This is a genomic window from Pseudobacillus badius (assembly GCF_002189605.1).
Classification (GTDB): Bacteria; Bacillota; Bacilli; order Bacillales; family Domibacillaceae; genus Pseudobacillus; species Pseudobacillus badius.
In genome coordinates, this window is sequence record NZ_MWMM01000002.1 from 568,720 (window position 1) to 622,661 (window position 53,942).

Consider the following 53,942-nt stretch of genomic DNA (forward strand, 5'->3'; position numbering starts at 1 on the left):
ATGCTAATTTTTTGCTTCACATTTTGTTTTTCCCGTTTACAAGACATTTACTCTTCAATTTCCATTCTTTTTCAATCGTTGTTATAGGTGAATAAGCAGCAAATAAAAAAGCCGGTGCTATTCACAGCACCGGCTTTTCTTCCTCTGTCAAGAAGTAGCTACTTTCAGCTTTTTAAACTCCTCTGTCAGCATTGGAACGACTTCAAACAAATCGCCGACAATTCCATAATCAGCGACACTGAAAATGCTTGCCTCCGGATCTTTGTTAATGGCCACAATCACCTTAGAGTTAGACATGCCGGCTAAGTGTTGAATCGCCCCAGAAATTCCGCAGGCAATATATAAATCCGGTGTTACCACTTTTCCTGTCTGTCCAATTTGCAGTGAGTAATCACAGTAATCAGCATCACACGCACCGCGGGAGGCACCGACCGCTCCGCCTAGGACATCAGCCAGCTCCTGCAGCGGCTTGAAACCCTCTTCGCTTTTCACGCCGCGTCCGCCGGCCACAATCACTTTTGCTTCTGACAAATCCACACCCTCCGCTGTTTTGCGAACAACTTCCTGAATGATCGTGCGGATATCTTTAATATCTGTATTTACCGGATAGACATCCCCCGAACGAGACTCATCTTTTTCAAGCGGTGCGATGTTGTTCGGGCGTACAGAGGCCAATACAAGACCTGCGCTCACCTTTTTCTTTTCAAATGCTTTTCCCGAATAAATCGGACGAGTAAACACAATGTCCCCGCCGTCTTCTTCAATAGCTGTTGCATCGGAAATTAGTCCCGCCTGAAGCCTCGACGCAATTTTTGGAGATAAGTCTTTGCCAAGTGCGGTATGGCCAAAAATAATGGCCTCCGGATTTTCTCGGTCAACAACGGCAAGCAGTGCTTGAGAATAGCCGTCAGAAGTATATTGCGCCAGCTTTTCATTCTCCACTACCGCCACGCGGTCAGCTCCGTAATGAATCATTTGGTCCGCCAGCCCGCTGATGGATTCTCCGATAAGCACCCCGATTACTTCACCGCCCTCAGCTACTTTCTTTCCTGCAGCTACGGCCTCAAAAGAAACATTTCTTAACGCTCCGTCACGTACTTCTCCCAATACTAATACTTTTTTTGACATGTAAATCCCCTCCTGTCCTGTTTACCCTTTAAATGACCTTTGCTTCACTGTGCAGTAAACTCACCAGTTCCTGTACTTGATCGCTCAATTCTCCTTCGAGAATACGGCCCGCTTCTTTTTTCGGCGGCAAGAATACGGCAATCGTTTCTGTTTTTGCCTCCACTTCATCCTCATCAAGATCAAGATCATCTAGCTCTAATTCATCAAGCGGCTTCTTTTTCGCTTTCATAATCCCTGGAAGCGATGGATAGCGCGGGTCGTTCAACCCTTGCTGGGCTGTAACGAGAAGCGGCAGCTTTGTTTCAATTTTTTCTGAATCTCCTTCTACATCGCGGACGATGTGAACGCTTTCACCTTCAATTTTAATCTCCGTAATGGTTGTGACATAAGGCATTCCGAGCAAATCGGCCACACGCGGGCCAACCTGTCCGCTGCCGCCGTCAATGGCTACGTTGCCAGCGATAATTAGATCCGCTTCCTTATCTTTTAAAAACTCAGCCAAAATCTTCGCTGTTGTATATTGATCTCCATTTTCGACATCGTCTTCAGTGTTAATTAACACTGCTTTATCCGCTCCCATAGCAAGGGCTGTCCGAAGCTGTTTTTCTGCTTCTTCGTTGCCGACAGAAACAACTGTCACTTCTCCGCCTTTGTCGTCACGAATTTGGATCGCTTCCTCGACGGCATACTCATCATAAGGATTAATGATAAATTCCGCGCCATCTTCCTGAATTTGGCCGTTTGCCACGCTAATTTTTTCCTCGGTATCGAATGTTCTTTTCAGAAGTACATAAATATTCATAATTTCCCCTCCTGCTTTGCTCTTTTCTGTCCATTTGAAAGATTGCAAATATTTTTTACAAAAATAATTTACCCCTTGAATACCGGCTGCCGCTTCTCAATAAATGCGCCGATGCCTTCTTTGGCATCTTGAGAATCAAATACTTCTCCGAACAGCTCCGCCTCTCTTTCTACCCCTCTGTAATACTCCGCATGCTTTGAAAAATTCAGCAACTCAATGGCTGCTTTCATGCTGATTGGGCTTTTGAGAGCAATTTTAGCCGCCATTTCACGGGCTTTAGAAAGCAGTTCTTCCTCCGGATAGGCATGATTAGCGAGCCCCCACTGTACCGCTTCAGCTCCAGTAATCGGTTCGCTTGTCAGCAGCAATTCCGCTGCCTTTGCTGTGCCCACATAACGAGAAAGACGCTGCGACCCTGCAAATCCAGGAACAAGTCCAAGAGAAAGTTCTGGCAAACCAAGCTTAGCTTGTTCTGAAACCAGGCGGATATGGCAGCTCATCGCCAATTCCAGCCCGCCGCCAAGCGCTGCTCCATGGATCGCCGCGATCACCGGCTTCGAAAAATTCTCAATCCTCTCAAAGACCCGCTGTCCGCGGGCAGCAAGCTTCGAGAACTCTTCTCCGCTCTGTACCGTCGTAAACTCTTTAATATCAGCGCCGGCTGAAAAAAATCTTCCCTCGCCGCTGATCAATACGACTCGCACCTCGTTATCCTGCTCAATCTCGTTGAACGCTTGCTCAATGTCAGCGATCAGCGAACTCGAAAGAGCATTAGCCGGAGGCCGTTGAATCAGCACTTCCGCCGTCCGGCCTTCTCTTTTCCATGATATGTATCCCATTGTTCACCATCCCCCTTGTGCCGAATATCAATCAGCGAATAGAAAATCCATTTAGCAGCATTTCCCCTACTTCAGAAGAAAGCGCTGGAAGATCGTATTTTTGATCATTCATCACCCAGGTCGTAACCGTCTCATCAATCGTACCGAAAATCATTTGTCTTGCAAGCTGAATGTTGAGTGAAGGCCTGAATTCCCCTTTTTCGACACCTTCCTTCAACACCTCGTCAATTAACTGGAGGTAGTCTTTCAGCACTCCATTAATTTTCAAGCGAAGCTCTTTGTTTGACTGCCTGAGCTCCAGCTGGGTAACAACGGCTAAATGGCGGTCTTCCGCCAATATGGAAAAATGATGATCGACCAATAATAATAACTTCTCCGCCGCTTCCGTTTTTCCTGCTAAAGCTTCTTGAATTTTCTTGACGAAACTTCCCATTTTTTCTTCAAATAACGAAATTAATATGTCTTCTTTGTTTTTAAAGTATAAATAGATGGTGCCATCTGCTACTCCCGCTTGCTTGGCTATCTTTGCAACCTGGGCTTGATGATAGCCGTTCTCTGCAATCGTTACAACAGCGGCATCAATGATCTGGTGATATTTTGGTTTATTTCGTTTCACAGGCTGCCCCCTCCTACTGTCTCTGTATCAACAAAATGAATGACTATTCATTCATGTTTTTATATTACCGTTTTATGCTGAAGGAGTCAAGAGGGGACAAGCTGTTTTTTTATTCCATTTAACTTGTTTTTTCTTGTTTTCTCTTTTCCTCATCGATCAGCGCACGTCTTAAAATTTTTCCAACGGCTGTCTTTGGAAGTTCTGTTCTGAATTCATAAATTCTCGGTACTTTGTAGGCCGCTAACTGGGCTCTGGCAAATAGGTTTAATTCTTCTTCGGTTACGGAATGTCCTTCTTTTAAGACGATGTATGCCTTGACCGTTTCCCCCCGGTAAGCATCAGGGACACCTACGACTACTGCTTCTTGAATGGACGGGTGCTCATACAATACTTCCTCTACTTCACGCGGGTAAATGTTATAACCGCCTGCAAGAATCATATCCTTCTTGCGGTCCACCACAAAGAAATATCCATTTTCGTCCATATAACCGACATCACCGGTCAACAGCCAGCCGTCTTTAAACGTCATCTCTGTTTCTTCAGGCCGGTTCCAATAACCTTTCATTACCTGAGGCCCTTTCACAACCACTTCTCCAACTTCTCCTGGAGGCAGCACCTCTCCTGTATCGAGAGATAAAATGGCTGCTTCTGTATCCGGCCATGGAACGCCAACGCTGCCCTTTACCCGTTCAGAATCCCACAAAAAGTTTGCATGAGTAACAGGGGAGGTTTCCGATAGCCCATACCCTTCCACAAGCTTTCCGCCGGTGACTTTCTCAAACTTTTGCTGTACTTCGGCTGGTAAAGGTGCAGAGCCGCTTAGACATGAACGAATGGAGGATAGGTCATACTTTCTTAAATCCGGGTCGTTCAACAAAGCGATGTAAATAGTAGGAGCGCCTGGGAACAAGGTAGGCCGCTGCTTTTCAATCGCTTTCAAGGTCGTTTTGACATCAAATTTAGGAAGAAGCACCATTTTATACGCTTGCATCACAGAGAGAATCATTACCGCCGTCATGCCGTACACATGGAAAAAGGGAAGCACCCCGAGAATCACTTCTTCTCCTTTTTTGCACTTGTACATCCATGCAGCGCACATTGACGTGTTGGCTATAAGGTTTTTGTGCGTCAGCATAACTCCTTTCGGAAAACCAGTCGTTCCTCCTGTATATTGAAGAAGTGCAAGGTCTTCATCAAAGTGAAAGGGAAGGTCTATTTCTTTCGCCGGCTCGGTTTCAATAATGCGCTTAAATTCATGATTTGTTCCGCGCTCCTCCACGTGGACTTTTAACCCTGTTTGCTTAGTTTGTATAAAAGGGTAAATGATGTTTTTTGGAAAAGGAAGATAGTCTTTGACAGCGGTTACAATAATATGCTGCAAGGGTGTATTCTTTATGACTTGCCGTACGCGAGGGTACAAAACATCCAGTGTAATAATGACGATGGAGCCAGAATCTTTCATTTGATATTCAATTTCTCTTTCTGTATACAGCGGGTTCGTTTGGACAACGACTGCTCCTGCATATAACACCCCGAAATAACTGATGACTGCCTGAGGACCATTAGGAAGCATGATAGCTACCCGGTCTCCTTTTTTCACCCCGAGTTTCCTTAAATAATTGCCAACCTTCAAAGAAGATTCATACACTTCCTGAAAAGTTAGCTCTTTCCCCATGAAGTGGATCGCTGTTTTATTAGGGTACTGTTGGGCTGTCTTCGTTAAATATGATTGCACCGGCTGTTCTTCATAGGTAAGTGAAGCGGGTATTTCCTCTGGATAATTCGCAAGCCAAGGCCGAATACTCATTTCCATCCCTCCCCGTTCGTTTTGAATATTATAAATATTCTCCTCAATTATAAACTATGTAAGAAGGCTTTGCCAAATGGAAAAGCAAAGCCTTGCCAGCAGCTGTTCCTCCAGTAAAAGGAGAATAGAAAATCGAACTTGAAACTTTTTTTATTTTCCGCTTCTCCTTATTTTTGCACTTTCCGATGATAATACCCGAATGATCATTTTCCCGTCGTAGGATGCTGCCCGAATAATGATTGGATGATCATATTCGTTTTTAAATACAAAATCCGGTCCCCACCAGCTGACAGTCGCGTCTTTTCCCGGCGGCACATACGGTACTTTTCTGCTATGCGAGTAGCGCTCAACAATCTCTATGCCCTCTAAGTTAACCGCATTAAACAATGTTGACGACACTTGGCAGATACCGCCCCCAATATCTTCTGCCATCTCTCCCTTAATGATCACAGGGGCGCGCTTGTATCCTTTTTTCTCTGTACGCTCGCCGACCACCTTATTGAAAGAAAACTTTTCTCCCGGGAAAACAATATGATTATTGATCGCTTTCGCCGCCAAAAGGATGTTATAGGAACGCTCTTTATTGCGTTTCGAGAAGTAGGTGGTAAAACGGCCGATTTCCTTTGAACTGATCTCCGCCAAAAGCTCGCTATTCACCCGCGGGTGAACCTCCTTCATTGGGAGCGTTATGGAGGCAGATTTCTTCCCATAGAAAAATGCATAAAATTGCTTGACGAATGCTTCTTGATCGAGAGCTGCCCCCGCTTTTTCGGGCACAATCTCTCTTCTTTCATTGAGCGTTGCATTCACGGGGTGTTTATACACCTGCTTATTTAAACGGTTAACCAGCTCTTGCACCTTATTCAAGTCAACAAAGGACTCATCTGCCGGAGAGAGCAGAAATTGATTGCGCGCAATGGTTTCACTTGAATTTTCACCTGTAATAGTAAGGGTTTGTGCTCCAGAGATAACAGGAAAAGTTGATAAAAATAAAAAGAGCATGCATGTTGCTTTTTTAATCATCTCATCACCTCCTCTTCTTAGTATTGGTTGAAGAGAAGGTTTCATGCGCTGTAAAAAGAACCGTTCGCCTTACACCGCACTTTTTTCAACGCACCTTCATTGATACACAGTCGCATTTTTCTTTTCTTATCATAATTTGTTAATGATAACTAGCAGGAAGGAGAGTTACAAATGGGATTTGAAAAAAACAATCTGCCAGGGCTTTTTAACGGCTCATTTCATCATTTCGTAAAATCTATTGACTCGTTTTTCGATGAATCGTTGAAGCATTTAGACTCTTTTCTTAGCCAGAATGTTTTCCCTGTTGAATGGTATGAAACGGAATCTGACATGATTATTGAAGCAGACCTCCCTGGACATAAGCGGGAGCATATTCAAGTGGAAGTTCTCGGCAACCAGCTGCGGATTGCAGTAGAGCACTCTGATATGACAACGATCCATCATGAACAGGTTTACTCTCACAGGAAACAATCTCTTCAGAAAATCGAACGGTGCCTCACACTGCCATTTTCTATTTCCGAAAAGGATACACACGCCACCTATAAAAACGGGCTGTTGCGAATTATTACTCCGAAACAACCTCATGATAAGCGGTTTGTGGATATCGAGTAAGCGCCGCCCGGCAACTGTTGGCCTAACCTTCTTACAAAGAAGATTTGCACCTATCTCTTAAAAGAAGAATACAATTCATTATTAATCCTTTTTTATATTGAGGTGGATGGATCATGCACCACTTTTCGCACACTGAATTAGCGAACACGGCCTGGTCGCTGTATCAGACAGCACTGAACGAAGCTGCTGCTGTTTCAGCTTCATATCCGCGTGCCCGCCACACATTCAGCGCACAAAACCTGAAAGCCTATCTTGCTTACAAAAATAATGTTCACGCCGAATTTACAGCCGCTCTCCGCCATAAAGGGCTTTGTATAAGTTCGAATCAGCATATGATCCAAAGCTTGCACACGCTCTGTTCAAATCTAGGCATCCTTCTTCCCCGTTATCCAGCCTACCGGGAAGCACCTTTACAGCTTGCCAAGAAGCGGAAGGAGATTGTCTTAGGAAAAAAACACCGCACAGAATCTCCGCATATCATGGTCACTTTAGACACCCAAATGACCGCTTCTGTGATTGAACGTTTTTTGTTGAACGGGATGTCCATTGCCCGAATCAACTGCGCCTATGGCGAAGCAGCAGCATGGGAAAAGCTGATCAGAGCCATTCGCGGCGCTGAAGACCGTTTAAGAAGGAAAGGGCTATACGAGGGAGAAAGATGTCAAATTTACATGGACCTGGCGGGACCGAAAATTAGAATCGGACCGCTCAAAAAAGTAGCCTATCCCCTAAAGATAGGCATTAAAAAGAATCAATACGGGCAGCCTTTAAGGGCAAAAAAAGGCTTTATAAGCTGGAACCCAACAGCGGGCAGCCACTTGATGAACGAAGAACATGATTTTATTATTTACGCCTCTTCTCATCAGGAGTGGCATTCTTTTCAGCAAGGGGAGCCTCTTTATTTTATAGATAGCCGCCATAAGAAAAGACAATTTCTTATTACGGATGTTTCTTCTGCCGGTTTAGCCGTCACTCTTGAGGAAACAGCCTATATCAATGAGCAGACGACATTCAAGAGTGCAGATGGACAAGTGGAGCTGCTGGTAAGACACCTTGAGACATCACCTGTCCAGATCGAGGTGAAAAAGGGCGATTTTGTCAGGCTTTATTTGCGTGATGATATAGAAGGACATCCCGCTACTGAATCCACAACAGCGGGTATTCCAGTGACGCTTCCAGAAGCATTTGCTGCTATTCAACAAGGAGACCGGGTATTGATTGATGATGGAAAAATCCAGGCAGCAGTAAGGGAACGAAACAATGAGTTTATCGACATCGAAATTTTATTCCCCGATACGCAGGCTTCTCTTAAAGAAAACAAAGGGATCAATCTTCCTGACTGCCAGGTGAACGAAAACGTTGCTGCCCTGACGCAAAAAGACAAACAAGATTTGGTGTTTATTTGTGAGCATGCGGATATGGTCGGAATCTCCTTTGTACATAGTCCCGGCGATTTGCGGCAGCTGCAGCAGCTGATGCACAGCTTTTCGGAAAAAGACTTGGCTGTTATCGCAAAAATTGAAACAAGAGAAGCTGTCCGTAACTTCTCAAACATCCTATTAGAGGGACTGACCTTTTCAAAGTTCGGCGTAATGGTCGCGAGAGGAGATTTGGCGATTGAAATAGGATTTGAGCAATTGCCCGTTGTCCAGAAAGAGATTTTAACGCTATGCCGCGCTGCCCATGTTCCCGTTATTCTGGCGACGCAGGTGCTGGAGTCTCTGGCAAAAAAAGGAACTCCGTCTCGATCGGAGCTGGCGGACCTGTCTTTTGGCAGTGAATTTGACGGCATTATGCTAAATAAAGGCCCTTTTATGGAAGAAACCATTGAATTTTTGACAGATTCCCTTTCCCTTCTGTCACAGGTAAAAGACGGCAAGCAAATGATCACGCGTTCTTCACCGTTTAAAATGCCGACTGACTAGCTGTGAAGAAAAAACACTTCCCCGGCGGACGCCAGGGAAGTGTTTTTTTAAGCAATAAATAATAAATAAATGACACCAATGGCAAGAAAAATGCCACAGAAAACGAGCAGTACCTTTGCTAGTGTTTCCATCATCTCATGCTCCTTATTAATTTAAGGCTGCGCCAATTACATACGACAGCCCTACAGAAATAACCATAGAAATAAAGCCAACGGCACGATTATCATTTTCAATTTCCTCATCGATCCGGAAACGGGGAGTTAAAAACTCAAAGATGAAATAACCGGCCAGTAATAAAATAAAGCCAAATGCTCCCCAGCCAATCATGGTTAAGAGATTATCGTTGTGGGCAATGGAATGGCGGAAAATATTTGAAAGGCCAAAGATTTTTCCGCCTGTTGCCATTGCCACAGCCATATTTCCTTTTTTAATTTCTTCCCAATTGCGATATTTAGTTACCAGTTCAAATACGGCTAACGACAGTGTAATACAGACAACCACAACGCTGTAATAACCGGCAAGCTGTATAAATTCATTTTCCCAAAACTGGTTCATACACACAAAGCCCCTCTTATTTTAATTCAACGACCGTCACGCCGCTGCCGCCTTCTCCGGCCTCGCCGAAACGAGTCCGTTTCACTGACCGGTGATTCTTCAAATAATCTTGGACACCTTTTCGAAGCGCCCCTGTCCCTTTACCGTGAATGATGGATACACGCGGATAGCCAGCAAGCAACGCATCATCGATATACTTTTCTACCCTTGCCAATGCATCATCATAACGCTCGCCGCGCAAGTCAAGCTCAAGACTGACGTGGTAGTCTCTGCCTTTTACTGTAGCGAGCGGCTTCGGATCTGCTTTTTTCTCTGACTTCATAAATTGCAGGTCACTTTCTTTCACCTTCATCTTCATGATGCCAATTTGCACATGCCATTCTTTGTCTCCGGCTTTTTCAAGCAGCGTGCCTTTTTGGTCAAAACTGAGCACCTTCACTTCATCCCCAGGCTTCCATACCCGCTCGGAAGACGCTGCCTGCTTCTTCACTGGTTTCTTTGCTTCAGCAGGCACCGCTTCCGTGAGACGGCGTTTTGCCTCAATCAGTTCATGCTCCTTTACATCAGCTTGTTTCTCTAATCTCATTGTCCGCAAATCGCGAATCACTTCTTCAGCTTCAGCCTTGGCTTTTTCTACAATCTCCGCTGCCTGCTTGCGTGCTTTTTCAGCCAATTCCTCTTTATGAGCATAATACTCTTGCATTTGCTTTTGCAGCTCTTTATGGAACTGTTCCGCGTGCTGTAAATATTCACGCGCCTCCTGTTCCTCTTCTTCTGCTTTTCGGCGGGCCTGCTCAAGGGAAGCGATCATTTGATCGACTTCATTTGTGTCAGCCCCAATCAAACCGCGAGCCTGTTCAATAACACTGTCATTCAAGCCGAGTCTGCTGGAGATTTCAAAAGCATTGCTTCGGCCAGGCACACCTATTAACAGCCGATATGTTGGGCTGAGCGTTTCCACGTTAAATTCTACACTCGCATTTATTACACCTTCACGATTATAGCCGTATGCCTTTAGCTCAGGATAGTGAGTAGTAGCGATCACCCGGGCGCCGCGGCTATGCACGTCATCCAGAATGGCCATCGCCAGCGCTGCTCCTTCTTGGGGGTCCGTGCCGGCGCCAAGCTCATCAAACAGCACAAGACTGTCATGATCGACTTGCTTTAAAATGTCCACAATGTTGACCATATGAGATGAAAAGGTACTCAAGCTTTGTTCAATGGATTGCTCGTCTCCAATATCGGCAAACACGGAACCGAACACAGCCGTTTCCGACCCGTCAAGTGCCGGAATCGGAAGGCCTGCCTGCGCCATTAATGTCGTTAATCCGACTGTTTTCAGCGTCACGGTTTTCCCGCCGGTATTCGGCCCGGTAATTAAGATTGTGGTATACTCTCTTCCGAATTCAATATCATTTGCAACCGCCTCTTCTATCGGCAAAAGCGGGTGGCGCGCTTTATTTAAGCGGATATAACCGTCCTTATTTACGAGCGGCTTCGTTCCTTTAATTGTCCGGCCGAATTTCGCTTTCATAAACATGAAGTCAAGCTCTCCAAGCAAGCCGGTCAAATAGTACAGCTCTTCTCCGTGCTGTTCCACCTCTACTGTCAGCTCGGTGAAAATCCGCTCAATTTCCAATTGCTCCTTTAATTTAAACTCACGGATTTGATTATTCATTTGCACAATCGACTCCGGCTCAATAAACAATGTCTGGCCGGAAGAAGATTGGTCATGAACAATGCCGCCATAATGGCCGCGATACTCCTGTTTCACAGGAATCACATACCGGTCATTTCTAATAGTAATAATTGCATCAGATAACATCTTTTGTGCATTGCTTCCGCGGATTAAACTCTCCAGCTTACTGCGAATCCGGCTTTCATTGGCGCGCAATTGCTGGCGGATGTGCCGAAGCGCTTCGCTTGCTGAATCAAGAACCCCGCCATGCTCATCCACTGTATGCTTAATACGGTGTTCAAGCGGCGTCAGTACAGGAAGCTGTTCCGCTTTTTCAGACAGGATCGGCAATTCCTCTCCTTCTTCCACTAAATCATGAATAAATTGCTTCATCATGCGGCCGGCATAAATGGTGCTGGCGACTTGAACAAATTCCATCCCATTCAGCATGCCGCCGATTTGCGCCCGCTTGACTTGCGGACGAACATTGTAAATACCGCCCAGCGGTGCATGTCCCTTCAGCCGAAGTACACGAGAGGCTTCATCGGTTTCCTCCTGCAGTCGCACCACTTCTTCATAAGAAACGGACGGCTCCAGCTTTTCCGCCTGCTCCCTTCCCAAGCCGGAAGCCGCATGTTCGGCAAGCTGCTGCTTAATTTTGTCAAACTCGAGGGTTTTTAATACTTTTTTATTCACGTAACAGGATTCCTCCCTATTTGTTTCGATTAATAAAAGCCAAAAAATCTTCTTTATTGTAGGTGTTCACAACCGTTTCCGGACGAAGCCACCCTTTTCTGGCTGCTTTGGCCCCAACTTCCATAAAGTCGAGATGCTCGATCGCATGGGCGTCTGTATTAATAAAGATTTTCACTCCGGCCTCCTGGGCTTTTTTCAAGTGATCGGCACATAAATCCAGACGATGCGGGTTAGCATTTAATTCCAAGGCGGTATTGGTTTCTTTAGCGAGCTGGATAAGCTGATCCATATCCACCGCATAGCCGTCACGGCGGCCAATCAGCCGTCCAGTCGGATGAGCAATTAAATCAACGTAAGGATTTTCAAGAGCCGTTTTCAGCCGCGCCATAATCGTTTCTTGAGGCTGCGAAAAGCTGGAATGGATAGAAGCGATGACAAAATCCAATTGGCTCAATATATCATCTTCATAATCCAATGTCCCGTCCGGCAAAATATCCATTTCAATTCCAGAAAGGATTTCAATATCGTTATATCGGGCATTCAGCTGGCGGATCTCCTCAATTTGCTTTAAAAGCCGTTCAACTGACAAGCCGTTAGCAACCTTTAAAAAACGTGAATGATCCGTAATTGCCATATAGTCGTATCCTCTAGCCCGACAAGCCTCAATCATTTCTTCCAGGGAATAAGCGCCATCCGACCAAGTCGTGTGCATATGGACATCTCCCTTAATGTCGCTCAGCTGAATCAGCCGGCCGAAGCCCGGGAACTGTTCAACTTCCGTTCCGTCCTCACGAATTTCCGGTGGAATCCAAGGCAGCTGAAAATGGTGATAAAAATCTTCCTCCGTTTGGAACGTCGTTGTTTTCCCTGTTTCAGCAGATTCAACACCGTATTCACTGATCTTTTCTCTGCGTTCCTTTGCGAGCTGGCGCATTCGGACATTATGGTCTTTTGAACCGGTGAAATGGTGAAGCGTAGACGCGAACTCTTCAGCCGTCACAATCCGAAAATCCACTGATACATCCCAGTCGCCGGAAATCACAACGGAAACTTTCGTGTCACCCGCTGCAATGACTTCTTTAATTCCGGTCATTTTCAGCAGATGTTCCTTTACGGCAGCCGCATTCTCGGTCGCAATAATAAAATCAAGATCTTTAATTGTTTCCCGCAGGCGGCGCAAACTGCCTGCCCGAGAAAACTGCTGCACCGCTTTCATCTCAGCAAGCTGCTGTTCGATTGACTCCGCAAGCGGCAGCATATAAGCAATCGGCAGCCGTTCCGGGCGGCTGCCTGCTTCTTTGATGGCGGCCAAAATTTTCTCTTCGGTTTTGGCGCCGAAGCCCGGCAATTCGCGCACTTTTTTCGCTTCGCAAACCTGCTGCAAATCTTCTATGCTTTCCACATTTAACTCTTTATATAGCTTGGCAATCTTTTTGCCGCCAAGTCCCGGCAGCTGGAGCAAAGGAACGAGACCGGCAGGCACTTCCTCCTGCAGCTCTTTCAATACAGCAGATTCACCGGTTTGAATATAGTCTTCGATAACTGCTCCTGTTCCCTTGCCGATACCGGCAATTTTGGTCATATCATCAATTTCCGCCAGGCTGCGATCGTCTGTTTCAAGGGCGGCGGCAGCCTTTCGAAACGCGGAAACTTTAAATGGATTTTCCCCCTTCAGTTCCATATATATCGCTATCTTCTCCAGTAAACGGATAATGTCTTTTTTATTGATCATTGTCGTCACCATACTTTCAAAATCGATCATTTTCTCCATTATTAATAGTAACAGAAAAGCCAGACAAAACAAAAACTTCTCTTTTAAAAAGAGAAGCGGTTTAATTGAGTAAGCGGATCAAAATTTTTCAGCGCATCTGATAAATAAGGTGTATGATGGATCATATAATCGGCGATTAGTGAATCAGCTATCATGGACGAGATTCCGGAAGGCAGCAGCATGCCAAGATACACAAGCACAAATAGCACAAGGTAGATCTCAACAAATCCAAAAATTCCCCCGCCGACTTTATTCACTTCCCTTAGTACCGGGATATGTGCAATAGTATTTATGAAAGAACCGAGCACCGATAAAACTATTTTCACTAAAATAAAAATAATAATGAAGGCGATCGCTCCGTAGTAAAAAGCTTCAAAGCTGTCTGCCACTAGACTAAATGATATATTTTCATTAAGCGGCGGCATCGGAATCCAGCCTTTGAGAAGAGGGGCTACTTGCTCCCGCAAGGCTAGAGCAGCAATAATGGCAATAATCGAGCCCGCTATGTGGAAAAACTGCAAAATAAATCCGCGCTTTAAGCCAATGATAATGCCTGCGCACAGCAAAACCAGCAAGATGATGTCGATCATATCAGTCAGTCCTTCAATTCTTTTAATTCTGCTTTCAGCAATTCAATTTCTTCCTGCAATTTTACATAATCATGAACTGTATTGACGGCCGTTAATACAGCAATTTTGTTCAGGTCAAGCACAGGATTCTTCCGTTTAATGTCCCGCATTTTTTCGTCGACCAAACGGGCCACATGCCGGATATGACTGTTCGATTCCGTGCCGACAATTGTATAATGATGTCCGTATATGTCAACCGTAATCCGGTTTTTCTCTTCATTCGACAATGGAATGCCCCCATTCGTAAAGAATCCTATCTGTTATCATACCATGAGCAGGAAGCCATGAAAAGCCGCAAGCGTAAAGGAGAGTTTATCTATGAGCCATACCGTGTTAACCGTTTCCACTACTACCCTTTCAGAGATGAAAAAGCATTATGCCAGCCAGTCCGCTGCCAAACTGCCAACGGGAGCCGTCTTCGCAGCCAAAACCGCGGACTGTGCCATTACGGGCTATCGTTCAGGAAAAGTCCTGTTCCAAGGAAAAGGCGCCGCAAGCGAAGCCGCGAAATGGCAGGGAGAAACCGCCCAAGCCGCTCCTGCAAGAAAAAAGAAACCGGCACCGGCTCTGTTGCCGCCTGGCTTCTCTGAGCTGTCTGTCATCGGCAGCGATGAAGTCGGCACCGGGGATTATTTTGGCCCAATCACCGTCGTCAGCGCTTTTGTGAAAAAGGAACAGCTGCGCGAATTGCAGGACATAGGGGTTCGCGATTCTAAGGATTTAACCGATCCGCAAATTGTGGCGATTGCCAAAAAAATTGCTCGATTGATCCCCTACAGCCTGCTCATTTTAAAAAACGAAAAATATAATGAGCTTCAGCAAAAAGGAATGTCACAAGGAAAAATAAAAGCCTTGCTTCATAATCAAGCACTCATCAATTTGCATAAAAAAATCTTTCCGGAGCGGCCCGATGCGGTGCTGATTGATCAATTTGCGGAAAAAGATACCTATTACCGCTATTTAAAAGGGCAAAAGGAAATTTTTCAAGAAAATGTATTTTTCAGCACAAAAGGAGAAAGCATTCACCTGTCTGTTGCCGCCGCCTCTATTATCGCCCGCTACGCTTTTGTGAAACAAATGGATCAATTAAGTAGCGAATCCGGGTTCCCTATTCCTAAAGGGGCGGGCAGCCAGGTCGATACAGCGGCCGCACGGCTCATCCGCGAAAAAGGAGAAGGCGCCCTTCTCCACTTCACAAAGAAACACTTTGCCAATACAGAAAAAGCACGGAGACTTCTCAATAAACAATAAAAGAGTAAAGCCAGATCCGGAAATTCAGATCTGGCTTTACACGGCAGGCAAACTCAAATAGATTGAGCTTGCCTGCCGTCTTTTTTTTGTTTGTGGTCGGACAGGGACGGTTGGTTGCCATTCCAGGCGCTTCGCGTTTCGCAGGGCGAGCGGTGAATCCCGTAGGCGTTGCAAAGTTAGGCCAACCGGAAATGGACAGATGCCGGGAACAAGTTACATCATGAGCTCGGGGAGATCGGCTATTCTCCCTCAGTTTCCGAGATCAAACAAACATCAAGAGGAGGCACGGAATAAGCTCATCCCGAACCCTTTTGCCGGCAAACTGAAACACGCCCGCTAATTAGCGGGCGTGTTTGGATCAGTGATCAGCTTCTTAATTCAGCATTGACTTTTTCTTTTAACGCGTCCAGTACGCCGTTATGAACCTTGACGACTTCTTCATCCGTTAATGTTTTTTCTGGATCGAAATATTTCAAGGAGAAAGCGATCGACTTTTTGCCTGCCTCCACGTGCTCTCCTTCGTACAGGTCAAATACATGGGCGTCTTTCAGGAGCTTTCCGCCCGCCTCTTCAATAATTGCTTTTAATTGGCCAGCTTCAACGTTCGTATCCACAACGAGGGCAATGTCACGAGTAATGGATGGGAAACGCGGAATCGGCTGATAAGCAACCGGAGCTGTTTCAGCAGCGAACAGCGGGCTGAGCTTTAACTCAAATACGTATACTTCTTTGATATCAAGCTCCTTGGCTTGCTGCGGATGCACCTGGCCGACAAAGCCAATTACTTGGCCGTCCAGTTCAACAGCAGCTGTCCGCCCAGGATGCATGCCGGCTACTTCTGCTTTTTTAAATGTGATGCGCTCTAAAAGCCCAAGCTTGGCAAATAACCCTTCGAGAATGCCTTTTGCCACGAAGAAATCAACCGGTTTCTTTTCGCCTTGCCATAAATTTTCTTCCCATAAACCAGTGATCGCTCCTGCCACATGTTCTTGTTCTTCTGGCAGCTCGCCATCTGCTGTCTTCAAGAAGATGTTTCCTACCTCATAAAGAGCAATCGAATCCATTTGACGGGCATTGTTATATGCAACCGCACCAAGCAGCTGGGGAATCATGCTTAGACGCAAGTAAGCGTGCTCTTCACTCATAGGCATCGCCAGCTTGATGGGCTCGCGTGAGTCGAGTGCGTATTCTTTCGCTTTTTTCCCGCTCGTCAATGTATAGGTGATGGCTTGATTGAGACCGGCACCTTCCAGAAACTGACGGACTGCCCGGCGTTTCTTTTGATAATCCGTTAGGCCGCCCGGATAAGTGGCGCCCACAGGAACAGTTGTCGGCAAACGATCGTATCCGTATAGACGGGCTACTTCTTCCACCAGGTCTTCAGGAATCGTAATGTCGCCCCGGCGCGTTGGCACAGTAACGATGAACGCTCCATTATCCGTTTTCACTTCGAATTTCAAGCGGCGGAAAATACCCTCCACTTCTGGCGCTTCCAAGCTTGTGCCAAGAACGCGATTTAACTTCTCTAATGTGACCGCAACAACCTTTGGCTCAAGGTTGATTTCACCAGCGACTACGCTGCCAGCCAGCACCTCGCCTCCGGCATATTGGGCCATTAACTGCGCCGCACGGTCTGCAGCTGCCTGCAGGCGGTTCGGGTCCACCCCTTTTTCAAAGCGGGCGCTTGCTTCCGAACGCAGCCCGTGGTCCTTTGATGCTTGGCGGACGCGCTGGCCGTCGAAATAAGCAGATTCAATCAGCACAGTCGTTGTATCGTCTTCCACCTCGGAATTTGCGCCGCCCATGACACCCGCTAGAGCGACTCCTTCTGTGCCATTTGTGATCAGCAAATGCTCGGAGGATAAAGTCCGTTCTGCATCGTCCAGTGTCACAAATTTTTCTCCGTCCTGCGCACGGCGAACGACAATTTCTTTAGAGCCTAACCGGTCATAGTCAAAAGCATGCAGCGGCTGGCCGTATTCAAGCAGAATATAGTTAGTAATATCAACGACATTGTTATGCGGCCGGATTCCCTCTGCCATTAAGCGCGTCTGCATCCACAGCGGCGAAGGGCCGATCTTCACGTTTTTAACAATGCGGGCGATATAGATAGGATTATCTTCTTTTGCTTCAATGCTCACTGTAATCCAATCTTCCGCACGCTCTGCTGTTTCTTCCACTTCAACATTTGGAAGTTTGACTTCTTTATCAAGAAGAGCGGCTACTTCATAAGCGACCCCCAGCATGCTTAAGCAATCCGAACGATTAGGCGTCAAGCCCAATTCCAGCACTTCGTCATCCAAGTTCAATTGCAAAAGCGCATCTTCTCCTGGTGTCACTTCGTTTGGAAAGACAAAAATCCCTTCCGCATACTCTTTCGCCACAAGCTTGCTTTCGATACCAAGCTCCTGCAAAGAACAAATCATGCCATTTGACGCTTCACCGCGCAATTTCGCTTTTTTAATTTTAAAATTGCCCGGAAGCACGGCGCCGACTTTCGCCACAGCCACTTTTTGACCTTTATCTACGTTTGGCGCTCCGCAGACGATTTGCACCGGCTCTTCTTCGCCAATGTCCACTTGGCACACATTTAGCTTATCTGCATTTGGATGCTGCTCTTTTTCCAGCACATGGCCGATAACCACACCTTTAATGCCTTCGCCAAGAACCTCTACACCCTCGACTTCGATTCCGCTGCGCGTAATTTTTTCTGCTAATTCCTTGGCCGGCATGCCATCTAAGTCGACATACTCGCTTAGCCATTTATATGAAACAAACATTCTTATCCCTCCAGTTATTCATGTTCTGCAAATTGCTTTAAGAAACGAATATCGTCTGTATAGAAGTGCCGAATATCATCTATTCCGTATTTCAGCATGGCAATCCGGTCAGGTCCCATTCCGAAAGCGAAGCCGGTATATTTTTTGGAATCAAATCCAGCCATTTCGAGAACATTCGGATGCACCATGCCGGCTCCCAAAATTTCAATCCAACCCGTTTCCTTGCAAATCCGGCAGCCTTTTCCGCCGCACATGCAGCTAACATCGACTTCAACCGACGGCTCCGTGAACGGGAAAAAGCTTGGGCGCAAGCGGATTTCCCGGTCTTCTCCAAACAGCTTTTTCGCGAATACTTCAAGCGTTCCTTTCAAATCGCCCATGCTGATGTTTTCATCAACAACAAGCCCTTCAATTTGTGTAAACTGATGGGAATGCGTGGCGTCATCATTGTCGCGGCGGTATACTTTTCCCGGGCAAATGATTTTCACTGGTCCCTGGCCTTTATGCTTTTCCATTGTGCGCGCCTGCACAGGTGATGTGTGCGTGCGCAGCAAAATATCTTCCGTAATATAGAAGGAATCCTGCATATCGCGTGCTGGATGCCCTTTTGGCAAATTCAGCGCTTCAAAGTTGTAGTAGTCCATTTCTACTTCCGGACCTTCTGCGATGGAATACCCCATGCCGATAAATAAATCTTCAATTTCCTCCACTACTTTTGTAAGCGGATGGGCATTGCCTGTTCTTGCCGGGCGGCCCGGAAGCGTCACATCGACTGTTTCTTTTTCCAGTTGCGCCTGGATCGCTTGCTGTTCTAAAGCGGACTGCTTTCCTTCAATGGCTGCTGAAACGGCTGCGCGCACTTCATTCGCGAGCGCTCCCATTTTCGGACGCTCTTCTGCCGATAATTTCCCCATGCCTTTCAGCACTTCTGTAATCGGCCCCTTCTTTCCCAGATAAGCGACCCGAATGTCATTCAGCTGCTTTAAATCTGCGGCTGCTTCCACTTTGGCAAGTGCCTCTGTTTGTAACTCTTTTAATTGCTGCTCCACTGGAACATCCTCCTTTATTTTTAGAACGACCGCCTGCAAGCCATCTCTTGCGGCAGAAGCTCATCAATAGTGTTTTTGCCAACAAAAAAAGCCCCGTCTCCCGGAAAGGGACGAGGCTTTGGTCGCGGTACCACCCTTTTTAACATGCTAAGCATGTTCACTTCATTGAAGTAACGGTTCTTCACCGGGGCATCTTTACGCAGGAGCGGTCCTGATGCCGGCTCGAGAGGTGAACTTCACCCACCATTTCTTAAAAGTGCTTCCAGTCTTCGGCACTTTCTCCCTGAAAGAAATTCGATGAGCTACTCTTCTCTGTCATTGCCTTTGCTATTATGTAATTACCGTTATTATAGTCAACGTCTGGAGAAAATTCAAACGTTTTTCAAAGATTGTTTGAAATGATACAACAAAATCCCTGCGGCAACCGCTACATTCAGTGATTCGCTCTGCCCGTAAATAGGAATGTACACATTCCGGTCTGTTCTATCGAGCAATGCTTTGTCCACACCGCCGCCTTCATTGCCGACAACAAGAGCAAATGAATCCATGATGGACACTTCCCGGTAGTCAGAGGCGCCTTGCAGCGAAGTCCCAAACACCGGCACTTTCTTTTCTCTTAATTGCTCTATTGCCCTGAGAAGGGGCATTTGTATAATTGGCAAGTGAAAGTGGCTGCCTTGGGCAGAGCGGAGCACTTTTGGATTGTACGGATCAGCACATCCCGTCCCAAGGATCACTCCATCCAACCCAGCAGCGTCTGCTGTTCGGATCATTGTACCCATATTGCCTGGGTCCTGGACTGTATCTACTAATAAATATGTACGGCCCCCCAGTATATCCGCCAGCTCCTGCTTGCGGCAGATAGCAAACACTCCTTGTCCTGCTTCTGTATCCGATAAAGTTTTTGCTATTTCCGGTGTCACCATCGTCATGTCCAAATCATCCACATTCCAGTGGGGCGGCAGAATGGCTTCTTCTGAAACCATCAGTTCAATGATCTGTTCCTTATAATTTAACGCCGTTTCCACCAGGTGAAAACCTTCGATAAGATACTGTCCTGTTTTTTCCCGTTCTTTCTTTGTCAGCAGCTTTTTCCATTGTTTCACTTGCGGATTCTTCATGGATTGGATAAATTTCACGCCACTCACTCCTTTTCCTATTCGCCGCTTCATTATAGCTTAAATTTCCCGCATAATGAATCGCAAGAGCGGTGAAAATAAAAAAGATCACCGTGAAAAGGAGCGATCTAGATGAATTTCAACTTGCGCAACGCTGTATTGTCCAACGTGTCAGGAAGTTCACAAGAACAGCTGGAACACACAATCGTCGACGCTATTCAGCGTAATGAAGAGAAAATGCTTCCTGGTCTTGGCGTCTTGTTTGAAGTATTTTGGAAAAATGCCGATGAGCAGGAAAAGCAACACATGCTGCAAACCTTGGAAACAGGACTGAAGTAAACACCAGGAGTGATCCAAAGCTGCTTTGGATCACTCTTTTATCTTTACTTTGTATATAGAGGATGTGAGCAAGCAATGGACTTTGTCTATGCCCAAGATATGTTAACGCCCGTTCAATGGCTTTTGCGGGCTGTTGTCGGTTTTTTCTTTCTGCTTTTTGCCGTTAAACTTATCGGACGTCACTCTATTTCTCAATTGCGTTTGCTTGATTTTACCATGGCCCTTATACTCGGTAACATTATTTCCAATCCCTTATCCGATAAACGCTTGGAATTGCAAGGCCCTATCATTGCGATCGGCGTGTTAGTCACGCTCTATACAATTGGCACCTTCCTCACTTTAAAATTGCCTGCGCTCAAACACTGGTTTGAGCCCGCCCCCTTGAGCCTGATCGAAAACGGGCAAATTCTCGATAAAAATTTAACCCAAGCCAAGATATCCATCGACTTTTTGTTATCGCAGCTGAGAAAAGAGAAAATTACCGATATACAAACCGTGGCACTGGCTTTATGGGAGCCGGATGGCAATATCTCTGTGTTTTTAGACCCAAAGCATCAGCCGGTTACTTTATCTGATTTGCAACTGCAGCCCCCTCTCTTTTCATTTCCGTATGCCGTTATCAAAGACGGAAAAATTGATGGCGCTCAGCTAAAAAAACTCGGAAAAGATGAGCGCTGGCTCAAAGACAGCCTTCAGGTGAACAACCGTACGGCCATCGAAGAGGTTTTATTGGCGACAATTGACGAAGACGAACAATTGAAAATCTGGCTGTACAGATAATCCGGCTCTAACGGTTTAGACAAGCGAAAAAACAGAATAAACTTTTGTCCATTTTCCTTTAAATTAAGTAAGCCACCCACGCCATTTTGTCCATTCTTCATATTCTATTAAGGACAACATGTCAAATAAATAACAAAGGGGGGAAAATGAATGGGTTGTGGAGAACATTTTCATACAGGCCACTGCGTGTGTGATATTTTAGCAGAAATTGCAGAATATCAACAAGATACTGCGTCAGATGACTGTGTAAGCAGCTGTTCTGAATCTATACGTGAACTCGTAGGCGGAACAACTCCATCAAACTTCAATACAGTGCCACTTCAATTAATTTGCAGCTCAGTAAATCCAACTTCAGAAAATGCCGGTCCTGAACGCGGCGGACTATGCGGAAACGTATTTGTCGCTCAAGGCTTCCGGAGAAATACTTCTGCTGGAGCCGCACCTGGAGACCTTCAAGCGATTACAACTACTTTCTTTAGAGTTTCATCAGTTGATACAGAGAATTGCTGTGCTGTATTAGAATTGTTATGTGCAGAAGATATTACGTTTGGACCAGCCGCTAATGATTTGATCGTGCCGCCTGGGCAAGGTGATGACTGTCTGCGAACTATCACTGGACCTACATTTAGCCGTACAAGAGTTTGTATCACTGTCGATTTGAATTGCTTCTGTGGAGTTTCATGTTTACCAGCTGTATTTGCGCCAAGCATCTAACAATTGTCCTCGAACGGTGAAAGCCCTTCAGCTAAAAGAAAAATACACCCGGATCGCGGATCTGGGTGTATTTTTCTTTTTATCTACTTACTTTTACGATTAATGCCCTGCTTGTAAACATACATATTAAGAAGAAAAATTTTAAAAACTAAAGCTGAAGGAGAGGATCAGTTTGCGGATGATAAACCAGCTGCAGCAAATTCACTTCCTGCAGCAAGCGATTGAACAGCCTAGGTTGGTGTCAAAACTATTCCTTGCTGCTCCGCCTAAAGACAGAGTTCCATTGCTGTTCTATTTAATGGATGGAACCCCCTTCAAGGCTTACGGAGACATTGGGAAAACAGCAAAAGGCGCTTGCTTTACAACCTCGTTCTTCAGCATTGAAGATATCTCTAAAGACCTGCGGGTGACTCTGCAGCTGCTGAAGCCCTATGATATACACAAGATGCTGGCGGCTGACATTGAGAGCACAAGCTTTCTGGAGAAATCTTCCTCGCGTGTAGAAGTATGCGCTGAGCTTTTTGATGGCATGCAGATTTTAGATCCTCGTCTCATTAACTGAAATTATAAGCTGATTACCTTCATATCCGTAATCTCGCTAAGGGCAATCTTATGGCCTTTGAACGTATGTGTACTCATTAAGATTAATGCATTTGCTTCTGGATCAAATTGATGAATAAACCCAACATAATATTGTTTTGTTGTATTCACTTCAATAATTACCCGGTTTAACTGAATAGGAAGGGAGGTTAAGAAAGCCAGCTTTTCCACTGGGCTTTTTTCTTTGAAAGGTGTCAATCGCACGTCCTGCTTCACTCCCGGGTCATCCTGCTGGAAGACGGGCTCAGTTTCTCCATCCCCCTCTTTTTTTGGATCTGCCTGCGCCGATTCATCAGGAAGGTCAACTGTTGAAATAAAAGGGTTCTGTTCAGCCTCGCTGCTTTTCATTTTAGTAATCTGGCGCTTTAAAAGGTTGACAACTGCAAGTAATTGGTCAGTTGCTTCGGATGAACGGGACCTCCCTTTTTCATGTATAGCCATGTCAACTCCGGAATTTTTTTCCTTTATAAAAAGATTTGCAGGAGTTTCTTCCGCCTTTGCCGGACTGATCTCATTCCTTAAAGATGCAACTGCCTCTATCACCTCTTCTTCCTCAGCAACCAAATCGCTTTTCTTCCCATCTTCCGCTAGACTTTCTGCTGTCTCTTCTGGCAGATAGCTTAGTTCATCAATCTTTTCATTCGCTTGTGCCTCGCTGGCTAACTCATTTTTCGCAGCTGGATTTTTTTCTGTCAGCTTATTTTTTTCTTCCAAAGCCAGTTCGTCCGCTCCTTTTCCCCGATAATATGTCTGCATCGGCTTGTGAGACTCTGCAGCGGACGGTTGGCCCGTATATATCAACGGGCTTCCAGACGGCTCCCTTCGCTTGCTCCTTAGCCTTTTCTTCACCTTTTCTCCCTCCTCTTTTGTTTGTAAAATATATATGCCTGCCGTTGTTAAGCTTGTGCCGGAAAAGTCTATTTAAAAAAGCTGCCCGACATTCAGGCAGCTCCTACTCTCAGCGTTACCGCCCCCATCCCCCCTGGTAATACGGGTATGGCTGCGGATAATGTGGATAGTGATGATAATAAGGGTAGTGATGATGGTAATAAGGATATTGCGAATAAGGAGAATAAGGCATTGGCGGTCTTGGCCCCGGCGTTGGGTATGGATACGGGTAAGACTGTTGATATTGCGGATACATTTGCATTGGATAAGGCTGCTGTCTGCCATCCTCTAAATCAACATTGCTAAATTCCTCTTGCGCAAAAAATGGTTCCTCTTCAAAGTTATAATTTTGGAAATGCAAAGTAATAGCCCCCTTTGATTTTGCTTGCCCTTTACTGTATGTGATCAACTTGAATTGTGTGTCCGTCCTAGAAAAAACAAAATGGGCGGCATGATTTTGTTGATAAAGCAGGAATATGAGCAAGCTGCCGATGATTTTTTCCGAAAGGTTCACAGTGACTTTGATATACAGGTACGTCCAGAAAAACAGGAGATGGAGTCATGTCACGAAACTAGAATCGCCTCCATATACTACGTCATATGAAGTATATTAAGGAGGATCTTAATCTATGAGTATGCCCAGCATTCCCCCTGCCCCCCATCGGCCGAATAAAAAAGAAGTAGCGATTGATCTATTAGAATCCATCGCTCTGGAGGAAATTGCCCTTTCGCATTTAATGAATGCAGAAGCTGAAAAAATCCAAGCGTTTGTCGGCGAATGTCTTGACTTTCCCACAAACCCTTCAAATAAGGAGATCGTCAAATTTAACAAAGCGGTCAATCAGCTTTTAGAAACCATCGTTATGAAAGAATGGCTGCTGTTGAAAAAACTGGAAAATGTCATTGAACTGCAAGATCACCCAAGCGGACATTGCCACGAACATCCGCCCAAAAAATGCAAGGATCATTGCAATTGCTCACCATGTCATTCTTGCCACTTGCCGATATGCAGCTGCTGCTGCCCGGACAGGAACAAACACGATTGCTAGCGGGGTGACCTTCATGAACCGCCCGAATATAGAGGAAAAAATGCTCTCCTCCCTTAAGTCCTCTTTTACTTTTGAAGCATCATTGCTGCATTATTTAGACCGCCTATCTTTATTGTTAAAAGGCAGGGCAAAAACAGGCCATGACGAATCAATAGGACGAACTATTTTCTCGACACTAAAGCATGTAAATGAGCTGCAGAGACTTATTTACTTAAGACTGGTTATTTACGCTGACCACTTTTCGGAATCAGAGATGTATTCTGTTTTCTGCGAGCATGAACAGTTTGATGATCTCAACACAAATACTTTCCTTGATACCCTTCATCTGTTATATAGTTTTTCACATGCTTGTTTTTTAAAACAATGGAAAAGAGAGGAAATCCGAGATGAACTGGCTCACGGATTGCATCTTTACAAAAAGCGGATGGAGCTAATGAAAGCTTTTCGCGCCCATCAAAACAATACCGAAACTGTTTGGCTTGCCGACTCTCCCTAATTCTTAATGAACGAAGCACCTCCTTTGATGTGCAGGCGTCATACTAGACACCTGCACATTTTTTAAACCATGATAAACTGTGGGACGAACGCACTTGCTTCTCCTTTCTTATTGAATACTCTATAGTAACCCTAAAATAAGAAAGGAGATGAAATGAATGGGTTACCCAAATATTCCTGATATTACCCCGGACATTACGATTGATCGAGTTGAGGTGATCAACTTATTATTGGCCTCCATTGGCTTGGAGGAACTGAGCTTGGCTCATTTAGTGAACGCCGAAGCAGAAAAGCTGCAAGCAGCCTTAGGAACACTGATTCTGCCGGATGATACAGCAGCAGCCCCTCTAGCTACAACTCTTGAAGACTTGTTAACGGTAAACCGCGATGTTACAAGAATGTTGAAATTTGCCATGCACAAAGAATTTATCTTATTGGCCAAGCTAGAGGATGTGATTGACTTTGCCGAGGAGTTTACACCTCCAACGCCCCCTGTAGCCTGTGCCTGTTCCGTCGCTCTTCCTGATACCGCTATTGCTGCCACTCTTGAACTGCCGATTGGCGGCGGCGTTACAGTAGACGTGCCAGGAATGTTAGTATTAGGCTTTACTCTTTGCGATTGTGACACAGGGGCAAGCACTTTAGCTGCACTCTTCCTGCCGACAACTCCAGGAGGTCCTATCCCGGCATTGATCACCGCTTCTTTAGTTCCAGGATCTGTTGCAGTAGCTAACTGTGATGGGACTACGGCCACTGTCACTCTGCAAATTACTGCTCCGCCGTTCTTCCCTGCTCCGCTTGAAGTTACTTTAATTGCCAATGAAACAGCCGGAACCGTGACGATCATTATCCCTGAATTAGGCGTAGAAGAAACAGTAGCTAATCTCCCTGTAACTGTGACTGAATGCGGCGCTTAGATCTTAAGGAAAAGAATGACAAGTAGAAATTGCGAGATCCACAGAATAATAGAAAGAAATCAGAAGGGGCATTCAGCTGGAGACTTAAATGTCTCCAGCTAGCTATGCACAGGTTGATCAAATCGTTTCTTAAAGGCTTTCGCACAAGCCGTCTGACTCAAGCCGCATAGTATACAGTGTATTTATAAAAGAAAGGAGATGAAATCAATGGGATACCCAAATATTCCCGATATCAATCCTACTATTGATATCGATCGCGAAGAAGTCATTAATCTATTATTAGCTTCTATTGGTCTTGAAGAGTTGGGCTTGGCTCATTTAGTGAACGCTGAAGCAGAGAAGCTGCAGAGGGCTTTAGGAACGCTTGCTTTACCGGGATCTACTACACCAATTGGTGACCCCTTAGCTACGACTCTTGAAGATTTGCTTCGTATAAACCGGGACGTGACGAAAATGCTCAAGTTTGCGATGCATAAAGAGTTTATTTTGCTCGCAAAGCTTCAGGATGTCATTGAATTTGCCCAAGAATTTACACCGCCGACTCCACCGCCCCCTCCTTTGGCAGAATGTCCATGTACCATTACAGGAGAAAGAGGCCGAGGCCCGGGGATAAGTCCAGAAGCAGTGATTACCATTAACGGGCAACCAGGTCCTGCCGCAACAAATGTAACTTACAATATTAACCTATGTCGCGCATGTAACCCCAATGTTAACAATATCAACTTTAGCTTCGACCTTGCCAATCCAGTTCCTCCTCCTAATGAAATTACGGTGAACTTTACACAAGGGCGCGCCGAACGAATTGTTGCGTGTGATCCGGAAGCCAATACCGCGACGATCGTTGGAACGATCCGCCGGGGCGGAAGTATCTATAACTTCACACTAATTATTTCAAACAATGGCAGCACCCTTACCTTTACGGCAACCAATCAGCAAGCACCTTTTGACGTATTTAGTGCTGTAATCACTCCTGGGCCAGGTGACGTAAATCCTTTAGTAACCATTGACCCTTGTAACGGATAAAGCTGAAATAACTGCTTCACTGGCTGTCGAAACCATTTCGATGGCCTTTTCTGCTGAAGCCGCCAGCTTGACCTCTCCATAAAATAAAAACATCCCGCTTAGCTGTGCGGGATGCTGCTATATAGAAAGCTGTTAAAAAGAACCTTTTGATTAGTCTCACAACGGCAGATTTACTTTTTCCCGTTTTCTTCATCATAAGCAATCAGCACTATGTTTTCGCCACGTTGCTGGCGCAATTCCTTCTCAAGCGACTGCACTTTTTGAAGATCTTGTTCATCAAGGTCGGCAACTGGAAAACGCTCATATACGCTCATAGTTAGGGGCTCCTTTCATGTAACTGCCCTTTATTGTGCACGGTCCGGCAGAGAACTATACGCCTTTCACTGCTTATTTGGTTATGACATAAAGGGCAGCTAAACGGCTCCCTTTTCACTGACTAGCGGACGGCCTCAAACAACACAGCTGTGCCAACTCCGCCGCCGCTTCCTAAGGCGGCTAATACATAGCGAACTCCCGGTCTTCTTTGTGTCTCATAAAACAGCCTTGTAACCAGGATTGCCCCTGAAGCCGCGTACGGATGCCCGAGTGCGAGCGCCCCTCCGCGTACATTTAATTTATCGCCGGGAATGCAAAGTTCCCGGGCACAAGCAGCTATTTTCACGGCAAAGGCTTCATTGATTTCGATCAGGTCTACCTCATCGATTGAAAGCTGGCGGCGAGCCAGCAGTCTGCTGACCGCTGGAACCGGAGCAATAGCAGGGTGATGCGGATGAACAGCAGCAACCTCACTATCAACAAAACGAAGAATCGGTTCAAATTGATGGATCTGTGCGGTTCTCTCCTCCATAATAAGTACAGCACTGGCTCCATCATGGATGCCGCAGCTATTTACCGCCGTAACCGTCCCTTCCTCTGTTTGAAAGACTGCTTTCGCTCTTTTAGCAAGTCTCTCAATATCCCGCTTCTTATGAAATTCTTCATCTGTCTCCAAGGAGCCGACAGGCACAATCTCCTGTTCATATAGGCCTTGTTCAAAGGCGGTCCAGCTTCGTTCATAGCTGACTCTTGTCCATTCATCCTGTTGTTCTCTCGAAACTGCATAATCTCGGGCTACATATTCGGCCGCAACCCCCATATCCGGATCCCCAATGCTCTCAGGAGCAAAACGGGCGCGGGCCGGATACGGGGAGGTGCTTGCACTTTCTGTTCCACCGGCTAAATAGACCTTCCCGGCACCCCCCTTGATCAAACAGCAGGCCAGCCGGATCGCTTCCAGTCCTGCACTGCATTGGCGGTCAATGGTTAATCCGGGAACATGAAGCGGCAAACCCGCCTCTAAAGCAGCCAGTCGGGCTATATTTCCTCCCGGACCAACGATATTTCCTAAAATCACGTCATCGATTTCAGATGCTACTCGTTCTCCAAGATGACGGAGTACAGGAGCAGCAAGCTCATGAGGGGGCCGTTTGTTAAATATCCCATTCTTCTTTCCAACCGGCGTCCGCTTGGCTTGAACAATTACTGCATTATACATGGGAATCTTCCTTTTTTTCGAGCTCTTCCCTTAATTGGGCTCTTGCAATCTTTCCCCCGGCTGTCATCGGCAGCTCCTCTCTAAAAAACCATTTACGCGGCACTTTATAAGAAGCTACTCTTTCTCTGCACAACTGCCTCAGTTCCTGCTTTGCAGCACTCCCTTTAATAACGGCGGCAATGACTTCCCCCCAATAAGGGTCTTTCATCCCTATCACCACAGCTGCTTCAACCTTAGGGTGCAGCGACAGGACAGCTTCCACTTCCTCCGGAAAAACATTGATGCCCCCATATAAAATCATATTTTTCTCCCGTCCTTTGATGTAAAGAAACCCCTCATTATCTAAATAACCAATGTCATCGACGGTGCTCCAGCCCTGGCCGTCCTGCAAAGGCTGGATTCCTCTGGCTGTTAGATAGCCGGTACACACTAATTCGCTTTTGACATATATTTTTCCGCTCTCATACGGAGCCGCGACTTCCCCGTTTTCCCTTCGAATTTGAATGGCAACACCTGAACAAGGCCTGCCAACTGAATCAGGCTTTTCCCCATTTTCATTGTTGGACAAAAACGTGACAAAGCTTAGCTCCCCCGCCCCGTAGAACTCGAACATTTTCAAACGCGGGAACTGCATGCGTATTCGTCTTTTTGAATCTTTTTCCCATTTAGCGCCGGAGGAAATAACAGTGAACCGTTTCTCCACGATTGTGTTTGTTTTTAAAAGGGCTTCAATCATTGTTGGAACAAGATAAACAACCGTCACCGGCTCCTTCTCCATTACATGCAGGACAGCGGCAGGAGAAAATTTCTCCAATAAATGTACAGTGCCGCCCAAAAATAATGTACTGACTGCCCCGTAAAGAAAATGAGAGTGAATCAGCGCTCCAGGCACAAGCACATATTCATGTTCATTCAGAGAAAAATCATGCCTGCTGCAGGCAAAGCTGGCTAGCCAAGACTGCTGGGAACGAATAAATGCCTTTGGTTCCCCAGTAGACCCTGATGTAAATCCCATATAAAACGGCAAATCCTCCTGCGCTTCTTCCACCGGATCAGCTGGAAGGAGCTGCATTTCTTCTGAGGCTTGCTTCCAAGAGAAAACTTCTGCCTTCGAGAGGAAAGGGCCCTCAGCCAGATTGTCTGCCCTCACAATAATAGCTGGAGAACAAATGTGAAGCCGTTTATCCAATTCATCCCGGCTCCACTTCGGATGCAACGGAACGGCGGTCCAGCCTGCGGCAGCTGCCCCGGTAAACAACTGCAAAAAAGGCAGGCCATTTTCCATAAAAATGCCTACCGTCTTATTGTGTTTCCTTTTAGAATGAAGCCAGCCGGCCGTCTGCAAAACGAGCCGGTGCCACTGGCGCCATGTCACTTCCCGATCCGGTGTTTTGACTGCCAGCTGCTCAGGACGGCGGGCAGCGTGCTCGGCATATATAGAAGTCATCGAAGCCATGATCATTCTCCCTTTCTTAATCAGGAAGCCCCTGCTTCCAAGAGTTATCCTGCTTTCGCAAACTGTCTGGCGATCACCGCCGACTTTCTCAACTTAAACACTAGGTAGGAAGCGACTGCCGCTTTAAGCAAGTCCCCCGGAATATAAACGAGGCTGATTTTGATCGTATGAATAAGCGGCAAGTCCATCACGAGCGCCTGAACCGGGACGCCGAACAAATAAAGCGTAAATACCCCGGCAGTTAAATTAACGAGCAATATTTTTTTGAATGTTACGACTTGAAAACGGGAAAGCAAAAAGCCCAGCAAAGCAGCAACAATTGGATAACTAAACAAATAGCCGGCGCTTGGACCAACAAATACGCCGATGCCTCCCCGTCCGCCGGATAAAAGCGGCAGTCCCGCAGCTACAAGCAATAAAAATGTTACCTGGCTCATAAAACCAAGCCGGGCCCCCAGCACTCCTCCTGCAAGAATCACTCCCAATGTTTGCAGTACGATCGGTACCGGAGTAAATGACAGCATAATCGGAGGCACCATCCCTAATACAGCCATAACAGCCGCAAAGAGGGCCACATACGTAATATCTTTTGCTTTCATCTCCATTCCTCCCCATTTTACTTATGTAATCACCAGAAAACACTGTCAGTTTATTAGATAAATAGTTATTTTGTCAACTATATCTTAAATAGGTTAACATTTAAATCCAGCTAGACTATCTAGTTAAAAGCAAAAAAACTTCGTTATACGAAGCTTTTTTAATGTAAATAAACTAAAATTGTGTTAACCTTAGATACTCCTAAGAAGAACGTGTGATAGAGCATATCAGGGGCAATGAACGGATACTGTCCACTAATAAGGAAAGAGAGTGAAAAGAAAGCAGGTTGATAAAATGGCACAAAAAAGTGCACGACAATTCCCCCTCTTTATTTTGATGGCCAATATGTTTATTGTGATGACAGGGATCGGGCTTGTCATTCCGATCATGCCAACGATTATTCAAGACTTTGGTGCCGGCGGAAAAACCTTTGGCCTATTAATAGCTACATTTGCTTTTGCACAATTTATCGTCTCTCCGATTGCCGGGGACCTGTCCGACCGGCTCGGGCGCAAAAAAGCGATTGTATTTGGATTGATCCTTTTTTCTTTCTCCCAATTTTTATTCGCTTTTTCCCAGCAGCTCGCCCTGCTTTACCTATCGCGCGTGTTTGGAGGCATCGGAGCCGCTTTTATGATCCCTTCCATGATGGCGTTTGTCGCTGATATTACCACTGTGGATACCCGCGCAAAAGGGATGGGCTGGCTTGGCGCCTCCATGTCGTTCGGGTTTGTTGTCGGCCCGGGAATCGGCGGCTTTCTTTCAGCGCTTGGCTTGCGTGCGCCTTTCTTTATTGCCGGAGCTGCCGCAGCTTTGGCGGCCGCTTTATCCATTCTGTTTTTGAAAGAACCGGCACGCACCGGCGCACCAATCCAATCAAAAAAGCGCGAGCCATTGTTTAAACAGCTCGCCCTTTCGGCCAAAAAACCGTACTTTATTCTTTTAGTGATGATGTTCACGCTTTCATTTGGCCTTGCTAATTATCAGTCAACCATCAGCTTATACACGAATATAAAATTTGGGTTTAGTCCATCTGATATTTCCATGCTGATGGTGGTCGGCGGCCTAATCGGCGTCATCGTGCAAGCCTTTGTGCTAGACTGGGCATTGCGGACCTTCGGGGAGATAAGGGTCATGAATACAATGCTAATTGTCGCGGCAGCAGCGATGGTCGGCCTGCTCTTTGCCAAAGGATTTGCTTCAGTCCTTATCGTATCGGCTTTTTTCTTTACGGCTGCTTCCTTGCTTCGCCCCACCATCAACACAACCGTGTCAAAAATGGCTGGAAGTGAACAAGGCTTTGCCGCCGGAATGAATAATGCCTATATGAGCATCGGGAACATGGTCGGTCCGGCACTGGCAGGTGCTTTGTTTGATGTGAATATGGCCCTTCCTTATCTATTCGGAACCATTATTATTTTGATTACGCTGCTGATCTGTATCAAATGGGCACGGAGCCTGAAGAAAAAACGAAGCTCCTCTTCTGCCTCCCACTCTACCATCAGATAAAAAACACGAGGCCATTCCAAAGTGTCTGACACTTATGGAGTGGCCTCGCTTTGATTTTCCCCAGCCATCGCAAATCGGATAAAAAAGGTGGTTCCTTGCTCGCTTGTTTTCAAGTCAATCACAGCTTGATGCCTTTCAGCCACGCTATAGCAAATAGCAAGCCCGAGACCTGTTCCGGTATCTTTCGTAGTAAAAAATGGTGTTCCGATGGTTTCAAGAAATTCCGGTTTAATTCCATCCCCTTCATCCTTTACTTCCAGCACGACCGCCCCTTTTTCTGTGTATGTTTTTAATGTCAGCTTGCCTCCCGAACTCATCGCTTCAAGGCCGTTCAGTGATAAATTTAAAATGAGCTGGCTGATTTCTTTTTCATCTAAATACAGCTCTGGACATTCATCGAGCTGCAAGGAAACGAACTTGTCGTTCATCAGCGCCTCCGCTTGTATTAACGGGTACAGCCCTTCAATGACCGGGTTAAGATACTGCCTTTTTTTGTCACTTACCTTATTTTTTGCCAGGTTAAGAAATTCTGTGATAATAGAATTGGCCCTATCCAGCTCACCGAGCATTAAATCGACATATTTAATCATCAGATGCTCCGGATCGCTTTTGGACAGCTCCAAAAATCCTCTAACAGTCGTCATCGGATTTCTAATTTCATGAGCGATGCCGGCTGCCATTTCTCCGACTAAATACAAACGATCAAGCCGGGCAACCTCGCTCTCAAGCCTTACCCGTTCAGTGATATCCGTAATGGCGCTCAAAATACATTTTTCTCCTTGAATATCAAGGATCTCTGTCGATAATAACCCGTGCCTGATAACACCTGATTTCGTTTCATATTGAATTTCTGCATTACGAACACATTCTTCTTCCAAATGGTCACTGCCGGCAAGCTTTAAAACGGGAGCCGTCTGGTTCACTACCTCTTCATATGTATAGCCCGTATGATTCAGCCAGCTCGCATTAACATCAATGTACTTCCCTTCCTTCAACGTTCGAAGTTCAATTAAACATGGGCTAGACTGAAAAATTTTGTAGAAGTGCTCTCTTGATAGCCGGAGAGCTTCCGCCATTTTTTTGCGCTCTTCAATTTCTTTTCTCAGCTTTTCATTCGCATGAGACAGCTCCTGCGTTCTTTCTTCGACTAGCTTTTCGAGAAGATCATATTGCCGCTTTCGCTCGTTTTCCATCTTTTTGCGCTCTTCAATATTGCGAATGGAACAAACAAAAAGATAGTCCTCCTCCACTTGAGCCTCACCAATCTGAATTTCAACCGGTATCTCCCGCCCATCTTTATTTCTTACAATGGCTTCAAATAATTGGCCGGTCATTTCTTTGACATAATCCATCAAGGATGGCGAGAAGCCCGGCATAAGATGAAACATCGGCTTTCCAAGAAGATCATCTTCTGAGTAGCCGAACATGCGTGCCATTGCAGGATTTACCGATAAAATGCAGCCTTGTTCATCAAATGTAACAATCGTATCGAGCAGCGTCTCGCCAATGACTCTCGCTAATTCTTCATTCTTCCGCAGGTGAAACCTGGTACGCTTTAGCTTTTCATTCACTTCTTTCAATTCATGTTGACGCCGCAATTCGCTTTGCTGCTTCATTTTATTATGGTTTTGATAAATCTTTACGAATTGCTGGACTTTGAGCTTCAATGTTTCCGGATGAAACGGCTTAAATATATAGTCGACTGCACCGAGGTTGTATCCTTGAAGGACATTTTCCATCGTTTGATTGATTGCTGTGATGAAAATAATGGGGATGTGCTTGGACCGCTCTCTGGACTTAATCAGATTTGCAGTCTCAAATCCATTTAACCCCGGCATTTGCACATCGAGTAAAATCACCGCGAAGTCCTGTTTCAACACATGCTTTAACGCTTCTTCACCCGAGCCTGCACATACAAGGTGATAGTCTGGAGAAGCAAGCACAGCTTTCAAGGCCAATAAATTCTCCGGGTGGTCATCGACCATTAAAATGTTGACTTTTTGGCGGGGGATTTCCTCTTCACTTTCCTGCTCTGCTGTGTGGCTGTTTGCCGGCATCACTTCAGTAAATAAAGAGCTATTGGATCTTTCTATATAGTCTTTCAAACGGATCCACTTCCTCATAAAAATTTGTAATGCTCATAAATTTAATTCCCTCTTTGCTGCCAATTCCCAGAATGCCGGATTGGACTAAACTTTCATGAAAAAGATGATGAACGCGATTTTGAAGCAGCTTGTTAAAATAAATCATGACATTACGGCAAATGATCACATGAAATTCATTAAAGGAGCGGTCAACGGCCAAATTATGTTTCGAAAAAACAATATTTCGAGCTAAAAAAGAATGAAAAGCCGCCTTTTTCTGCCTAGCGGTATAATACTCGGAAAAAGCCCTTGCTCCTCCCGCTGCCAAATAGTTTTTTGTATATAACTGCATTTTCCGCAAAGGAAACTCACCGTTTTGAGCATACCCCAACACATTAGTATTCATATCGGTTGCATAAATGGTCGTTCTCTCATACAACCCCTCTTCATGAAGAAGGATTGCCATCGAATACACTTCTTCACCCGTCGAACAGCCTGCATGCCATATTTTTATCGATGGACAGTTTCTTAAAAATGGCACCACTTTTGTGCGAAAAGCCAAAAAAAAGCTTGGATCCCGGAACATCTCCGTGACATTAATAGAAAAGTCTTCAAATAACCTGTCCATAATCGCAGGGCAACGCAAAACCAGCTCCTGCAGCCCGGAAATGGTTTTGACCTGTTCCGCCTGCATTCTGTTCCAAATTCTCCGTTTGATAAACGGAAGCGCATAATTTCTGAAGTCAACTCCGTAGTAGCGATAAATTCCCTCAAGCAGTAAAGTTAATTCTACTGTCTCCAGTTCTTTATGCGGCAGGCATTGATTCTGTTCATCCTGTCCTAGCGCTTTACTCACCTGCATCCCCCCGCCTATTTGTATAGCCATACTTGAATAATGGAAAATAATTGTTCTAGATTAATCGGCTTGCTTATATAATCCGAGGCGCCTGCATCAATGCATTGCTTGCGATCTTCTTTCATGGCCTTGGCTGTCAGAGCGATAATTGGCAAGTTCTCAAATCCAGCCATTTGGCGGATAGCTTGAATGGCTTCCAAGCCGTTCATTTCCGGCATCATAATATCCATGAAAACTAAATCGGCCTTCGGATTTTCTTTCAGCAATTCAATGCCTTCTCTGCCATTCTCTGCAAATTTCACTTCCGCTCCATAATTTTCAAGTGCCGCTGTCAATGCAAAAATATTGCGCATATCATCATCGACAATGAATATTTTCTTACTTTTGAGCATGATGCTCCTTTCCATCATTTCTTCTTTCTCTTCATAGGATAACGATGGAAAAGCAAGATCATCAGCAGGCGCTTCATTTGTGCCTTCACTCTTTCCGGCTGCTGCCTCCAACGGATAGCTAAGATACTCTGCTTGTTCCGCTTTATGGCAATCGGGCAAGTACAGGATGAAGGTGCTGCCATCATCCACGATGCTTTCCACCTCAATAAAGCCTCCCAATAGATGAGCCATTTCCTTGCTGATGGAAAGCCCTAATCCAGTTCCCCCGTATTTCCGGCTGATCGTCCCATCCGCTTGCCGAAAGGCCTCAAAGATAAAGGTCAAATTTTCTTCTGATATGCCAATTCCTGTATCCTTCACCGCAAAAGACACTTCCATACCGGAGTGTTTGTCGTCCGCTTTTTGAATAAGCAGAGACACAGCCCCATGCTCGGTAAATTTAAACGCATTGGACAGCAAATTTTTCAAAATTTGCTGGAGCCGCTGCTTATCTGTACGGATAACTTCCGGCAGACCGGCCGCCACTTCAATATTAAATTGAACTTTTTTCTTTCGGGCCACAGGAAGAAATTGCGCCTCGGCAAAATCTTTGATATCGCTTACTTTTACATCCTCAAAAACTACTTCCATTTTTCCGGCTTCCACTTTTGCAATATCTAAAATATCGTTAATCATGTTCAACAAATCCTTGCCGGAAGAAAAAATTGTCGTTGCATACTCTATTTGTTCGGGAGTCAGATTGTTTTCAGCATTATCGGCCAGCATCTGGGCCAAAATCAGCAGGCTATTAAGAGGAGTGCGCAATTCATGAGACATGTTGGCAAGAAACTCGGATTTGTATTGAGAGCTAATGGTTAGTTGCTGCGCTTTTTCTTCAAGCGCCTGTCTGATTTGCTCCAGCTCTCTTGTCTTTTGTTCAGACTGTTCATATTGCTCTTCCAGCTGCTCATTTACTGTTCTCAGTTCTTCCTGCTGCAGTTGAAGTTCTTCAGACTGCGTTTGCAGCTCCTCGTTTACCGCTTGAAATTCCTCAAGCAGCTTCTCCACCTTCATATGATTTAATGTCCGGTTAATGTTCATCCCGGCATTTCCAACAACTTCTTGAAGAAATAATTGCTGAAGCCGGTCAAACGGCTGAAACGAGGCCAGCTCAATCACAGCCAGCACTTTCCCCTGAAACTCAGCCGGCATAACCAGCACATGAGCGGGTGGTGCCGAGCCAAGCCCTGACTGGATTTTGATATAGTCGGCAGGTACCGGGTCCATGGATATGATCCGATTCTCCATTGCACACTGGCCAACGATGCCCTCGCCTAATTTAAAGCTCTGACCTTCTGAAGAGGATTGAGCATCCGCATAACCGGCGATCTTTCTCAGCCTTTCCTCGGTGCCTTCTTGTTCTCTTATATAAAAAACCCCATAATCAGCGCCTGAAATCGCTGCTACCTTATTGATAAACCACTGAGCCAATGCATCTAAATGATCCATTCCTGGATACATATGAACGACTTCCGCAATTTTCGTGCTTAACCAGCTGCGTTCCTCGGCTTCATGCTTTAATTGTTTTTCTTGCAAGGCATGCTCTTCCAAGGATTGAGCCATGGCGTTAAATGCGAGGGCAATCTCTCCCATTTCATCTTTGGTTGTTACTTCTATGCGGGGAAGATAATCAGGATGATCGAAAGCCACCTCGGTCATGACAGAGGTTACCTTTTTAAGACTTCCTGTTATACTGCGCACAATCCAGGTCATAACAATCAAAACGATGAGAAACACTGCCACTATATAGGCAAAAATAATATGGATGGTCTGCTTAGATGTTTTAGCGGATTTTTTCAGCTCCTGATCGATCGTCTTCTGTTGAATAGTCTGAAGCTTTTTGGAAATTTCCGTCATTTCCTCTCTGACTTCCCGGCTGTCGTACCAGAACATCTTAATAAGCTTTTTGTCTTCCCCCATCTTGGCCAATGCATCTGTTTTTTTCTCAAGCGCACTATACTCTTTTCCCAGGCGCTTCAATTCCTGAATCAATTGCTGGGATTGCCTCCGGTTGTCCAATTTTTCAAGAGAAGCGATCGCTGCCCGGACATTGACCAGCGCCTCTTCCCTATTCTTCTCTAACTCTCCTATTAATTCCTCTGGCGGGTTGGACAAAAGTCCTCTTGATTCCCGGCTGAATATATTCAGTTCATCTTGAATTGTGTTGGCCAGATTCATCATTTGGTGATTTTTCATGGCAACGCCTGTATTTTGACCGAGCTGATTCATCATTGCCGTGAGAATGAAATACGAAAGGACAAATAGCCCAAAAAGAAAAGCAAATCCGATATAAAGCTTGGTTCTAAGTTTCATTGTTTTTCCTTTCTTCATCAGTCCATTATTATGAACATGCACAGTAATAAAGAAAAAGCCGGTTGATCTTGGAAAATGATTCAATAGTAGATAACATCTATATCATAAATCCACCGGTCACAATTTTCAAACAGATTTTTCCAAAAATGAGTAATTGCCTATTTACAAGCTTTTCATTGAACAGGAGCAAAACAATATTAAACGGGGTGGCAAGCAAGGAGTGTACCCCTTTCCATTCTAATCACCCACGACTAATTTCTTATGAACAATGGACTGCGGTTAAATGCAGCAAACAATTGATTAACACGTTCTTTTATATTGACTCCCATTTCCTCTTCCATATGGATCGTCAGCTGACGGACGATCCTATTTGCTTCTATTTCTCTGTCTTTCTTCAACAAAGCTTTAATATAAGCAAAGTAAACCTCTTCCTGATAAGGATCTTTACTGATTAGCTTGTCAAAGTAGGCAAAGCATTTTTCATATTCTCCTGCCTGTTCATAATAGAAGGCCAATAGGCGGCATACCTTCAGAAACAAAGTGCGAATACGTTCTTTATCCGGTTCTAAAGCAGGCTCATACGGATACTCTTCCAAGTAGTCTCCCTTGTATAATGCTTCCGCTGCCAGCAGCTTCTGTATCTTTTCCGGCGAGTCCCCTTCCCCGCCAGCGATCGCTAATCGTTCAAACTTCTCTATATCCAAATCAATCTCTGCTGGATGAAAAATATAATGCTGATCCGTACGGCGAATGAAACGGGAACGAGCCCCTGCTTGTAAATCCGGCTCAAGTGCTTTTCTCAGTGTCGATATGGCTACATGGAATTGATTTTGCACAGCTTCTAGCGCTCCCTCAGGAAACAGGAAGTCCAGGAGAATATCCTTTTCTATTTTTTTATTGCGATGGGTAATAAAAAACTGCAGCAATCGCAGGCTGGCCTTTCTCTTTATGACTACCGGCTCTCCTTTGCGGAAAACTTGAAACGCGCCAAGTGCTTGAATGTGGAGCAGGGCCTTGCCTTCTCCTTTAGCCGTGTCGTTCTCTGCTGACTCTAAGCTGCTTGCTTCCCAATAAAAATGGTGCTCCTTGCAAACTTGAACAAACTCCTCAAGCTTTTTCTTTTCTTGCAGCTGATCCTGCTTTCTGCGGTAGAGCTCAATCTGGGATTTAATCACTTTGCTGCGGTAATAAGCAAATAATTGAAAGGCGCTGTACGCTTTTGCCAAGCAGGATTCAGCCTTTTGCCATTGTCTTTTTTCCATGTAGCTGATTCCCAGCTCGCTGTAAGACCAGCCCATATCAAAATCAATATTGTACTCCTCAGCCACAGCAGCCGCTCTCTCCCCCCATTGAATCGATCGGTCAATCTGGCCTTTCAGACGAAACAAGCGGCCCATCGTCGTATAAATAAAAAATAAGGATGAGCAGTCATGCTGCCTGGCAATGGCCAAAGCCTGCTGAATATGAACCTCTGCTTCACCCAGCTGTTGGTTATCCAGGCAAATGGTTGCCAATGTATCAAGCGCATGCAGCTGTGTGTGCTTCTGTCCATACTTTTCAGAAATAAAAAGAGAATTCTTCACATGTTGAACTGCTTCTTCATGCCGCCCAAAATATCTTTCAATTTCAGCCAGCAAATTGAAATTCAAAGCGGTCATTGACATATCCTGAAAGCGCTGAGCCCCCCTTAAGGAGTCCAAAAACAATTGCTTTGCCTTTTCCAGTTCCCCATTCATTAGAGAAATGGTTGCCAGCCTATGCTGCAGGCTGCATAGCCATAGCTTGCTGTTTTTCTCTTTTAAAAGAGAAATATTCTTTTCGAATTCAGAAGTGAGCTGCTTGATAATTGAACGGGGCACACATCGAATAAGAAAGAGTGTATTATTCGCAAAGTTCTCTTCCAGTGTCATTTCCTCCAGCCAGCCGTCCAGAAATACCATCGATTCAATTGGATTATAGCGGTGACTGATCATCTCCATCAGCCGGACAGCTGCTGGATAATCTTTGCCAACCACCGCATAAACAAAGGCATAGAGAAATTGATATCTCGCTTCGTAAATGGACGATAGTTTCAACTGCTGCTCCTGAAGTAAATGCACAGACACCCGTTCTTTATATTTTTGGTAAAGAAACTGGCGGAATAGCCGATGGTACCGGAGCATGCCCCCGCTATCGCTTGTTATGAACAGCTGCTCACGCTGCAGCCGCTCCAAAACAAGCGTGGCATCCTCCCTCCCTAGTAACTGGTCAATCACCTCTGGATCGAGTTCAGGCAGCAAGCTCGTCTGGCACAGAAATTCTCTTATTTCCTCCGGCTGGGCCTCAAACACTTCTGAAGACAAATAGTCATAAATATCCTGCACATGGGGGAAATCCGTCCAAAAACGGGTTCGTTCTTCCACCGTCATCTTGTCAATGATTCCTAATATCAACTGACAGCTCGCTACCCATCCCTCTGTTTTTTTGTAAATCAAATCCAATTCATGTGCCTCAAGCTTCAGCTGGTGCAGCGAATGGAAAAATTCTTTTATCTCGGAAAAGGTAAAAGCGATATCAGCTGTAGTGAACTCTCGATATTTTCCTTCTGTTTTCAGACGGGAAACAGAAAGATGAGGCCGAACGCGGCTAATAATGATAAAAGTCACAAAGGGAGAGCTGTAATCCAATAGCTGCTTCATAATACTTTGAATTTCCGGGCTTTGATTGACCAGCTGATAATCATCTAAAACAATATAGAGACGCTCTTTTTGGACAGCCAATAATGAGAGAAGTTCTTCAAGCTCCTCTTCTGCATCTTCAGGTGAAGCCATGGAAGATAGACGCTTGTTAGCGGTTTTTTCCATAATGCCCGCCTTTAAATAACTAATGAATACATGACTGTAACGGTCCGATCCTGTCAGGTTATACCAGACAGCCGGGTGTTGTTGTTTATGAATATAACTAGCCACAAATGTTGTTTTTCCGTAGCCTCCATCACCGATAACTGAAATAAGCGACAGCTGCTTCTGGGTATCGAGCTCGGAAAATAAGCGTCGGCGCTGAATGGCCGGAGCACATGCAGGCATTCTTAACTTCGTCTCTATCCTCTTCATTCGAATACCTCCCCTTTGAAGGCTTATTTATAACCGCTCTTATTTTTATGATTGTAAGAAAAATACGCTGATTTGTAAGAATACAGTAAGTGATCTGTTTTAATATTCAGTTTATAGTAAATTTTTTTAATTTACAATCTACTTTACAGGAGGTAACTAAGATGACAACTCAAACGGCCAAAAACAAGGTGATGACCGAAAGATTAGTTGAATGGGACAAAAAACATTATTTTCATCCGACTACCCCGCTCAAAGAGCAGCAGGCCAAGGGACCCGCACACATTTTTACACACGGGAAAGGCATTCACGTCACAGATGTTTATGGGAAAGAATTTCTCGACGGAGTGTCTTCCTTATGGAATGTGAACGTTGGGTATGGACGCCAAGAACTTGCTGATGCCGCCCGCGAACAAATGATGACACTCGCTTACGGTTCCTCATTTTTCAATAATTCTCATGACGTTGTCATCCGTTTATCTCAAAAGCTCGCAAGCATGGCGCCGGGAGACTTGAATGTCAGCTTTTTCACATCAGGCGGTTCTGAATCAAATGAAAGCGCCATCAAAATTGTCCGGCATTATTGGAAGATGAAAGGCCAGCCAGAACGAAAGAAAATCATTGCCTTAGAAAGAAGCTACCACGGCGTGACGATGGGAGCAACAAGCGCTACGGGTGTACCTGAATTTAAACATATGATCACTGCCATTGCTCCTGACTTTCTGCACGCCCTTCCCCACCAGACTGAATGTGAGCTTGGCGACAGCTCTGCTTCAGGGTATGAACGCAGTATTAGAGGCATCATTGAAAAAGAGGGGCCGGAGACCATTGCCGGCGTGATTCTTGAACCTGTCCAGGGAGTAGGCGGCATTCAAATTCCTCCTGAAGGTTATTTGCAGGCGGTGCGTCAGCTGTGCGATGAATACGGCATTTTGATGATGACAGACGAAGTCATTACCGGCTTCGGAAGAACCGGGAAAATGTTCGGTGTCGAACACTGGGAGGTTGTGCCTGATTTAATGTCTGTCGCTAAAGGAATCACAAGCGGCTATATTCAATTAGGGGCTGTCATGATGACGGATCGCTTAAGAGATGAGCTTGCAGATCTGTCCGACAACGTATTTTTCCATGGCTTCACCTATAGCGGCCATCCGACTGCTTGTGCCGTTGCGTTGAAAAATATCGAGATTATTGAGAATGAGAGATTGGTTGACAATGCCAAGCAAATGGAGCAAGAACTTTGGAAAGGATTGAACTACCTGCAAGATACCCATAAAATCGCCGCGAAGCCGAGAGCGATCGGCTTGATGGGAGGCATTGAACTTCTCGCTGATCCGGATAGCGGGACAGCGTTTGAACCGTCTGCATTTGCTGCTCCAGCTGTCGTGGAGGAATGTGCAAAACGCAACCTCATTCTTCGCCCGCTCATTTTCGGCGGCTTAAATGTGATAGCTATTGCGCCGCCGCTGATTGTGGATAAACAAGATATCGAGACAATCATTGCCACACTATCTGACTCTATCCAGGCTTTTGAGCAACGAGTCATGTAAATGAATATGGCTTAGGCGCGCCAGCTTGCAGATGATTTATTTTCAGCCGGTTGCCTGGCTGCGGCCAGCATACGAGCTTGCTGGCCGGTATTTTTTAGAGGGGAGTGCATGGAATGAATGAAGTGAACTCTTCAGCCGCTGTTCTTCAGCCTGAAGCATCTGTCCAGTCTTTGAAAAAGGTGTTAAAAACACGGGATCTTGTCATTTTTGGAATGGTATTTATGGCGCCTGTTTCGGCACAAACACTCTTTGGGGAGCTGACACAACTGTCAAATGGACATGCCGTGCTCTCTTATCTTGTCGGTCTCATCGCTATGATTTTCACCGCTTTTTGCTACGGAAAAATGGCCGGGGCTTTTCCCGCAGCAGGATCTACTTACAGCTACACCTCTCAAGCCATCCATCCGCGGCTGGGCTTTTTAGCTGGATGGGCCATTTTACTTGATTACTTGCTGATTCCGATGCTTTTGTATAAAATCAGCGCTATTTTTCTCATGGAACTCCTTCCATCGGCTCCTTTGTGGATCTTGTTATTGTTATTTGTTGTTCCCGTTACATTAAGCAACTATCTTGGAGCGCAGGTTACCTCACGGGTCAACCTCTATATGATGCTGTTCATGTTTTTCAGTCTCGTATTATTTATCGTCTTCGCCGCCAAAAGCCTGGTTTCCGCTGGCGGAATGACCAGCCTCTTTTCCCTGCAAGGCATATACAACCCGGATACGTTCTCGATGAATGCACTTATTACCGGAGCCTCGATCGCCGTCCTCTCTTATTTAGGGTTCGATGCGGTTACTACGATGGCTGAGGACTCCAAGGTGACAGGGAAGATGGTTGGCCGCGCGGCTATTTTTTCTTTGTTAATCAGCTCTTTCTTCTATATATGCCAAGTGTATTTCGCTACACTTATCATGCCAGATTTCACATCATTTGCTTCCCAAGAAACGGCTTTCTTTGAAATTGCTGCAGCTGTAGGCGGAAGCGGTCTTGCCGCGGTCTGCACACTGATTATTGCTGTTTCAGGAATATCAACGGCACTGGCCGGACAAGCTTCTTCCTCCCGAATCTTATTCAGCATGGGAAAGGACCGAATGCTGCCACAGTTCTTTGCCCGCCTGCACCCGAAGTATAGAACGCCCGCTAACAGCATTGTTGCTTTAGCCATCGCCGGCTATATAGGAGCCGTTGTGATCCCTCTGCCGGTTTTATTTCAGCTTATTGTTATTGGTGCTCTCTTTGGGTTTATTTGTGTAAATCTGTCTGTTATGACGGAATTCTACTTTCGGCGGAGAGAACGGCAGGGATGGCTGTTCGTTACAAATCTGCTATTCCCGCTGCTCGGACTTTTTGTATGCGGTTACATTCTTCTTGGCATTAGTCCGATCGGCAAACTAGTTGGGTTGATTTGGCTGTCTTTAGGGCTTTGCTTGCTAACGTATACGGTAAAAATAGCCAAAAGGGAGGTTTCTGCATTTAATCATTTGTAAAGCATAATAAAAGCTGCCTCTAGGAGAAGAGGCAGCTTCTTGTTTTCTTATAGCCAGACGATTTTCTCTGATTCTGGCTTTTCACTTGTTACATACGTACCGGCAATAAAATCATGAATTGCACGCTTATCCTCACGCAAACCGACCATGAAGGCGCTGATAATCAAGCCGATTCCTAAAGTCAGCAGGTATACAAGCCCAGCTACTACTGTCCGCATGAACATCGCTCCGATTCCCAGTTTCTCCCCATTCATCTTCACAATGCGAATGCCCATAATCTTCTTTCCAATCGTATAACCAGACCAAACAACAGGGGTAATTAAAGCATAAACAAAATTCAATGAATTCGTAAATGCATCTCCATCCCAATCACCCGCAATAAAATAGCTAATAATAGACAAAGGAACTCCAATAATCAGTCCATCTAATAAGTTGGCTACTAGCCTTATCCAAAACCCTGCCGGTTGTGTCATCATATCATTTCTCTCCTTTTCTGATCATTCACTTGCTTTCTTTAATGATTCAATTATATGACGATTGCCTGTCTCAATTGCATGCATTAAAATCGTCATATTTTCGCTATCCTTGTGCTCCGCATCTGCCCCAAGCTTCAAGAGTGCCGAGACTGTCGCTGGATCTTCGCTGAGAACCGCATAGAATAAAGGCGTTGTTTCAGCCTCCTTACTTTGATAGTTTGGATCGCCTCCTGCTCTTCCCAGACGTTTCACCATTTCGGCATTTCCCTGCTCAGCGGCTTTGGCCAATGGAGTCATTCCATAATAATCTTCCTCATTTGGATTGGCTCCTGCTTTCAACAGCAACTCTACCATTTTCGGATTATTATCAAGCACCGCCCAATGAAGCGGCGTATACCCTTGATTATCGATCGCATGAACATTCTCGCCTTTTTCAATAAAGGCGGCTACTTTTTCTGTATTTCCGGCCACAGCTGCTTCAATGATTGGAGGGATTGGCTCTGCCGCCCCTTCCTCTTCGCCGTAATCTTCATACTCTTCATAGCCTTCTCCAGCTGTCCATTCGGCGATTTTTTCAAAAGCGTAAACTCCCGCCGCTACAAACAAGGCAAAAATAGCTGCAGTTGTCGGCACCCACAGCCAGATAAGCTTAGATGCTTTTTTCTCAATGACGGTTTGTTCCGGTTCACCGAAGAATACAGCAATCTCATTAATTCTTTTTGGCAAAGGCGGGTGTGTGGACAGCATTTCGCTTAGCCAGACAAAAAAACCTTTTTCCTTATTCATCTGTTCTAAATACTCTGCTCTGTTCACCTGCTGATAAAGTTCCTTGCCCACGGCAAGAATGGTTAAACTTCTCTTGGCAGCTTCCCTATTATTAATGTAATAAGCAGCGTACCTGTCGCACGTATACTCACAAGCCCGCAAATACAATTCGGCAATGCCGGGAATCCACATAGCCGGCAGGATAAACATCATTTTAGTGAGATGATTCCGCTTTATATGAGCTAACTCATGTGCAATGACAAACGCTAATTCATCTTTGGCCTCGTGATGAGCCAGTTCAAAAATCTCTGAATATAGCACAACCATATTCCGGCCGAAAAAGCGCGTGGCAAAAGCATTTAGTATGCCTTGCGATTCCATCACATACACATCCGGCACCTGTTTAATTTCCATTGCCTCACATAGTTTTTTGACCTGTCCATACACTTCTGGAAATTGCTTCTCTGTCAGCTTGACTGCATTTGCACGAATATGCCCAAGCGACAGTGCATGCAAAAACAATGAAAGAGCAAACAGCCCTAAAATAATAAAAATACCTATAATCGAAGCTATTAAACCCACATAAGTAACAAGACTTATGATAAGAACAAGCCAAAAGTATTTTTTCTCGTTTTTGTGAACGAGACTCTGAAGAGGAATTTCTTGATTCATTTTACTTATCTTAGCTCCTTTTTTAATCATCATCTTAGAATAACAGCGAAACGTAAAACATGCTATAGGAATAGAGCAGAAAAGTGAGTTTCTGCCTAAAGTGACGACTATTTATTTCAATGGATTTGCATTTAAAGGAAGAAATACAAAAAACCTAGGGACTCTAGAAGAAGAAGGTTCCCGAGGAGAGGAGCGATTCATCGGAAAAGCCTGAGGAAGATTGCTGTAAAAAGTTCACCAAGCCAATGAACGCTGTCTTTTCATCTAACTTTCTCTTCATTGCTATGCGCAAGGCAGATAAAGCTGCCAGACTGTCTGCCTTGCTAAATTAAGGCTTTTGTTTCCATAACATCCATCCGCTGATCACATACACGATCGAAGCCAGATAGAAGATCGTTCCGATTGTGAGAAAGTCAACAATATAGCCGGTTAGAATAACCGCAATGGCCGCTGCGATAGATGTCCATGTATGATAATGACCGATTTGCCTTCCGGCCGTTTCCTTCGCAACATAGCGGGCGAGTGACGTTTTTTCAGTATTTTTCTGCAAGGCGCCCAAAAGCCCCATAACGATTTGCAATATGTACACTTGCCATACTTGATCAACCAGCGGGAAAAACAACAGAATGACAGCCGTCCCCCACGTATACGTAACAAGCAGCACTTTGTCGCCCAAATGATCAGCCATCTTTCCGATCATTGGATAGGCTAGTGCAGATGTTAACGCAAATAAACCGTATGCCCATCCAAATTGCGCATAACTATCGCCTGCGTTTCGCAACAGCAGGACGTAAAAGGGAAAAATCATGCTGCCGGCCATCATAATTAAGCTTTGTCCCCATATAAACTGGCGGAAATTCATCTTCCATACTCCTCATAGAAAAAATTCATAAAGCGTTCATCCGGATCGTACCTTCTTTTCATCTGAAAAAATTCTTTGCTGCGCGGATATGCACGGTGCAATTGTCTTTTATCCGGATAAGAATAATAGGGCAAATAGTAGCTGCCATCGTGTGCAAGCGTGACATCAATCATTTTTCTAATGACCGTTTCTGTATGCCGTCTGTCCGCTGGCGACGTTCCTTGATTAATCAGCAAAACCAGCGCAAACATGTCTGCTTTGGCATAGGACAACAAAGCCTGTTCATCTTTCTCCACATAACGGACTGTAATATTCAGCAAGTTAAACTTCTCTTCCTGCTGCAGCACTTCCCGCAGGTCATCAATGTAGTCAGTAAATTCATTGACGGGAACAAAATATTCCTGCAGCACCTCGGTCCGGCTGCTGCTCTCGTATTCCATGAATGCTGTTTCCGATCTCATGACATTGTTTCTGGTCTCAAGCTTGCCATTTCCCCGCTCCATATACATTCGCTGCAGCTCCCAAAACTTATCCTTTCCCCAATCACTATAACGCGACAGGCCCAGCAGCAGCTTAGGCGCAGCAATGATTCGATCTTTTTTCAACTGACTGTAGCCGGTCCGGTCATGCTTGCTGGCCGCCTTTGTCCAATTTGTTACATACATCTCCCGCAAAAAACTATCAGGCGCTACCGAGATCCGGGCAAGATGCATTTTAACCTGCGGCTGATCGGCTGCTTTACGAAAGTAGGACGTATATTCCTTGTAATCTATCACTCTCGTATGCGTTTCATATAATTCATCCTCTGCCAATGTAAGGGTGATGTCCAGAATGATCCCGAACAGGCCGTAACCCCCGATGACGAGCGGAAACAGCTCTTTATTCTCTTCTCTGCTGACGTTAATGATTTTGCCCTCAGGCGTTAACAGCCGAAAAGATTCAACCGTGTCAATTAACGAACCGTAGCGAATGTCCCGTCCATGGACGTTGACGCTGAGCGAGCCGCCGACAGTGAAGATATTCTGTGATTGCATCACTTTGACAGCGAGCCCATAAGGATTAATCCGCTGCTGAATATCGTCCCAGGTCGCTCCGCTTTGTACAGTAATCGTCCGCTGTTTAGGATCAAAACGCAGAATTTTATTGTACTTCTTCATATCAATCATGATCGCATTCGGATAATATGTATGGCCTCCCTGGCTATGCTGCATGCCGGCAATGGACAGCTTGCTGTCTGTGTCATTTGCCTTGCGGACAATTTTTTGCAGCTGTTCTTCTCCTTCTGCCTGTTGGATGCTTTTTACCGCTGTAGGCAGCAGCCGGCCGGCATCATTGGCGAGCGGGCGGGAAAAGTGCTGGTTATGCATATAGGCAGAGCTTGCAAACAGCACACTATATCCAATTAAAAAAGAAATGATTGCTTTTTTTCCCATAAGCCCTCCGGAAAAAATTGTCTGTTTTTGTCCCATCTATCATTTAACACTATTTTACTTTTTAATTAAAATTTGGTTATTTCCCTTATTATGCATGAATCCGGCAAGTTTTTCTATCATTATTTTTCAGGAAATAAAGTCGAGAAACGGCTGATCACCTTATAAAAAAAGAAGCTGCTCAACGAGCCGGCATCTTGCCGCTGTTGAATAGCTTCTTGATTTTAGATTATTTTGCTGCGCTATAAAGGGAGTCCACTTGATAGCCTTTAGCTTTATAGTAGTCTAGAATTCCAAGATAAAGCGCTTTGGCCGCTTGTGTACGCCAGTAATCTGACTTCAGCTTTTCATTGTCCTTTGCATTATCAATGAATCCAAGCTCAGCAAGCGCAGCCGGCATGCTGTTGTATTTGATTACATAATAACCGTATGGTTTGACTCCGCGGTTTTTCAACTGTAAAGCATCAAGCATCCGCTGTTGAATTTTTGTGGCTAGCAGTTTGCTGTCAGACACATAAGGGTTAGCGGCTGCTGATGAATAATAATAGGTTTCTGTGCCGTTGCCCGCTCCGTTGCTGGCATTTGCATGAATGCTGACAAAGACATTGCCGTTTTTGCTTTTAGCAAACTTCGTGCGGTCTGATAAGGACGGGAACGTATCGCCGGTACGGGTCATATACACTTTAAATGGTGTTTTCTTGAATAATTCATTTGTTTTTAATCCAGTATCCAGCACAACATCCTTTTCGCGCAAGTTAAAGCCTGAGGCGCCAGGATCAGTGCCGCCGTGTCCAGGATCAAGAATGATTACTTGATTGGCAAGCCGCGGATCGGCATTGCCGATGGTGCCTGGGTTACTGCCACTGTCATCCCCGCCCGGCCGGCTGTTACTGGCTTCTTCTGTATTTCGCAAATAGCTTTTATGGACAAAACCAGTGCCATTAGCTGATTGAATATAAACCCAGCTGCCAACTTCATGGCTGCTTACTACTTTTACATCTTTTTGCAGAGAAGCACTTTTGCTGTACTTCGTAGACGGGCCTGTACGGACATTTAAATTGTTTGTATTCACCCAAAATGTTTGTTTGAAGCTTGCCGTATGCTTCGCGCGAAATTCAGGATTGATTGCACGGGCAAGAAACACAGAAAAGTCTACACGAGTAATTTGTTTGTCCGATCCAAATGTGCCATCTTCCATTCCGCTTGCAATTCCGCGGGATGTTAACGCTTTGGCTGCCCCGGACAGGCTGCCTCCAAACTCATAGCCGAACGCTCTTGACATCATGACAGCCATTTCGCCGCGTGTGACGTCTTTATTAGGAAGAAATCTTCCGCCGCTGTAGCCTGACAGAATTCCTTTATCAACTGCTGATTGAATATAACCGGAGGAAGGATTGCTTGCTGCTACATCCTTAAAAACCGTCTGCTTCTGTTTTCCATCTAATTGCAGGGCACGCGCAATAAACGTCGCTGCTTCCGCTCTTGTCACGATTGTATCAGGGGCAAAGATTGTTGCAGATGAACCAGTGGCAATTCCCCCTTCCGCCAGATAATTTACTTCTTTTAATGCCCGCTTAGGCACATCGGTGAAACCGCTTGCCTGGGCTGTCGTATGAAATCCAAATAGAGGAAGAATAAAGCAAAACGCCAGCGTCAAAATAATTGAACTCTTTCTCACAAGTGTATCTCCCTTCACAAAATTTACCATTTATATTCTAGCATATAATATGTCTGCTAAACATACAAAATTCGACTCTTATTGTATTCTTCGGTAAAAAAGGCTAAATATATAGGTTTCTCGACTTCTTGTAATGATAAAAATATTTTTGTAATGTTTTTGTAATAAAATATCCTGAAGTGACGCCGGTATAAATATTTCCTCCTGTTTTGGCAAAGCTATCATCGAAAGGAGGGATAGACAATGACTAAGCCGAGAACAAGCAGAAATCAATTTGCCTCAAACCGCACTGGTTCTCCTCCTACTTCCTTCGAAGGAAACAAAGGAAAAAAGATGCAGGATACATCAGGAAAGCATGCGCAAGTGATCCAGACGAAAGGCGAGTAATCTCTTGGTTCACAAAAAAAGACAGGAAGCTGCCGTAACAGCCTCCTGTCTTTTTTTCATTTTTCTATTACTTGGCTCACCATCTCTGTGACCTCTGCTCTGCTCATTTTTTCTTTTCCTTTTTCCAAAGCAGACAGTGTGCCGTGAGCAAGGGCCAAAGGGATTTTGCAGAAGTTAAGAATCGATCCCGGCTGGATATCTTCTATGTAACGATCAGCCATGGCCAAGTTGCGTTTTGCGTAGCTGAACATGTCCTCTAATTCCCAGCCTTCAGGAAAAAAGCTGACACCCCGCTCGCGATCCTCCACATGATTGCGGAGAATATTAACCGACTGCAAGCCGCGCCCGTAAGCAATCGCTAATTGTTTATCGGTTTCAGTGCCATCATGCCACTTCCAAATATCAGAAAGCATAACACCCACGAGCCCGGCAACATAATACGTATAATCATCTAAGTCTTGCTCGTCCTTCACTTCCCAGCCTTTCATCGCCCAGTCAGCCATGCCTTTTGCCATAATTGATGTCGCCTGTAAAACCGTATCGGCTGCTGTCTCTGGACAATACTCAATCCAATCCGCCAGCCGCAAAGTCACCTCCGGCAAAAAGGCCCGATGCGGCGCAACAATAGACTCAAAGCTTTCCCGGCTGAACGGTCCTTCCAAGATCTCGCTGATAGAATTCAGCAGCTCGCTTTTCAACGCTGGCTGAAGTTCCGGATGGTCTTCAATTTCGTCGATCGCTCTCATGCATAAATAAGCTGCTGCTACCGCTTCCTGTACGCCCGGATCAAGTTGGCTGATCGGAATAAAAAACGTTCTGCTCGTTTCTTTCAGTACATTGATCGCATCTCTTTGTAATTCATTTCTTTCGCTCATCTGTTGATGCCTCCTACTATTTTCACGGTCACCCACTAAATGTTTTTAGAAACCTGATAGTATTTTCACTGATAACAGTATTTTAACATAAAAGAACCGCTTCTCCTTATATTTGATTTTCAAATCCTCAATCTGTTAATTTATAGGACAGTTTCTGTCCTCCTTCAAAAGAATGCTTTGCACATTTGCTTGCAGAACTCCAGAAAAACGCGTGATTGATCATGCAGCAGAATTTATTTCTTTGTCATTCTTAGAAAAACTTCCTTAAGTACTTGTAAACTTTTGATGGCAAGTTAATAATAAAAATAAAGAAGAACAAATGTATGAACAGATAAGAAACTTGCTAAGGAGTCGTAGTGGAATGGATGAGATCAAGGGGTTTTTTCAAAGAACAGGAGTTAAGCGCTTTCTTATTGCCGCTTTAATTATACTGATTTTATATTTAATGAGAAGCATGATTAATTTAATCTTATTTACGTTTATTTTTGCTTTTTTAATGGACCGTCTCGTAGAGTTTACAGCTAAGCACATCCCGTTGAACCGCAAGCTTCTTGTTTTATGCATGTATTCCCTCATTGTTACTTTATTAACATTTGGGCTCGTGAAATACCTGCCTATTATTACTGTAGAAATTGGCCAGCTGATCAAGCGTATTACCGCGTTTTATGCCCAGCCGCACGACAATGTTTTTATGAACTATATTGAAGAGGTCATCTCCAGCGACCAAATTGCTGCTTATTTAGAAAATGGCGTATCTTTTCTGATTAAATCTTTTAGTGACATCAGCAAAACGAGCATCAATATCCTCATATCGCTAATCCTGAGCTTGTTTTTCCTGCTAGAAAAACCGCGCTTGCAGGAGTTCACACAGAAATTTAAGCATAGTAAAGTTGCCCCCTTTTATTATGAAATTGAGTATTTCGGAAGAAAGTTTACTCGCACATTCGGCAAAGTTATTGAAGCACAATTTATTATCGCCTTTATTAATTGCATACTGTCGGTTATTGCATTGATGATTTTAGGTTTTCAGCAAATCTTCGGATTGGCCATTATGATTTTCTTTTTGGGGCTCATTCCTGTTGCTGGAGTGATTCTTTCACTCGTCCCGCTTTGCTTGATTGCTTATACGATTGGCGGGTTCATTAAAGTCATCTATGTTATCATTGCGATCGCCATTATCCATGCGATTGAAGCGTATATTTTAAATCCGAAGCTGATGTCTTCAAAAACAGATCTGCCCGTCTTCTATACGTTTGTCGTGCTGATCTTCTCTGAGCATTTCTTCGGCGTCTGGGGACTGATCATCGGTATCCCGGTATTTGTCTTCCTGCTGGATGTACTAGAAGTGACCAATAAAGACACAGCGCCTCTTCCTCCATACTAACAGCAGCTTTGCAGCCTGTCCTGAAGACAGGCTGCTTTTTTTAAGCGACTAAGTCTTTACTCCAAGTCTTTTGATTGCGCTGCTGCTTTGATCAATTCCCCAAGCTTCTCGTTTCTCTCTCGGTCGAGCTTGATTTTCGTGTTCATAAACTGGAGCGTCTTCATCACAAAATAGATGCCGAGACTCATAAAAATAATATTTATAATAATCGGCCAGAATGTGAAGAAAACGATCAGTCCATCTGATGCAAACAATGTGTCATTAAGCATGAATATTCCTCCTGTCCTACTAGTCGATCCTGTTTACAAGAAAGAGCAGCGCGGCTAGACTCTTTTCCTGCTGATTTTATAATTCCGGTAAAGAAAAACACCCATTGTGCCAAAAACAACGATGAGAAAGACAGGAAGCTCAAAATATCCTAACCCTGCTTCATTGCCGCGCGACCATTGCACACTTTGCCAGCTAGTATACACAAGAAAAATAATAATTTCGCTTTTCATTACATTAAGCATAGCCCGTGTATTCATAAACAGCTGTTCTTTATTTTCTTCCGTTAAGTTAGGAATATTATAAAGGTGCGGCATTCTTTCCAGTGCGGTCATCACCCCCCATAACAGAAAAGCGATGAAAGGAAGAAACCAGACCATTCCCTTGCCTCCCCAGCCATCTGCTTCTCCTTTCGCATTAAAATGAATCGGTACTTGCCCGGGGAGTTCCTTCCATTGAACAAGTAAATAAATGATATTAATGATAATGAAAGCGAACGACACAAACGTAGACACTTTCTCAAATGTTCTTTTTTCCTGCTGACTATCTGTATTCACTCAATCGCTCCTTCATAACTGTTCTTTCTTAACAAGCGCTTCTTAATTCTAAGGGCTCTGTAAACCCATCATATCCTTTGTCTTCACTGATCTGATTACCTGCTTTTTCATTCAGCCTCTGTCATCCTCAAAATGAACTCTTCGATGATTGGCCAGTTCCTTATCCAGATAAGCATTCGGACAATATGAAACGGAGCGGCCAGTACGATTACAAACAGAATAAGAAAAAACAAGGCAATGCCGACAAACTTCATCTTGCCCGCTTCCTTGTAAAGGATGGCCTTATAACCGGCGAGCACTCCTCCAAGCATAAAGAGCAGGCTGACAGCAAACAAATACTCCACAAAATCGGTAAGGAGAAAAGAAAGTCCGGCAAATACCGCTCCAATTAAGGTAAAGAGGACTGACGACAAACTATAGATTTGCATATGTTCACCTTTTTTCTTAATTATACCAATTATTCCTCCCTTTGGGTATTGCTGCAAATAAAAACCACCCGCAGCATGAACTGCACCCCAATTGTTAGACACAGCTAACAATTGGAGGTGCAGTTTTTCTATGACCAAATATTCATTACAAACTAAATTAAATGCCGTCCA

Annotated in this window: 49 protein-coding genes and 1 other annotated feature; of the genes, 16 read left to right on the forward strand and 33 right to left on the reverse strand. The window is 44.9% G+C overall.

Annotated elements, in window-relative coordinates; all coding sequences use genetic code 11:
* Positions 1 to 147: 147 nt before the first annotated feature.
* The 6 genes from B1A98_RS05985 to B1A98_RS06010 form a co-directional block, all read right to left on the reverse strand.
* On the reverse strand, positions 148 to 1,128 hold the full coding sequence (locus B1A98_RS05985; RefSeq protein WP_063385431.1) for an electron transfer flavoprotein subunit alpha/FixB family protein: 981 nt from the start codon (positions 1,126 to 1,128) through the stop codon (positions 148 to 150).
* A gap of 28 nt (positions 1,129 to 1,156) precedes the next feature.
* A complete protein-coding gene (locus B1A98_RS05990; RefSeq protein WP_063385430.1) occupies positions 1,157 to 1,930 on the reverse strand; it encodes an electron transfer flavoprotein subunit beta/FixA family protein in 774 nt (257 codons plus the stop codon).
* 68 nt (positions 1,931 to 1,998) lie between these two features.
* Positions 1,999 to 2,769 carry an enoyl-CoA hydratase gene (locus B1A98_RS05995; RefSeq protein ID WP_041097607.1) on the reverse strand — a complete coding sequence of 257 codons (771 nt, stop codon included), beginning with the start codon at positions 2,767 to 2,769 and terminating at the stop codon, positions 1,999 to 2,001.
* A 31-nt stretch (positions 2,770 to 2,800) separates the two neighbouring features.
* Positions 2,801 to 3,385, reverse strand: a complete 585-nt coding sequence (locus B1A98_RS06000; RefSeq protein WP_041097609.1) for a TetR/AcrR family transcriptional regulator — start codon at positions 3,383 to 3,385, stop codon at positions 2,801 to 2,803.
* A 118-nt stretch (positions 3,386 to 3,503) separates the two neighbouring features.
* Positions 3,504 to 5,192: a long-chain-fatty-acid--CoA ligase gene (locus tag B1A98_RS06005; RefSeq protein ID WP_063385429.1), complete on the reverse strand. Its 1,689-nt coding sequence runs from the start codon at positions 5,190 to 5,192 to the stop codon at positions 3,504 to 3,506.
* Between the two features lie 150 nt (positions 5,193 to 5,342).
* Positions 5,343 to 6,215, reverse strand: a complete 873-nt coding sequence (locus B1A98_RS06010) for a VanW family protein (RefSeq protein ID WP_223661903.1) — start codon at positions 6,213 to 6,215, stop codon at positions 5,343 to 5,345.
* A 171-nt stretch (positions 6,216 to 6,386) separates the two neighbouring features.
* On the opposite strand from B1A98_RS06010, the gene B1A98_RS06015 reads away from it, so the two are divergent.
* Positions 6,387 to 6,827: an Hsp20/alpha crystallin family protein gene (locus B1A98_RS06015; RefSeq protein ID WP_063385428.1), complete on the forward strand. Its 441-nt coding sequence runs from the start codon at positions 6,387 to 6,389 to the stop codon at positions 6,825 to 6,827.
* 113 nt (positions 6,828 to 6,940) lie between these two features.
* The gene (locus tag B1A98_RS06020; RefSeq protein ID WP_063385427.1) at positions 6,941 to 8,752 is read left to right on the forward strand and encodes a pyruvate kinase; all 1,812 of its coding nucleotides are present in this window, start codon (positions 6,941 to 6,943) and stop codon (positions 8,750 to 8,752) included.
* A gap of 147 nt (positions 8,753 to 8,899) precedes the next feature.
* Here the strand turns inward: B1A98_RS06020 and B1A98_RS06030 are convergent, their stop codons facing one another.
* From B1A98_RS06030 to zapA, 5 genes are all read right to left on the reverse strand, one after another.
* Positions 8,900 to 9,307 (reverse strand): DUF350 domain-containing protein, encoded by a 408-nt coding sequence (locus B1A98_RS06030; protein WP_041097615.1) that lies wholly within the window; start codon positions 9,305 to 9,307, stop codon positions 8,900 to 8,902.
* A 16-nt stretch (positions 9,308 to 9,323) separates the two neighbouring features.
* Positions 9,324 to 11,681 carry an endonuclease MutS2 gene (locus B1A98_RS06035; RefSeq protein WP_041097618.1) on the reverse strand — a complete coding sequence of 786 codons (2,358 nt, stop codon included), beginning with the start codon at positions 11,679 to 11,681 and terminating at the stop codon, positions 9,324 to 9,326.
* Positions 11,682 to 11,697: 16 nt separating this feature from the next.
* Positions 11,698 to 13,413 carry a DNA polymerase/3'-5' exonuclease PolX gene (gene polX / locus B1A98_RS06040; protein ID WP_063385837.1) on the reverse strand — a complete coding sequence of 572 codons (1,716 nt, stop codon included), beginning with the start codon at positions 13,411 to 13,413 and terminating at the stop codon, positions 11,698 to 11,700.
* Positions 13,414 to 13,496: 83 nt separating this feature from the next.
* A complete protein-coding gene (locus B1A98_RS06045; RefSeq protein ID WP_041097620.1) occupies positions 13,497 to 14,042 on the reverse strand; it encodes a CvpA family protein in 546 nt (181 codons plus the stop codon).
* Positions 14,043 to 14,047: 5 nt separating this feature from the next.
* Positions 14,048 to 14,308, reverse strand: coding sequence for a cell division protein ZapA (gene zapA, locus B1A98_RS06050; RefSeq protein ID WP_041097622.1), 261 nt, complete (start codon positions 14,306 to 14,308; stop codon positions 14,048 to 14,050).
* A gap of 91 nt (positions 14,309 to 14,399) precedes the next feature.
* Between zapA and rnhC the strand changes: the two genes are divergently transcribed.
* The gene (rnhC, locus tag B1A98_RS06055) at positions 14,400 to 15,332 is read left to right on the forward strand and encodes a ribonuclease HIII (protein WP_063385426.1); all 933 of its coding nucleotides are present in this window, start codon (positions 14,400 to 14,402) and stop codon (positions 15,330 to 15,332) included.
* 365 nt (positions 15,333 to 15,697) lie between these two features.
* Here the strand turns inward: rnhC and pheT are convergent, their stop codons facing one another.
* The 3 genes from pheT to B1A98_RS06070 form a co-directional block, all read right to left on the reverse strand.
* The gene (gene pheT / locus B1A98_RS06060) at positions 15,698 to 18,112 is read right to left on the reverse strand and encodes a phenylalanine--tRNA ligase subunit beta (RefSeq protein ID WP_063385425.1); all 2,415 of its coding nucleotides are present in this window, start codon (positions 18,110 to 18,112) and stop codon (positions 15,698 to 15,700) included.
* A gap of 14 nt (positions 18,113 to 18,126) precedes the next feature.
* Positions 18,127 to 19,161, reverse strand: coding sequence for a phenylalanine--tRNA ligase subunit alpha (gene pheS, locus B1A98_RS06065; protein WP_063385424.1), 1,035 nt, complete (start codon positions 19,159 to 19,161; stop codon positions 18,127 to 18,129).
* A 103-nt stretch (positions 19,162 to 19,264) separates the two neighbouring features.
* Positions 19,265 to 19,489: a binding site (T-box leader), on the reverse strand.
* Between the two features lie 43 nt (positions 19,490 to 19,532).
* On the reverse strand, positions 19,533 to 20,300 hold the full coding sequence (locus B1A98_RS06070) for a TrmH family RNA methyltransferase (RefSeq protein WP_063385423.1): 768 nt from the start codon (positions 20,298 to 20,300) through the stop codon (positions 19,533 to 19,535).
* 111 nt (positions 20,301 to 20,411) lie between these two features.
* Here B1A98_RS06070 and sspI point away from each other — a divergent pair, with 111 nt between their 5' ends.
* From sspI to B1A98_RS06090, 4 genes are all read left to right on the forward strand, one after another.
* Positions 20,412 to 20,618 (forward strand): small acid-soluble spore protein SspI, encoded by a 207-nt coding sequence (gene sspI / locus B1A98_RS06075; RefSeq protein WP_063385422.1) that lies wholly within the window; start codon positions 20,412 to 20,414, stop codon positions 20,616 to 20,618.
* A gap of 75 nt (positions 20,619 to 20,693) precedes the next feature.
* Complete coding sequence (locus tag B1A98_RS06080) at positions 20,694 to 21,398, forward strand: DUF421 domain-containing protein (RefSeq protein WP_063385421.1); 705 nt, start codon at positions 20,694 to 20,696, stop codon at positions 21,396 to 21,398.
* A gap of 150 nt (positions 21,399 to 21,548) precedes the next feature.
* Positions 21,549 to 22,112 carry a CotY/CotZ family spore coat protein gene (locus B1A98_RS06085; RefSeq protein ID WP_041097638.1) on the forward strand — a complete coding sequence of 188 codons (564 nt, stop codon included), beginning with the start codon at positions 21,549 to 21,551 and terminating at the stop codon, positions 22,110 to 22,112.
* 178 nt (positions 22,113 to 22,290) lie between these two features.
* On the forward strand, positions 22,291 to 22,674 hold the full coding sequence (locus tag B1A98_RS06090) for a CotY/CotZ family spore coat protein (RefSeq protein WP_223664018.1): 384 nt from the start codon (positions 22,291 to 22,293) through the stop codon (positions 22,672 to 22,674).
* Positions 22,675 to 22,676: 2 nt separating this feature from the next.
* On the opposite strand, the gene B1A98_RS06095 is transcribed toward B1A98_RS06090, so the two are convergent.
* Both B1A98_RS06095 and B1A98_RS20075 read right to left on the reverse strand, forming a co-directional pair.
* Positions 22,677 to 23,561, reverse strand: a complete 885-nt coding sequence (locus B1A98_RS06095) for a CotO family spore coat protein (RefSeq protein ID WP_063385419.1) — start codon at positions 23,559 to 23,561, stop codon at positions 22,677 to 22,679.
* 115 nt (positions 23,562 to 23,676) lie between these two features.
* Positions 23,677 to 23,961: a hypothetical protein gene (locus B1A98_RS20075; protein WP_082028142.1), complete on the reverse strand. Its 285-nt coding sequence runs from the start codon at positions 23,959 to 23,961 to the stop codon at positions 23,677 to 23,679.
* Positions 23,962 to 24,229: 268 nt separating this feature from the next.
* Here B1A98_RS20075 and B1A98_RS06105 point away from each other — a divergent pair, with 268 nt between their 5' ends.
* The 4 genes from B1A98_RS06105 (at position 24,230) to B1A98_RS20680 (ending at position 27,084) form a co-directional block, all read left to right on the forward strand.
* The gene (locus tag B1A98_RS06105) at positions 24,230 to 24,649 is read left to right on the forward strand and encodes an alpha-helical endospore appendage domain-containing protein (protein ID WP_223661909.1); all 420 of its coding nucleotides are present in this window, start codon (positions 24,230 to 24,232) and stop codon (positions 24,647 to 24,649) included.
* Positions 24,650 to 24,662: 13 nt separating this feature from the next.
* Positions 24,663 to 25,145: a hypothetical protein gene (locus tag B1A98_RS06110; protein ID WP_063385417.1), complete on the forward strand. Its 483-nt coding sequence runs from the start codon at positions 24,663 to 24,665 to the stop codon at positions 25,143 to 25,145.
* A 157-nt stretch (positions 25,146 to 25,302) separates the two neighbouring features.
* Positions 25,303 to 26,061 carry an alpha-helical endospore appendage domain-containing protein gene (locus tag B1A98_RS20675; RefSeq protein ID WP_063385416.1) on the forward strand — a complete coding sequence of 253 codons (759 nt, stop codon included), beginning with the start codon at positions 25,303 to 25,305 and terminating at the stop codon, positions 26,059 to 26,061.
* A gap of 207 nt (positions 26,062 to 26,268) precedes the next feature.
* Entirely contained in the window at positions 26,269 to 27,084 is an 816-nt protein-coding gene (locus tag B1A98_RS20680; protein WP_063385415.1) for an alpha-helical endospore appendage domain-containing protein, read from the forward strand.
* Positions 27,085 to 27,254: 170 nt separating this feature from the next.
* Here B1A98_RS20680 and B1A98_RS20375 read toward each other — a convergent pair whose 3' ends face one another.
* The 4 genes from B1A98_RS20375 to B1A98_RS06135 all read right to left on the reverse strand — a co-directional run bounded on the left by B1A98_RS20375 (position 27,255) and on the right by B1A98_RS06135 (position 30,673).
* Positions 27,255 to 27,398, reverse strand: a complete 144-nt coding sequence (locus B1A98_RS20375) for a hypothetical protein (RefSeq protein ID WP_169713104.1) — start codon at positions 27,396 to 27,398, stop codon at positions 27,255 to 27,257.
* 122 nt (positions 27,399 to 27,520) lie between these two features.
* The gene (locus tag B1A98_RS06125) at positions 27,521 to 28,618 is read right to left on the reverse strand and encodes an acetyl-CoA C-acyltransferase (protein WP_063385414.1); all 1,098 of its coding nucleotides are present in this window, start codon (positions 28,616 to 28,618) and stop codon (positions 27,521 to 27,523) included.
* Positions 28,611 to 30,074: an AMP-binding protein gene (locus B1A98_RS06130; RefSeq protein WP_063385413.1), complete on the reverse strand. Its 1,464-nt coding sequence runs from the start codon at positions 30,072 to 30,074 to the stop codon at positions 28,611 to 28,613. The genes B1A98_RS06125 and B1A98_RS06130 overlap by 8 nt, the downstream gene beginning before the upstream one ends.
* A gap of 44 nt (positions 30,075 to 30,118) precedes the next feature.
* A complete protein-coding gene (locus B1A98_RS06135; protein WP_063385412.1) occupies positions 30,119 to 30,673 on the reverse strand; it encodes a biotin transporter BioY in 555 nt (184 codons plus the stop codon).
* A 292-nt stretch (positions 30,674 to 30,965) separates the two neighbouring features.
* Here B1A98_RS06135 and B1A98_RS06140 point away from each other — a divergent pair, with 292 nt between their 5' ends.
* The gene (locus tag B1A98_RS06140; RefSeq protein ID WP_063385411.1) at positions 30,966 to 32,180 is read left to right on the forward strand and encodes an MFS transporter; all 1,215 of its coding nucleotides are present in this window, start codon (positions 30,966 to 30,968) and stop codon (positions 32,178 to 32,180) included.
* Between the two features lie 32 nt (positions 32,181 to 32,212).
* On the opposite strand, the gene B1A98_RS06145 is transcribed toward B1A98_RS06140, so the two are convergent.
* From B1A98_RS06145 to B1A98_RS06160, 4 genes are all read right to left on the reverse strand, one after another.
* A complete protein-coding gene (locus B1A98_RS06145) occupies positions 32,213 to 34,237 on the reverse strand; it encodes a PAS domain S-box protein (RefSeq protein ID WP_063385836.1) in 2,025 nt (674 codons plus the stop codon).
* A gap of 19 nt (positions 34,238 to 34,256) precedes the next feature.
* Entirely contained in the window at positions 34,257 to 35,126 is an 870-nt protein-coding gene (locus B1A98_RS06150; RefSeq protein WP_052477333.1) for a CheR family methyltransferase, read from the reverse strand.
* Positions 35,127 to 35,134: 8 nt separating this feature from the next.
* Positions 35,135 to 37,864: a response regulator gene (locus B1A98_RS06155; protein ID WP_063385835.1), complete on the reverse strand. Its 2,730-nt coding sequence runs from the start codon at positions 37,862 to 37,864 to the stop codon at positions 35,135 to 35,137.
* 251 nt (positions 37,865 to 38,115) lie between these two features.
* Entirely contained in the window at positions 38,116 to 40,956 is a 2,841-nt protein-coding gene (locus B1A98_RS06160; RefSeq protein WP_063385410.1) for a winged helix-turn-helix domain-containing protein, read from the reverse strand.
* Positions 40,957 to 41,117: 161 nt separating this feature from the next.
* On the opposite strand from B1A98_RS06160, the gene B1A98_RS06165 reads away from it, so the two are divergent.
* Both B1A98_RS06165 and B1A98_RS06170 read left to right on the forward strand, forming a co-directional pair.
* Positions 41,118 to 42,503: an aminotransferase family protein gene (locus B1A98_RS06165; protein ID WP_063385409.1), complete on the forward strand. Its 1,386-nt coding sequence runs from the start codon at positions 41,118 to 41,120 to the stop codon at positions 42,501 to 42,503.
* A 113-nt stretch (positions 42,504 to 42,616) separates the two neighbouring features.
* Positions 42,617 to 43,990: an APC family permease gene (locus tag B1A98_RS06170; protein WP_063385408.1), complete on the forward strand. Its 1,374-nt coding sequence runs from the start codon at positions 42,617 to 42,619 to the stop codon at positions 43,988 to 43,990.
* A 47-nt stretch (positions 43,991 to 44,037) separates the two neighbouring features.
* On the opposite strand, the gene B1A98_RS06175 is transcribed toward B1A98_RS06170, so the two are convergent.
* The 5 genes from B1A98_RS06175 to B1A98_RS06195 all read right to left on the reverse strand — a co-directional run bounded on the left by B1A98_RS06175 (position 44,038) and on the right by B1A98_RS06195 (position 49,873).
* The gene (locus B1A98_RS06175) at positions 44,038 to 44,466 is read right to left on the reverse strand and encodes an RDD family protein (RefSeq protein WP_063385407.1); all 429 of its coding nucleotides are present in this window, start codon (positions 44,464 to 44,466) and stop codon (positions 44,038 to 44,040) included.
* Positions 44,467 to 44,487: 21 nt separating this feature from the next.
* Positions 44,488 to 45,903: a M48 family metallopeptidase gene (locus tag B1A98_RS06180; protein WP_063385406.1), complete on the reverse strand. Its 1,416-nt coding sequence runs from the start codon at positions 45,901 to 45,903 to the stop codon at positions 44,488 to 44,490.
* Positions 45,904 to 46,231: 328 nt separating this feature from the next.
* Positions 46,232 to 46,765 (reverse strand): MFS transporter, encoded by a 534-nt coding sequence (locus B1A98_RS06185; protein WP_063385405.1) that lies wholly within the window; start codon positions 46,763 to 46,765, stop codon positions 46,232 to 46,234.
* Positions 46,762 to 48,198: an FAD-binding oxidoreductase gene (locus B1A98_RS06190; RefSeq protein WP_063385404.1), complete on the reverse strand. Its 1,437-nt coding sequence runs from the start codon at positions 48,196 to 48,198 to the stop codon at positions 46,762 to 46,764. The genes B1A98_RS06185 and B1A98_RS06190 overlap by 4 nt, the downstream gene beginning before the upstream one ends.
* A gap of 226 nt (positions 48,199 to 48,424) precedes the next feature.
* A complete protein-coding gene (locus B1A98_RS06195) occupies positions 48,425 to 49,873 on the reverse strand; it encodes an N-acetylmuramoyl-L-alanine amidase (protein WP_063385403.1) in 1,449 nt (482 codons plus the stop codon).
* A gap of 243 nt (positions 49,874 to 50,116) precedes the next feature.
* Here B1A98_RS06195 and B1A98_RS06200 point away from each other — a divergent pair, with 243 nt between their 5' ends.
* The gene (locus B1A98_RS06200) at positions 50,117 to 50,260 is read left to right on the forward strand and encodes an acid-soluble spore protein N (RefSeq protein WP_063385402.1); all 144 of its coding nucleotides are present in this window, start codon (positions 50,117 to 50,119) and stop codon (positions 50,258 to 50,260) included.
* Between the two features lie 56 nt (positions 50,261 to 50,316).
* Here B1A98_RS06200 and B1A98_RS06205 read toward each other — a convergent pair whose 3' ends face one another.
* Positions 50,317 to 51,135 (reverse strand): squalene/phytoene synthase family protein, encoded by an 819-nt coding sequence (locus B1A98_RS06205; RefSeq protein ID WP_063385401.1) that lies wholly within the window; start codon positions 51,133 to 51,135, stop codon positions 50,317 to 50,319.
* 361 nt (positions 51,136 to 51,496) lie between these two features.
* On the opposite strand from B1A98_RS06205, the gene B1A98_RS06210 reads away from it, so the two are divergent.
* Positions 51,497 to 52,519 carry an AI-2E family transporter gene (locus B1A98_RS06210; protein WP_063385400.1) on the forward strand — a complete coding sequence of 341 codons (1,023 nt, stop codon included), beginning with the start codon at positions 51,497 to 51,499 and terminating at the stop codon, positions 52,517 to 52,519.
* A gap of 56 nt (positions 52,520 to 52,575) precedes the next feature.
* Here the strand turns inward: B1A98_RS06210 and B1A98_RS06215 are convergent, their stop codons facing one another.
* From B1A98_RS06215 to B1A98_RS06225, 3 genes are all read right to left on the reverse strand, one after another.
* The gene (locus B1A98_RS06215) at positions 52,576 to 52,788 is read right to left on the reverse strand and encodes a hypothetical protein (RefSeq protein ID WP_063385399.1); all 213 of its coding nucleotides are present in this window, start codon (positions 52,786 to 52,788) and stop codon (positions 52,576 to 52,578) included.
* Between the two features lie 54 nt (positions 52,789 to 52,842).
* Positions 52,843 to 53,343, reverse strand: coding sequence for a DUF1648 domain-containing protein (locus B1A98_RS06220; RefSeq protein WP_063385398.1), 501 nt, complete (start codon positions 53,341 to 53,343; stop codon positions 52,843 to 52,845).
* Between the two features lie 107 nt (positions 53,344 to 53,450).
* A partial coding sequence (locus B1A98_RS06225; protein ID WP_206602711.1) for a hypothetical protein occupies positions 53,451 to 53,942 on the reverse strand: 492 nt, incomplete at its 5' end.

Excerpts from the sequence above, each read along its gene's own strand:
- B1A98_RS05985 (WP_063385431.1), bottom strand. The coding sequence starts at position 1,128 with ATGTCAAAAAAAGTATTAGTATTGGGAGAAGTACGTGACGGAGCGTTA.
- B1A98_RS05990 (WP_063385430.1), bottom strand. The coding sequence starts at position 1,930 with ATGAATATTTATGTACTTCTGAAAAGAACATTCGATACCGAGGAAAAA.
- B1A98_RS05995 (WP_041097607.1), bottom strand. The coding sequence starts at position 2,769 with ATGGGATACATATCATGGAAAAGAGAAGGCCGGACGGCGGAAGTGCTG.
- B1A98_RS06005 (WP_063385429.1), bottom strand. The coding sequence starts at position 5,192 with ATGAGTATTCGGCCTTGGCTTGCGAATTATCCAGAGGAAATACCCGCT.
- B1A98_RS06010 (WP_223661903.1), bottom strand. The coding sequence starts at position 6,215 with ATGATTAAAAAAGCAACATGCATGCTCTTTTTATTTTTATCAACTTTT.
- B1A98_RS06015 (WP_063385428.1), top strand. The coding sequence starts at position 6,387 with ATGGGATTTGAAAAAAACAATCTGCCAGGGCTTTTTAACGGCTCATTT.
- B1A98_RS06020 (WP_063385427.1), top strand. The coding sequence starts at position 6,941 with ATGCACCACTTTTCGCACACTGAATTAGCGAACACGGCCTGGTCGCTG.
- B1A98_RS06030 (WP_041097615.1), bottom strand. The coding sequence starts at position 9,307 with ATGAACCAGTTTTGGGAAAATGAATTTATACAGCTTGCCGGTTATTAC.
- polX (WP_063385837.1), bottom strand. The coding sequence starts at position 13,413 with ATGATCAATAAAAAAGACATTATCCGTTTACTGGAGAAGATAGCGATA.
- B1A98_RS06045 (WP_041097620.1), bottom strand. The coding sequence starts at position 14,042 with ATGATCGACATCATCTTGCTGGTTTTGCTGTGCGCAGGCATTATCATT.
- rnhC (WP_063385426.1), top strand. The coding sequence starts at position 14,400 with ATGAGCCATACCGTGTTAACCGTTTCCACTACTACCCTTTCAGAGATG.
- pheT (WP_063385425.1), bottom strand. The coding sequence starts at position 18,112 with ATGTTTGTTTCATATAAATGGCTAAGCGAGTATGTCGACTTAGATGGC.
- sspI (WP_063385422.1), top strand. The coding sequence starts at position 20,412 with ATGAATTTCAACTTGCGCAACGCTGTATTGTCCAACGTGTCAGGAAGT.
- B1A98_RS06080 (WP_063385421.1), top strand. The coding sequence starts at position 20,694 with ATGGACTTTGTCTATGCCCAAGATATGTTAACGCCCGTTCAATGGCTT.
- B1A98_RS06085 (WP_041097638.1), top strand. The coding sequence starts at position 21,549 with ATGGGTTGTGGAGAACATTTTCATACAGGCCACTGCGTGTGTGATATT.
- B1A98_RS06090 (WP_223664018.1), top strand. The coding sequence starts at position 22,291 with ATGATAAACCAGCTGCAGCAAATTCACTTCCTGCAGCAAGCGATTGAA.
- B1A98_RS06105 (WP_223661909.1), top strand. The coding sequence starts at position 24,230 with ATGAGTATGCCCAGCATTCCCCCTGCCCCCCATCGGCCGAATAAAAAA.
- B1A98_RS06110 (WP_063385417.1), top strand. The coding sequence starts at position 24,663 with ATGAACCGCCCGAATATAGAGGAAAAAATGCTCTCCTCCCTTAAGTCC.
- B1A98_RS20675 (WP_063385416.1), top strand. The coding sequence starts at position 25,303 with ATGGGTTACCCAAATATTCCTGATATTACCCCGGACATTACGATTGAT.
- B1A98_RS20680 (WP_063385415.1), top strand. The coding sequence starts at position 26,269 with ATGGGATACCCAAATATTCCCGATATCAATCCTACTATTGATATCGAT.
- B1A98_RS20375 (WP_169713104.1), bottom strand. The coding sequence starts at position 27,398 with ATGAGCGTATATGAGCGTTTTCCAGTTGCCGACCTTGATGAACAAGAT.
- B1A98_RS06125 (WP_063385414.1), bottom strand. The coding sequence starts at position 28,618 with ATGTATAATGCAGTAATTGTTCAAGCCAAGCGGACGCCGGTTGGAAAG.
- B1A98_RS06130 (WP_063385413.1), bottom strand. The coding sequence starts at position 30,074 with ATGGCTTCGATGACTTCTATATATGCCGAGCACGCTGCCCGCCGTCCT.
- B1A98_RS06135 (WP_063385412.1), bottom strand. The coding sequence starts at position 30,673 with ATGAAAGCAAAAGATATTACGTATGTGGCCCTCTTTGCGGCTGTTATG.
- B1A98_RS06140 (WP_063385411.1), top strand. The coding sequence starts at position 30,966 with ATGGCACAAAAAAGTGCACGACAATTCCCCCTCTTTATTTTGATGGCC.
- B1A98_RS06145 (WP_063385836.1), bottom strand. The coding sequence starts at position 34,237 with ATGCCGGCAAACAGCCACACAGCAGAGCAGGAAAGTGAAGAGGAAATC.
- B1A98_RS06150 (WP_052477333.1), bottom strand. The coding sequence starts at position 35,126 with ATGCAGGTGAGTAAAGCGCTAGGACAGGATGAACAGAATCAATGCCTG.
- B1A98_RS06155 (WP_063385835.1), bottom strand. The coding sequence starts at position 37,864 with ATGAAACTTAGAACCAAGCTTTATATCGGATTTGCTTTTCTTTTTGGG.
- B1A98_RS06160 (WP_063385410.1), bottom strand. The coding sequence starts at position 40,956 with ATGAAGAGGATAGAGACGAAGTTAAGAATGCCTGCATGTGCTCCGGCC.
- B1A98_RS06165 (WP_063385409.1), top strand. The coding sequence starts at position 41,118 with ATGACAACTCAAACGGCCAAAAACAAGGTGATGACCGAAAGATTAGTT.
- B1A98_RS06170 (WP_063385408.1), top strand. The coding sequence starts at position 42,617 with ATGAATGAAGTGAACTCTTCAGCCGCTGTTCTTCAGCCTGAAGCATCT.
- B1A98_RS06175 (WP_063385407.1), bottom strand. The coding sequence starts at position 44,466 with ATGATGACACAACCGGCAGGGTTTTGGATAAGGCTAGTAGCCAACTTA.
- B1A98_RS06180 (WP_063385406.1), bottom strand. The coding sequence starts at position 45,903 with ATGAATCAAGAAATTCCTCTTCAGAGTCTCGTTCACAAAAACGAGAAA.
- B1A98_RS06185 (WP_063385405.1), bottom strand. The coding sequence starts at position 46,765 with ATGAATTTCCGCCAGTTTATATGGGGACAAAGCTTAATTATGATGGCC.
- B1A98_RS06190 (WP_063385404.1), bottom strand. The coding sequence starts at position 48,198 with ATGGGAAAAAAAGCAATCATTTCTTTTTTAATTGGATATAGTGTGCTG.
- B1A98_RS06200 (WP_063385402.1), top strand. The coding sequence starts at position 50,117 with ATGACTAAGCCGAGAACAAGCAGAAATCAATTTGCCTCAAACCGCACT.
- B1A98_RS06205 (WP_063385401.1), bottom strand. The coding sequence starts at position 51,135 with ATGAGCGAAAGAAATGAATTACAAAGAGATGCGATCAATGTACTGAAA.
- B1A98_RS06210 (WP_063385400.1), top strand. The coding sequence starts at position 51,497 with ATGGATGAGATCAAGGGGTTTTTTCAAAGAACAGGAGTTAAGCGCTTT.
- B1A98_RS06215 (WP_063385399.1), bottom strand. The coding sequence starts at position 52,788 with ATGCTTAATGACACATTGTTTGCATCAGATGGACTGATCGTTTTCTTC.